The organism is Clostridiales bacterium (assembly GCA_025757645.1).
Taxonomy (GTDB): domain Bacteria; phylum Bacillota; class Clostridia; order Oscillospirales; family Oscillospiraceae; genus CAG-103.
Window position 1 is genome coordinate 1,017,295 of sequence record CP107216.1, and the last position, 57,081, is coordinate 1,074,375.

General features: G+C 64.2%; 54 protein-coding genes (2 of these 54 cut by a window edge). 36 read left to right on the forward strand and 18 right to left on the reverse strand.

What is annotated here, in order from left to right; genetic code table 11:
- The 3 genes in view from OGM61_04765 to OGM61_04775 are tightly spaced (at most 12 nt apart) and all read left to right on the forward strand, a layout consistent with a single transcriptional unit that may run on beyond the window.
- On the forward strand, positions 1-733 hold the 3' portion of the coding sequence (locus OGM61_04765; protein ID UYI85390.1) for a DUF5058 family protein. 20 nt of this gene lie to the left of the window's left edge; only the last 733 of its 753 coding nucleotides appear in the window; its start codon lies off the left edge, out of view; its stop codon occupies positions 731-733.
- A gap of 12 nt (positions 734-745) precedes the next feature.
- The gene (locus OGM61_04770; protein ID UYI85391.1) at positions 746-1,441 is read left to right on the forward strand and encodes a hypothetical protein; all 696 of its coding nucleotides are present in this window, start codon (positions 746-748) and stop codon (positions 1,439-1,441) included.
- Positions 1,438-2,871 (forward strand): M20/M25/M40 family metallo-hydrolase, encoded by a 1,434-nt coding sequence (locus tag OGM61_04775; GenBank protein ID UYI85392.1) that lies wholly within the window; start codon positions 1,438-1,440, stop codon positions 2,869-2,871. Before OGM61_04770 ends, OGM61_04775 begins: the two co-directional genes overlap by 4 nt.
- Positions 2,872-2,985: 114 nt before the next feature.
- Here OGM61_04775 and OGM61_04780 read toward each other — a convergent pair whose 3' ends face one another.
- The gene (locus OGM61_04780; GenBank protein UYI85562.1) at positions 2,986-4,614 is read right to left on the reverse strand and encodes a DAK2 domain-containing protein; all 1,629 of its coding nucleotides are present in this window, start codon (positions 4,612-4,614) and stop codon (positions 2,986-2,988) included.
- A gap of 117 nt (positions 4,615-4,731) precedes the next feature.
- Positions 4,732-5,085 (reverse strand): Asp23/Gls24 family envelope stress response protein, encoded by a 354-nt coding sequence (locus OGM61_04785; protein ID UYI85393.1) that lies wholly within the window; start codon positions 5,083-5,085, stop codon positions 4,732-4,734.
- 285 nt (positions 5,086-5,370) lie between these two features.
- Here OGM61_04785 and nifJ point away from each other — a divergent pair, with 285 nt between their 5' ends.
- The 5 genes from nifJ (at position 5,371) to rpsR (ending at position 11,111) form a co-directional block, all read left to right on the forward strand.
- The gene (gene nifJ, locus OGM61_04790) at positions 5,371-8,907 is read left to right on the forward strand and encodes a pyruvate:ferredoxin (flavodoxin) oxidoreductase (GenBank protein UYI85394.1); all 3,537 of its coding nucleotides are present in this window, start codon (positions 5,371-5,373) and stop codon (positions 8,905-8,907) included.
- Between the two features lie 175 nt (positions 8,908-9,082).
- Positions 9,083-9,961, forward strand: a complete 879-nt coding sequence (locus tag OGM61_04795) for a mechanosensitive ion channel family protein (GenBank protein UYI85395.1) — start codon at positions 9,083-9,085, stop codon at positions 9,959-9,961.
- 106 nt (positions 9,962-10,067) lie between these two features.
- Positions 10,068-10,364: a 30S ribosomal protein S6 gene (gene rpsF / locus OGM61_04800; protein ID UYI85396.1), complete on the forward strand. Its 297-nt coding sequence runs from the start codon at positions 10,068-10,070 to the stop codon at positions 10,362-10,364.
- Between the two features lie 12 nt (positions 10,365-10,376).
- Positions 10,377-10,847, forward strand: a complete 471-nt coding sequence (gene ssb / locus OGM61_04805; GenBank protein UYI85397.1) for a single-stranded DNA-binding protein — start codon at positions 10,377-10,379, stop codon at positions 10,845-10,847.
- 24 nt (positions 10,848-10,871) lie between these two features.
- On the forward strand, positions 10,872-11,111 hold the full coding sequence (gene rpsR / locus OGM61_04810; protein ID UYI85398.1) for a 30S ribosomal protein S18: 240 nt from the start codon (positions 10,872-10,874) through the stop codon (positions 11,109-11,111).
- Positions 11,112-11,183: 72 nt separating this feature from the next.
- Here the strand turns inward: rpsR and OGM61_04815 are convergent, their stop codons facing one another.
- Positions 11,184-12,089 (reverse strand): LysR family transcriptional regulator, encoded by a 906-nt coding sequence (locus tag OGM61_04815; GenBank protein UYI85399.1) that lies wholly within the window; start codon positions 12,087-12,089, stop codon positions 11,184-11,186.
- A 303-nt stretch (positions 12,090-12,392) separates the two neighbouring features.
- Here OGM61_04815 and OGM61_04820 point away from each other — a divergent pair, with 303 nt between their 5' ends.
- The gene (locus tag OGM61_04820; protein UYI85400.1) at positions 12,393-12,581 is read left to right on the forward strand and encodes a hypothetical protein; all 189 of its coding nucleotides are present in this window, start codon (positions 12,393-12,395) and stop codon (positions 12,579-12,581) included.
- Positions 12,582-13,029: 448 nt separating this feature from the next.
- Positions 13,030-17,589, forward strand: a complete 4,560-nt coding sequence (locus OGM61_04825; protein ID UYI85401.1) for an InlB B-repeat-containing protein — start codon at positions 13,030-13,032, stop codon at positions 17,587-17,589.
- Between the two features lie 220 nt (positions 17,590-17,809).
- Here OGM61_04825 and OGM61_04830 read toward each other — a convergent pair whose 3' ends face one another.
- From OGM61_04830 to OGM61_04850, 5 genes are read right to left on the reverse strand one after another with little or no spacing between them, the layout of a single operon-like run.
- A complete protein-coding gene (locus OGM61_04830; GenBank protein ID UYI85402.1) occupies positions 17,810-18,397 on the reverse strand; it encodes a class I SAM-dependent methyltransferase in 588 nt (195 codons plus the stop codon).
- Positions 18,390-18,941, reverse strand: a complete 552-nt coding sequence (locus OGM61_04835; GenBank protein UYI85403.1) for an ECF transporter S component — start codon at positions 18,939-18,941, stop codon at positions 18,390-18,392. The genes OGM61_04830 and OGM61_04835 overlap by 8 nt, the downstream gene beginning before the upstream one ends.
- Before the next feature lie 38 nt (positions 18,942-18,979).
- Positions 18,980-19,768, reverse strand: coding sequence for an energy-coupling factor transporter transmembrane protein EcfT (locus OGM61_04840; GenBank protein ID UYI85404.1), 789 nt, complete (start codon positions 19,766-19,768; stop codon positions 18,980-18,982).
- Entirely contained in the window at positions 19,765-20,622 is an 858-nt protein-coding gene (locus tag OGM61_04845; GenBank protein ID UYI85405.1) for an ATP-binding cassette domain-containing protein, read from the reverse strand. Before OGM61_04845 ends, OGM61_04840 begins: the two co-directional genes overlap by 4 nt.
- Entirely contained in the window at positions 20,607-21,431 is an 825-nt protein-coding gene (locus tag OGM61_04850; GenBank protein ID UYI85406.1) for an energy-coupling factor transporter ATPase, read from the reverse strand. The genes OGM61_04845 and OGM61_04850 overlap by 16 nt, the downstream gene beginning before the upstream one ends.
- Positions 21,432-21,616: 185 nt before the next feature.
- On the opposite strand from OGM61_04850, the gene OGM61_04855 reads away from it, so the two are divergent.
- The 5 genes from OGM61_04855 (at position 21,617) to OGM61_04875 (ending at position 26,959) form a co-directional block, all read left to right on the forward strand.
- Positions 21,617-22,321: a zinc metallopeptidase gene (locus OGM61_04855; protein UYI85407.1), complete on the forward strand. Its 705-nt coding sequence runs from the start codon at positions 21,617-21,619 to the stop codon at positions 22,319-22,321.
- 82 nt (positions 22,322-22,403) lie between these two features.
- Positions 22,404-23,075 carry a response regulator transcription factor gene (locus tag OGM61_04860; protein ID UYI85408.1) on the forward strand — a complete coding sequence of 224 codons (672 nt, stop codon included), beginning with the start codon at positions 22,404-22,406 and terminating at the stop codon, positions 23,073-23,075.
- Positions 23,076-23,086: 11 nt separating this feature from the next.
- On the forward strand, positions 23,087-24,070 hold the full coding sequence (locus tag OGM61_04865; GenBank protein UYI85409.1) for a sensor histidine kinase: 984 nt from the start codon (positions 23,087-23,089) through the stop codon (positions 24,068-24,070).
- A 107-nt stretch (positions 24,071-24,177) separates the two neighbouring features.
- A complete protein-coding gene (locus tag OGM61_04870) occupies positions 24,178-24,945 on the forward strand; it encodes an ABC transporter ATP-binding protein (protein ID UYI85410.1) in 768 nt (255 codons plus the stop codon).
- Complete coding sequence (locus OGM61_04875; protein ID UYI85411.1) at positions 24,938-26,959, forward strand: ABC transporter permease; 2,022 nt, start codon at positions 24,938-24,940, stop codon at positions 26,957-26,959. The genes OGM61_04870 and OGM61_04875 overlap by 8 nt, the downstream gene beginning before the upstream one ends.
- 55 nt (positions 26,960-27,014) lie before the next feature.
- On the opposite strand, the gene OGM61_04880 is transcribed toward OGM61_04875, so the two are convergent.
- Positions 27,015-28,628 carry a putative manganese-dependent inorganic diphosphatase gene (locus OGM61_04880; protein UYI85412.1) on the reverse strand — a complete coding sequence of 538 codons (1,614 nt, stop codon included), beginning with the start codon at positions 28,626-28,628 and terminating at the stop codon, positions 27,015-27,017.
- A gap of 291 nt (positions 28,629-28,919) precedes the next feature.
- On the opposite strand from OGM61_04880, the gene OGM61_04885 reads away from it, so the two are divergent.
- Genes OGM61_04885 through OGM61_04900 form a run of 4 tightly spaced genes read left to right on the forward strand, consistent with a single transcriptional unit; the run spans position 28,920 to position 32,539 of the window.
- On the forward strand, positions 28,920-30,116 hold the full coding sequence (locus OGM61_04885; protein ID UYI85413.1) for a 2-hydroxyacyl-CoA dehydratase family protein: 1,197 nt from the start codon (positions 28,920-28,922) through the stop codon (positions 30,114-30,116).
- Positions 30,116-31,654: a 2-hydroxyacyl-CoA dehydratase family protein gene (locus OGM61_04890; protein UYI85414.1), complete on the forward strand. Its 1,539-nt coding sequence runs from the start codon at positions 30,116-30,118 to the stop codon at positions 31,652-31,654. The genes OGM61_04885 and OGM61_04890 overlap by 1 nt, the downstream gene beginning before the upstream one ends.
- Positions 31,655-31,670: 16 nt before the next feature.
- On the forward strand, positions 31,671-31,832 hold the full coding sequence (locus OGM61_04895) for a hypothetical protein (protein UYI85415.1): 162 nt from the start codon (positions 31,671-31,673) through the stop codon (positions 31,830-31,832).
- Positions 31,832-32,539: a GntR family transcriptional regulator gene (locus tag OGM61_04900; GenBank protein ID UYI85416.1), complete on the forward strand. Its 708-nt coding sequence runs from the start codon at positions 31,832-31,834 to the stop codon at positions 32,537-32,539. The genes OGM61_04895 and OGM61_04900 overlap by 1 nt, the downstream gene beginning before the upstream one ends.
- A gap of 76 nt (positions 32,540-32,615) precedes the next feature.
- Here OGM61_04900 and OGM61_04905 read toward each other — a convergent pair whose 3' ends face one another.
- A complete protein-coding gene (locus OGM61_04905) occupies positions 32,616-33,197 on the reverse strand; it encodes a TetR/AcrR family transcriptional regulator (protein UYI85417.1) in 582 nt (193 codons plus the stop codon).
- A gap of 158 nt (positions 33,198-33,355) precedes the next feature.
- Here OGM61_04905 and OGM61_04910 point away from each other — a divergent pair, with 158 nt between their 5' ends.
- Both OGM61_04910 and OGM61_04915 read left to right on the forward strand, forming a co-directional pair.
- Complete coding sequence (locus tag OGM61_04910) at positions 33,356-34,897, forward strand: cation transporter (GenBank protein ID UYI85418.1); 1,542 nt, start codon at positions 33,356-33,358, stop codon at positions 34,895-34,897.
- Positions 34,894-35,874: a sulfite exporter TauE/SafE family protein gene (locus tag OGM61_04915; GenBank protein UYI85419.1), complete on the forward strand. Its 981-nt coding sequence runs from the start codon at positions 34,894-34,896 to the stop codon at positions 35,872-35,874. Before OGM61_04910 ends, OGM61_04915 begins: the two co-directional genes overlap by 4 nt.
- Before the next feature lie 53 nt (positions 35,875-35,927).
- On the opposite strand, the gene OGM61_04920 is transcribed toward OGM61_04915, so the two are convergent.
- The 3 genes from OGM61_04920 to OGM61_04930 form a co-directional block, all read right to left on the reverse strand.
- Entirely contained in the window at positions 35,928-37,046 is a 1,119-nt protein-coding gene (locus OGM61_04920; GenBank protein ID UYI85420.1) for a PTS sugar transporter subunit IIC, read from the reverse strand.
- A 103-nt stretch (positions 37,047-37,149) separates the two neighbouring features.
- Positions 37,150-37,662 (reverse strand): transcription repressor NadR, encoded by a 513-nt coding sequence (locus OGM61_04925; protein ID UYI85421.1) that lies wholly within the window; start codon positions 37,660-37,662, stop codon positions 37,150-37,152.
- Between the two features lie 3 nt (positions 37,663-37,665).
- Positions 37,666-39,126: a nicotinate phosphoribosyltransferase gene (locus OGM61_04930; protein UYI85422.1), complete on the reverse strand. Its 1,461-nt coding sequence runs from the start codon at positions 39,124-39,126 to the stop codon at positions 37,666-37,668.
- 197 nt (positions 39,127-39,323) lie between these two features.
- Here OGM61_04930 and OGM61_04935 point away from each other — a divergent pair, with 197 nt between their 5' ends.
- Genes OGM61_04935 through OGM61_04945 form a run of 3 tightly spaced genes read left to right on the forward strand, consistent with a single transcriptional unit; the run spans position 39,324 to position 42,226 of the window.
- Positions 39,324-40,154 (forward strand): transketolase, encoded by an 831-nt coding sequence (locus tag OGM61_04935; protein UYI85423.1) that lies wholly within the window; start codon positions 39,324-39,326, stop codon positions 40,152-40,154.
- Positions 40,154-41,092 (forward strand): transketolase family protein, encoded by a 939-nt coding sequence (locus tag OGM61_04940; protein ID UYI85424.1) that lies wholly within the window; start codon positions 40,154-40,156, stop codon positions 41,090-41,092. The genes OGM61_04935 and OGM61_04940 overlap by 1 nt, the downstream gene beginning before the upstream one ends.
- Before the next feature lie 57 nt (positions 41,093-41,149).
- Positions 41,150-42,226: a galactokinase gene (locus OGM61_04945; protein ID UYI85425.1), complete on the forward strand. Its 1,077-nt coding sequence runs from the start codon at positions 41,150-41,152 to the stop codon at positions 42,224-42,226.
- A 44-nt stretch (positions 42,227-42,270) separates the two neighbouring features.
- Here the strand turns inward: OGM61_04945 and OGM61_04950 are convergent, their stop codons facing one another.
- Positions 42,271-43,332 carry an endonuclease gene (locus OGM61_04950; protein ID UYI85426.1) on the reverse strand — a complete coding sequence of 354 codons (1,062 nt, stop codon included), beginning with the start codon at positions 43,330-43,332 and terminating at the stop codon, positions 42,271-42,273.
- A gap of 83 nt (positions 43,333-43,415) precedes the next feature.
- The gene (locus OGM61_04955; protein UYI85427.1) at positions 43,416-43,892 is read right to left on the reverse strand and encodes a tryptophan-rich sensory protein; all 477 of its coding nucleotides are present in this window, start codon (positions 43,890-43,892) and stop codon (positions 43,416-43,418) included.
- Between the two features lie 118 nt (positions 43,893-44,010).
- On the opposite strand from OGM61_04955, the gene OGM61_04960 reads away from it, so the two are divergent.
- Positions 44,011-45,258, forward strand: a complete 1,248-nt coding sequence (locus OGM61_04960; protein ID UYI85428.1) for a serine hydroxymethyltransferase — start codon at positions 44,011-44,013, stop codon at positions 45,256-45,258.
- A 49-nt stretch (positions 45,259-45,307) separates the two neighbouring features.
- Here OGM61_04960 and OGM61_04965 read toward each other — a convergent pair whose 3' ends face one another.
- Positions 45,308-45,838, reverse strand: a complete 531-nt coding sequence (locus OGM61_04965) for a hypothetical protein (protein ID UYI85429.1) — start codon at positions 45,836-45,838, stop codon at positions 45,308-45,310.
- A 240-nt stretch (positions 45,839-46,078) separates the two neighbouring features.
- On the opposite strand from OGM61_04965, the gene OGM61_04970 reads away from it, so the two are divergent.
- The 5 genes from OGM61_04970 (at position 46,079) to OGM61_04990 (ending at position 49,632) form a co-directional block, all read left to right on the forward strand.
- On the forward strand, positions 46,079-46,606 hold the full coding sequence (locus OGM61_04970; protein ID UYI85430.1) for a CarD family transcriptional regulator: 528 nt from the start codon (positions 46,079-46,081) through the stop codon (positions 46,604-46,606).
- Positions 46,607-46,744: 138 nt separating this feature from the next.
- Positions 46,745-47,158: a transcriptional repressor gene (locus OGM61_04975; GenBank protein ID UYI85431.1), complete on the forward strand. Its 414-nt coding sequence runs from the start codon at positions 46,745-46,747 to the stop codon at positions 47,156-47,158.
- Entirely contained in the window at positions 47,151-48,101 is a 951-nt protein-coding gene (locus tag OGM61_04980; protein UYI85432.1) for a metal ABC transporter substrate-binding protein, read from the forward strand. The genes OGM61_04975 and OGM61_04980 overlap by 8 nt, the downstream gene beginning before the upstream one ends.
- 2 nt (positions 48,102-48,103) lie before the next feature.
- On the forward strand, positions 48,104-48,811 hold the full coding sequence (locus tag OGM61_04985) for a metal ABC transporter ATP-binding protein (GenBank protein ID UYI85433.1): 708 nt from the start codon (positions 48,104-48,106) through the stop codon (positions 48,809-48,811).
- Positions 48,808-49,632: a metal ABC transporter permease gene (locus OGM61_04990; GenBank protein UYI85434.1), complete on the forward strand. Its 825-nt coding sequence runs from the start codon at positions 48,808-48,810 to the stop codon at positions 49,630-49,632. Before OGM61_04985 ends, OGM61_04990 begins: the two co-directional genes overlap by 4 nt.
- A gap of 46 nt (positions 49,633-49,678) precedes the next feature.
- On the opposite strand, the gene sigE is transcribed toward OGM61_04990, so the two are convergent.
- Together sigE and OGM61_05000 are read right to left on the reverse strand one after the other, a co-directional pair.
- The gene (gene sigE / locus OGM61_04995; protein ID UYI85563.1) at positions 49,679-50,362 is read right to left on the reverse strand and encodes an RNA polymerase sporulation sigma factor SigE; all 684 of its coding nucleotides are present in this window, start codon (positions 50,360-50,362) and stop codon (positions 49,679-49,681) included.
- 55 nt (positions 50,363-50,417) lie between these two features.
- Positions 50,418-51,254, reverse strand: coding sequence for a sigma-E processing peptidase SpoIIGA (locus OGM61_05000; GenBank protein UYI85435.1), 837 nt, complete (start codon positions 51,252-51,254; stop codon positions 50,418-50,420).
- 204 nt (positions 51,255-51,458) lie between these two features.
- Between OGM61_05000 and OGM61_05005 the strand changes: the two genes are divergently transcribed.
- The 6 genes in view from OGM61_05005 to OGM61_05030 are tightly spaced (each overlapping or abutting the next) and all read left to right on the forward strand, a layout consistent with a single transcriptional unit that may run on beyond the window.
- Complete coding sequence (locus OGM61_05005) at positions 51,459-52,934, forward strand: dockerin type I domain-containing protein (GenBank protein ID UYI85436.1); 1,476 nt, start codon at positions 51,459-51,461, stop codon at positions 52,932-52,934.
- Positions 52,931-53,488: a hypothetical protein gene (locus OGM61_05010; GenBank protein ID UYI85437.1), complete on the forward strand. Its 558-nt coding sequence runs from the start codon at positions 52,931-52,933 to the stop codon at positions 53,486-53,488. The genes OGM61_05005 and OGM61_05010 overlap by 4 nt, the downstream gene beginning before the upstream one ends.
- Positions 53,481-53,981 carry a DUF4430 domain-containing protein gene (locus OGM61_05015; protein UYI85438.1) on the forward strand — a complete coding sequence of 167 codons (501 nt, stop codon included), beginning with the start codon at positions 53,481-53,483 and terminating at the stop codon, positions 53,979-53,981. Before OGM61_05010 ends, OGM61_05015 begins: the two co-directional genes overlap by 8 nt.
- Positions 53,978-54,868: an energy-coupling factor transporter transmembrane protein EcfT gene (locus tag OGM61_05020; protein UYI85439.1), complete on the forward strand. Its 891-nt coding sequence runs from the start codon at positions 53,978-53,980 to the stop codon at positions 54,866-54,868. Before OGM61_05015 ends, OGM61_05020 begins: the two co-directional genes overlap by 4 nt.
- The gene (locus OGM61_05025; protein UYI85440.1) at positions 54,841-56,451 is read left to right on the forward strand and encodes an ATP-binding cassette domain-containing protein; all 1,611 of its coding nucleotides are present in this window, start codon (positions 54,841-54,843) and stop codon (positions 56,449-56,451) included. The genes OGM61_05020 and OGM61_05025 overlap by 28 nt, the downstream gene beginning before the upstream one ends.
- Positions 56,436-57,081, forward strand: partial view of an ECF transporter S component gene (locus OGM61_05030; protein ID UYI85441.1) — the 5' portion only. It continues 56 nt past the right edge of the window; the window shows 646 of its 702 coding nt (coding positions 1-646); its start codon is at positions 56,436-56,438; its stop codon lies beyond the right edge, outside the window. Before OGM61_05025 ends, OGM61_05030 begins: the two co-directional genes overlap by 16 nt.

Sequence of the window (57,081 nt, forward strand, 5' to 3'; positions counted from 1 at the left end):
GCTCAACAGCGTACCCATGTACGCGATCTGCGGCGGCATCATCGCGTTCGTTGCGGTGGTGTGCGTCATTTTCCTCGTGCGCTCTTACCGCGCGGGTCTTGCCATCGGCATCGACCCCGCGCGCATGAAGCGCGCCATCACGTCGAGCGCCACGTTCTCTGTCTTGCCGAGCGTGGGCATCCTGCTCGGCGTCATCGCCCTGTCCGGCAGCCTCGGCACGCCGTGGCCGTGGCTGCGCCTGTCCGTCATCGGCGCGCTGCATTATGAGACGCAGGTCGCGCAGGCTGCGGCCGAGCAGGTCGGCATGCACGCCCTGTCCGCCGCCGAGATGACGCCGCAGGGCTTCACGACGATCGCCCTGCTCATGAGCGTGTGCATCATGTGGGGCATGATCCTGTCGATCTTTTTCAACAAGCGCTACCTCAAGCGCCTCGGCAACGACGGGGCCAAGTCCGCCTCCGGCGTCGGCTTCGGCGACAGCGCCATGACGGCCATGTTCATCGGCCTCGTGTGCGCGTACATCGGCAGCTACATCGGCGCGTTCGTGTCCGGCGAGGGACTGTTCACCTGCACTGGCGACTGGACGCCGCTGATCGTCGTGGCCGTGTCGGCTGCGGTGATGGCGCTGTTTGTGTACCTGTCGGAGAAAAAGAACATGGCCTGGCTGGAGAGCTTCTCTATCGCCGGCAGTATGCTCATCGGCATGGCGGCGGCCGTGCTCGTGCGGCTGTGAGGAGGGAACATCATGAACGAAACCGAACGCAAAGCATATCTCGAACAGTTCAACCGCCGGACGCACGTCCTCGGCCGCATCGTGAGCGCGATCACGCTCGTGCTGCTCGTCGGCGCGCCGTTTCTCATCGGCACGTTCCTCGGCGCCATGCCCGACATGGGCGCCGTCGCCAAGGGCTTTTTGTCCGTCGGCCTCGTGTGGACGGTCAGCAGCGTGGCGGAGTTTCTCATCTACACGCCCATGCTCGGCGCCGGCGGCGGCTACCTCGCCTTCATCACCGGCAACCTCATCAATATGAAGATCCCGTGTGCCGTCAACGCACGCGATATCGTCGGCACGAAGACCGGCACGGCCGAAAACGAGATCATCTCGACGCTCTCGATCGCAACATCCTCGCTCGTGACCATCGTCGTGCTCGCGCTCGGCGTGGCGCTGCTCGTGCCGCTGCAGCCCGTGCTGCAGAGCCCCGTGCTCCAGCCGGCGTTTGCCAACGTCGTCCCGGCGCTCTTCGGCGCGATGGCGTATCAGTACTTCCGCAAGAACGTGCAGGTCGCCGTCGCTCCGCTGGTCGTGATGAGCCTGCTGTTCATGCTCGTCCCGTCGCTGACGAGTTCCACGAGCTTTATGATCATTCCGAGCGGCGCATTGGCCATCGGCATTGCCTACAGCATGTACCGCAAGCAGAAAAAGGAGGCAGATGTCAAATGAAATTCCGTCCCGGTTATCTCGCGCTCGCGCCGCTGGCCCCGTTGGGGGCGGCCGTGGCGCACGCTGCGCTCACACCGCGCAAAACGTCCGCTTATCAGCCGCAGCCGGATCCCGACCGCGCCATGGCCTACGCCGAGAAGCTCTCGGCCATGATCCGGTGCGACACCACATCCTACGCCAACGTCCGCGAGCCGGAAAAGTTCGAGCGCTTCCACGCGCTGCTCGCCGGGCTCTTCCCGCTCGTGCATGAAAAGCTGGAGCGCACGGACATTGACGGCAACCTGCTCTATTACTGGCCGGGCCGTGCGCACGACCGTCCGATCGTGCTCATGAGCCATCAGGACGTCGTGCCCGCCGAGGGCACGTGGGAGCACGCGCCGTTTTCCGGCGACATTGCCGACGGCAAGGTCTGGGGCCGCGGCGCGTCGGACACCAAGTGCTCGGTCATGGCGTTTTTCCAGGCGGTCGAGGAACTGCTCGCCGCCGGATACGAGCCGGCCAACGATGTCTACATCGCCTCGTCGTGCACAGAAGAGTGGGCGGGCGACGGCGCGCCGAAGCTCGTTGCCGAGCTCAAGCGCCGCGGCGTGCGGCCGTTTCTTGTCTGCGACGAGGGCGGCGGCATCATCACCGAGCCGATCGGCGGCATCCCCGGCAACTTCGCCATGGTCGGTGTGTTTGAAAAGGGCAAGGCGGACGTGAAATTCACCGCCCGCAGCACCGGCGGCCACGCCAGCGCCCCGACGGCGAACACCCCCATTGCGCGCCTGTCCGCGTTCGTGACGGATGTGGAAAAGCACGCGCCGTTCCGCAAGAAGTTCCTGCCCGAGGTCACGGCCATGTTCACGCGCCTGGCGCCGTATGCGCCGTTTGGCCTGCGGCTCGTAATGGGCAATCTCTGGCTGTTTGCCCCGCTGATGAAGGTCGTGCTGCCGCGCGTGTCGGCGCAGGCGGGCGCGATGCTGCGCACGACGATCGCGTTCACGATGCAGTCCGGTTCGGATGCGTACAACGTTCTGCCGCAGGAGGCGACGCTGGGCGCGAACATGCGCTTCATCCCGCATCAGGGCGAGCAGGAGAGTCTGGCCATCATCCGCCGGCTCGCCGAGAAGCACGGCCTGGAGATGGAGGTCGTGCACACGAACGACTACTCCGAGCCCGTGGACATCCACGGTGAGGCGTTCTGTCAGGTGGAGCGGGTCATCGGCGAGACGTTCCCCGGCCTGCCCGTCAGCCCCTATGTCATGACCGGCGCGACGGACGCGCACTTCTATCAGGAGATCTGCGACAGCTGCGTGCGCTTCGCCCCCGTGATCTATGGCCCGGAGCAGATGAAGGGCATGCACGGCATCAACGAGAACATCGAATATAGCTGCCTGCCCGGCGCGGTCGATTTCTACAAGAATCTCATCCGCGCGCAGGAACAATAAAAAAACAACGGCGCGCCCCGGCTGAGGCCGGGGCGCGCTGCCGCAGAAAAGCGGAAACACGGCAAAGCGCCCGGACATTTCGTCCGGGCGCTTTGCTGTATGATGGTGCACGTTTTATTCAAACGAGATCATGTAGTAATACACCGGCTGGCCGCCGTTGACGACGTTCACGTCCGCCATCGGCAGGCGCTCGCCGAGCAGGTCGGCCGCGTGCTGGGCAGCGTCGCCCTGCACGTCCTCGCCGTAGTAGATGGAGACGATCTCGGGGTCGAGATCGTTGGCGGCGTCCGCAATCTTGGTCAGCACCTTGTCGAGGTCGGCGTTGCTGCCGAGCAGCGCACCGTCCATCAGCGCCAGATACTCGCCCTTGCGGATGTTGTGGCCGTCAAAGTCGGAGTCGCGCGCGGCGTAGGTGATCTGCGCGGTGTGCACGCTCTCGATCGCGGCGCTCATCTCCGCCTCAATGACGTCCTCGGCGCTCGCCGGGTCGAACGAGAGCATCGCGGTGATGCCCTGCGGCACGGTCTTGGTCGGGATGACGATGACCTTCTTGTCCGACAGCGGGATGCACTGCTGGGCGGCCATGATGATGTTCTTGTTGTTCGGCAGCACGAACACGACCTCCGCCGGGGTCTTGTTGACCTCGGTGAGGATGTCCTCTGTGGAGGGGTTCATGGTCTGGCCGCCGGTGACGACGCGGTCCACACCCAGCTCGCGGAAGAGATTCGCCATGCCCTCGCCGGCAGACACGGCTACGACGCCGAACTGCTTTTCGGGCTTGGCCACTTCGGGCTCGGCCTCCGCCTTAGCGGCAGCTTCGGCCTCGGTCTCCTTGCCGGAGAGCGCAGTGTGCTGGTTGCGCATGTTTTCGATCTTCACGGTCTGGAGCGGGCCGTAGGTCAGCGCCTCGGTCAGCACCTCGCCGGGCACGTTCGTGTGCACGTGCACCTTGATGATCTCGTCGTCGTCGACCACGACGACGCAGTCGCCGAGATTCTTCAGGAACGAGCGCAGGAGCTCCGGGCTCTTGCTGTTCTCGCGCGCGACGATAAACTCCGTGCAGTAGCCGAACGTGATCTCGCCGGTGTCGAACTCGGAGAAGTCCGCGCCCTCTTTCGGCGCCTGCGCGGCAGCCGGAGCGGCGGAGGTCACGGGGGCGGCGGTGCGGCCCTGCAGATAGCCGAGCATGGCGTCCATGACGAGCACGAAGCCCTCGCCGCCGGCATCGACCACGCCTGCGCGGCGCAGCACGGGGTTGATGTTCTGCGTGTCGGCCAGCGCCTCGCGCGCGGCGGCGAGCAGCGCATCGAGCATGCCCTCAAAGTCCGTGCTGTCCTTGGCGAAGGCCACGGCGGCCTGCGCGCCCAGACGGCTGACGGTGAGGATCGTGCCCTCGGCCGGCTTCATGACGGCCTTGTAGGCGGCGTCCACGCCGGCGGAGACGGCGGCGGCAAATTCCGCCGCGCTCGCAGTCTCGCGGCCCTTGAGGGACTTGGCAATCCCGCGGAACAGCAGCGACAAAATGACGCCGGAGTTGCCGCGCGCACCGCGCAGCAGCGCGCTCGCGGCGCAGTCGGCCACGGCGCCGACGGTGTCGGTCTGCTTGCGGCCGAGCTCGATGGCGGCCGAGTTCATCGTCAGGCTCATGTTCGTGCCGGTATCGCCGTCCGGAACAGGGAAGACGTTGAGCTCGTTGATCTTCTGTTTGTTTTCTTCTAGTGCCGCGTTTGCGCACAGGAGCATTTCCCGAAGCGCTGCGGCATCAATGATTTCTCTCAAATCTGTACACCTCCGACAGGGGGAATGAAAATGGCCCGGAAGCGCGGCTCCCGGGTGGGAAGCAGTGCGAAATGTCCCCGCTTAATCGAGGAACATGGTGTCCACGTACACGTCCACGCGCGCCACGGGGACGCCAGTTGCCTGGTTGACCTTGTAGCTGACCTCGTTGATGATGCTGTGGGCAAGCGCGGAAATGTTCACGCCGTGATCGACCGCGATGTGCAGCTCGAGCGAGATGCTGCCGTCATCGGCGAACGTGGCGTTGACGCCCTTGGACATGGATTCGCGGCGCAGGAGCTGGAACGGTCCGCTGTCTTTGCTGCGGCCGACCATACCCTTCACGCCGAAGCAACTGGTCGCGGCGTCGCCTGCAAGGTTGGTGAATACTTCATTGGTGATGCTGATGGTGCCATTCGATTGTTCGATTTTGACCATGTAGACAGCCCCTTTCTTAACAGCAGTGATATATTATATAACAATAGGTGAGAAATCACAAGCGAAAAATTAGCGAAAAAACTGGACATTTTCCGTGAAAACGCCGGTTTTCACCCGGAAACTTGCACGTTTTCAATAGTTGCGTTTCGAAAATTGAAACAAGAATCAAAAAAACTATTATTTACGTTTTTTTGAAACTGTGTTATCCTATTGACGTGAATGGGCGGATAGGTGCCCATTGCACGAATATAGGATAACATATAAGAGAAATAGGAGATGAAGTTTATGGCAAGAAAGCTCGTTACCATGGACGGCAACAACGCTGCCGCCCACGTGTCCTATGCGTTCACGGAAGTGGCTGCCATTTACCCGATCACCCCGTCGAGCCCGATGGCCGACCTGGTCGATCAGTGGGCCGCTGCCGGCCGCAAGAACATCTTCGGCACGAAGGTCCGTGTGCAGGAAATGCAGGCAGAGTCCGGCGCAGCCGGCGCTGTCCACGGTTCGCTGAATGCCGGCGCCCTGACCACGACGTACACCGCCTCTCAGGGCCTGCTGCTCATGATCCCGAATATGTACAAGATGGCCGGCGAACTGCTCCCGGCCGTGTTCCATGTGACGGCGCGCGCGCTCGCGTCGCACACGCTGTCCATCTTCGGTGATCAGTCCGACGTTATGGCCTGCCGCCAGACCGGTTTTGCCATGCTCGCCGAGGGCAATGTGCAGGAAGTTATGGATCTGTCCCCCGTGGCGCATCTGGCCGCCATCAAGGGCCGCGTCCCGTTCCTGAACTTCTTTGACGGCTTCCGTACCTCGCATGAGATCCAGAAGATCGCCGTCTGGGATTATGACGATCTGGCCGAGATGGTGGACATGGATGCGGTCAATGCCTTCCGTCAGCGCGGCCTGAACCCGCAGCATCCGCAGATGCGCGGCAGCCACGAAAACGGCGATATCTTCTTCCAGAACCGTGAGGCGTCCAATAAATATTATGACGCCGTGCCGGATCTGGTCGAGGAGTACATGGGCAAGATCAATGCCAAGATCGGCACCAACTACCAGCTGTTCAACTACTATGGCGCCCCGGATGCTGACCGTGTCATCATCTCCATGGGCTCCATCTGCGACGTGGCCGAGGAAGTCATCGACTACCTCAACGCGCACGGCGAGAAGGTCGGCCTCGTGAAGGTCCGCCTGTACCGTCCGTTCCGCGCCGACAAGCTCATCGCGGCCATCCCGGCGACCTGCAAGAAGATCGCTGTGCTCGACCGCACGAAAGAGCCCGGTGCTCAGGGCGAGCCCCTGTACCTCGACGTCGTCACCGCGCTGGCCAATGCCGGCCGCAACGACATCGTCGTCACCGGCGGCCGCTACGGTCTCGGCTCCAAGGACACCCCGCCGTCCTCCGTGTTCGCGGTCTATGAAGAGCTCAAGCGCGACACGCCGAAGCGTCAGTTCACCATCGGCATCGTCGATGACGTGACCAACCTCTCCCTGCCGGAGACGGACGCGCCCGACACTTCCCCCGAGGGCACCATCGCCTGCAAGTTCTGGGGTCTCGGCGGCGACGGCACCGTCGGCGCGAACAAGAACTCCATCAAGATCATCGGCGATCACACCGATAAATATGTTCAGGCATACTTCCAGTACGACTCCAAGAAGACCGGCGGCGTGACCATCAGCCACCTGCGCTTCGGCGATCACGAGATCAAGAGCCCGTACTACATCAACAAGGCCGACTTCGTGGCCTGCCACAACCCGTCCTACATCACCAAGGGCTTCAAGATGGTCCAGGATGTCAAGCCGGGCGGCGTGTTCATGATCAACTGCGAGTGGACGCCTGAGGAGCTCAGCCACCATCTGGACGCCTCTGCCAAGCGCTACATCGCCAAGAATAACATCCAGCTCTACACGATCAATGCCATTGACCTGGCCATCAAGATCGGCATGGGCAAGCGCAACAACACCATCCTGCAGTCCGCATTCTTCTCCCTGGCGAAGATTATGCCGGAAGAGGACGCCATCCGCTACATGAAGGAGAAGGCCAAGGCTTCCTACATGAAGAAGGGCGAGGACGTCGTCGAGATGAACTACAAGGCCATCGACCTCGGCGCGACCGCGTATGTGAAGATCGACGTTCCGGCCGACTGGGCCAACGCCGTCGACGAAGCGCCTGCCAAGGAACTGACCGGCCGTCCGGCCACCGTCAAGATGGTGCGCGACATTCTCACCCCGGTCGACAAGATGGACGGCGACAGCCTGCCGGTCTCCGCGTTCGTCGATCACGCCGACGGTACGTTCGAGCTCGGCGCCTCCGCGTATGAAAAGCGCGGCGTGGCCGTCTCCGTGCCCGAGTGGGACAGCACCAAGTGCATCCAGTGCAACCAGTGCGCTTACGTCTGCCCGCATGCGACCATCCGCCCGTTCGCGCTCACGGCCGACGAGCTGGCCGCCGCGCCTGCGCAGACCAAGGCGGTCGACTTCAAGGTCGGCGCCGGCAAGGGCGTTTACAAGTTCTCCATGGCCATCTCCCCGCTCGACTGCATGGGCTGCGGCGTCTGCACGCACGTCTGCCCGGTCGGCGCGCTGACGATGCAGCCGCTCGAGAGCCAGGAAGATCAGCAGCCCGTGTTCGACTACATGGTCGCCAAGGTCGCTGAGAAGAAAGAGCTTCAGGACTTCACCGTCAAGGGCAGCCAGTTCCGGCAGCCCATGCTTGAGTTCTCCGGTTCCTGCGCCGGCTGCGCCGAGACGAGCTATGCCCGCCTGGTCACGCAGCTGTTCGGCGATCACATGATGATCTCCAACGCGACCGGCTGCTCGTCCATCTGGGGCGGCCCGGCTGCCACCAGCCCGTACACCGTCAACAAGGAAGGCAAGGGTCCCGCCTGGGCCAACTCCCTGTTCGAGGATAACGCGGAGCACGGCCTCGGCATGTATCTCGGCCAGAAGAAGATCCGTGACGATCTGGCGGAGGACATCCGCTACATCGCCGAAAACGGCAAGGATCCCGCCAAGGTCGCGGCTGCGAAGAAGTATCTTGAGACCTATAACGACGGCGAGGCCAACCAGACCGCCACGGCGGAGTTCCTCGCTGTGATGGAGGCCAAGCCCGCCTGTGACTGCGAGCGCTACCAGCGCATCATGACCAACAAGGACTTCCTCAACAAGAAGAGCTGCTGGATCTTCGGCGGCGACGGCTGGGCCTACGACATCGGCTTCGGCGGCCTGGACCATGTCCTGGCGCAGGACGAGGACGTGAACGTGTTCGTCTTCAACACTGAGGTCTATTCCAACACCGGCGGACAGGCGTCCAAGGCCTCCAACATCGGCCAGGTCGCGCAGTTCGCGGCTGCCGGCAAGGAGCTCAAGAGCAAGAGCCTTGCCGAGATCGCCATGAGCTATGGCTACATCTACGTGGCGCAGGTCGCCATGGGCGCAAACCCGGCGCAGACCATCAAGGCCATCAAGGAAGCGGAAGCTTACCCCGGCCCGTCCCTGATCATCGGCTACGCCCCCTGCGAGATGCACAGCATCAAGAAGGGCGGCATGACCAACTGCCAGGGCGAGATGAAGCGTGCGGTCGACTGCGGCTACTGGAATCTCTTCCGTTACGATCCGTCCGCTGAAAAGCCCTTCGCGCTCGACAGCAAGGAGCCGGCCGGCGGCTACCGCGACTTCCTCATGAACGAGGCGCGTTACGCCCGCCTGACCAACGAGTTCCCGGAGCGTGCCGAGGAGCTGTTCGCCAAGTCCGAGGTCAACGCCAAGGCCCGCTACGAGCACCTGCTCAAGCTCAAGCAGCTTTACGACGAGGCATAAGTTTTACCTACCACGCAGGCGGGGCTGATTTCAGCCCCGCCTTTTTGCGCTGAAAAGCGCAAAAAGGCACCACCGCAAGCCTTCTCCAACGCCCTGCCCGCCGGAACGTGTTGAAAACCGGCGGGGCATGGCGTATACTAGATAACAAATCCCGCACGAAAGGGGAGACCGCCATTTGAATACGGACACCTATCAGAACGCGCTCGAATCCACGAAAGACAGCATCGAGGACGTGAACAGCGCCATCGGCTTCAGCCTCGGCAATCTCACGCTCGAAAAGCTCATCACCTCCGCCATCACGCTCGTGATCTGCGTGCTCGTCATCTGGCTCGTCATGCGCGTCGCGCGGCGCATCTCGGCGCACTCGCGGCTGTCGGAGAGCCTGAGCAGGTTCATCCTCAAGGTGCTCAAGATCGCGCTGGAGTTCATGGCCATCCTCATCGTGGCCGACAGTCTTGGCTTTAACGTTACGGCGCTGCTGGCCGTGTTCAGCCTGCTCGGCCTGGCTTTGTCGCTCTCGGTGCAAAACTGTCTGTCAAACGCCATGAGCGGCATCACCATCCTGCTCACGCGGCCGTTCGAGGACGACGATTTCGTCGAGGCCGGCGACGTGAGCGGCACCGTCAAGGACATCGGTCTGATCTATACGCAGCTGTGCACGCTGGATAACAAGGACATTTACGTGCCGAACAGCGACCTCTCCGCGTCCAAGATCGTCAACTACAGCCGCGAGCCGCAGCGGCGCGTGGATCTGACCTTCGGCGCGGACTATACCTGCCGCCCGGAGCAGGTAAAGGCGGCGCTGCACAACGCCGTGTCGCTCGTGTCCGGCATCCTGCCGGAGCCGGCGCCGTTCGTGCGCGTGTCGGGCTACGGGGAGAGCAATATTGAGTATACGGTGCGCGTCTGGTGCAAAACGGCCGATTACTGGACCGTGTATTATGACCTCATGGAGGCCGTCGGAGCGGCATTTGACGCGCACGGCGTGTCCATGTCCTACCCGCAGATGAACGTGCACGTGCTCGATACGCCGGAAAGTACAAAAAGGGATTGACTTTCTCGCTTTTTCAGGTATAATAATATGGCCTGCGTGTTGACGTGGGTGATCCTTGCTCTCATTTGAGATGAGGGCCACTAGACCAGAAGGAGGTGCAACTGAAATGGCAAAAACCACCGAAAAGTACGAACTGATGTATATCATCAACCCCAATCTGTCGGAGGAAGAGACTGCAGCAGTCGTCGAGAAGTTCAAGGCGCTTGTCGAGCAGAACGGCACGCTGGAGGAAATGGAGGAGATGGGTAAGCGCAAGCTCGCTTACGAGATCAACTACATTTCTGAGGGCTACTACGTGCTCGTCAAGTTCACCAGCGGCCCGGATTTCCCGGCCGAGCTGGATCGTGTGCTGGGCATCACGGACGGTATTCTCCGCTCCCTGATCACCCGTCGCCCGGAATAAGGAGGCACGGCAATGCTGAACCACATTGTGCTCATGGGCCGTCTGACCCGTGACCCCGAGCTTCGTTATACCCAGTCCCAGATTCCCGTGGCGTCGTTCCGGCTGGCGGTCGACCGTGATTTCGGCGGCCGTGACGGCGGCGAGCGGCAGACGGACTTCATCGACATTGTCGCCTGGAGAAGCACGGCGGAGTTTGTCTCCAAGTACTTCACCAAGGGCAGCATGGCCGCCGTGAGCGGCCGTCTGCAGATCCGCGAATGGACTGACCGCGAAGGCGGAAAGCGCACGACCGCGGAGGTCGTGGCGGACAATGTCTACTTCGGCGAGAGCAAGCGCCGCGACGGCGGCGATACGTCTCGCCCGGCAGCGCCGAGCGCATCGGCCCCGGCTCATCGCGGCAGCTATGGCGGATATGACAATGTCCCCCAGGGCGGCAGCGCATTTTCCGAGCTGGACGACGATGACGGCGATCTGCCGTTCTGATTTTGATAAAGGAGGATTACAGTCTTGGCTTTTGACAGAGATAAGAGCAAGAACCGCAAACGCAGAAAAGTTTGCCAGTTCTGTGTGGACAAGTGCACTTATATCGACTACAAAGACACCGCGAAGCTTCGCCGCTTCCTGTCCGAGCGCAGCAAGATCCTGCCGCGCCGCACGACCGGTACCTGCGCGATGCATCAGCGCGAGCTCACCGAGGCCATCAAGAGAGCGCGTCAGATCGCCCTCCTGCCGTACGTGACCGACTGAGTTTCTGTTCACAGACAGCAAATCGCCCCCATCGAACGATGGGGGCGATTTTTCTTTTTCTTTTGCGCCGTGTCAGTCCCCGAGGTGCAGCGGGATGTTCTCGACCTGCGCGATAACGGAGACCATGGCGCGGATCTGCGGCGTGAGCACCTTGTCGCGGTGGTGCACCAGCTGGCTCCACTGCTCCATGTGGCAGTCCGTGACCGGCAGAATGGCAAGCCGGCCCTCTTCCGCGCGGCGGCGCGCCGTGTAGCGCGGCAGCACGGACAGATAGGGGTTGTGCTCGAGCAGCTGCATGACCATGCTTGTGCTCTCCAGCTCCAGAAACGGCCGGATCGACAGCTTCTGGTGCGCCAGCTCCATGTCGAACTGGTGGCGATAGCTGTTGAACTGCGGCATGAGCACGAACGGCTCATTGACGAGGTCGGCCAGCTTGAGCTGCTTGGCGGCGGCGAACGGGTGCTTGGGACTGGCGACGATGACGATCTCCTGCGGACACTCGAACAGCTTGATCCGCTGCGCGTCGTAACCCATGTCGTCGAGCGTGTAGATCAGATCGACTTCATTGTGCATGAGCATATCCGAGAGCGTTTTCGTGTCGCCCTCGATCAGCTGCGTGTTCACATGCGGACAGTGCTCATGATACAGCGGCAGGATCTCTCCGAAGCTGGCCGTCATGATGGATTCGATCGTGCCGATGCGCAGCGTGCCGGTCAGATCGCGCTCCTGCACCGTGAACGACACGGCGCGCGCCGCGGCCGACACGACATCGCGCGCGTAGGGGATGAACTCCTGCCCGTAGTGAGTGATGGATACGGTTTTTCCGATGCGGTCAAACAGGCGCACGCCCAGCTCGTTTTCGAGCTGCTGGACCTGCACCGTAACGGCAGACTGGGAATACCCCAGAGATTCTGCGGCCTTGGAGAAGCTCTGTAGCTGCGCGACCTTTAAAAACGTGGTCAGCAAACGAAGTTCCATAAGGCGATGCCTCCTTATCCCGATTTGGTTCCGTTTTTTTCTCGAGCTTATAATACGTCGCAAATCCGGCCTGCGTCAAGCATTTTTTCGCCTATCCAACAGGTGGCAGGGAAGGATTGACAGGAAAATATCATTTTTGTGAAAGAATATCATCAAAATTTTGAATTGAATCGAAAACGCAAAACGTACCTTTCGGAATTGTGAATTTTACAACAGGCGCGCGATATGCTATCATGCAACTGTAAGCGAGGGGATTGGCTGACGGCCTCCCCAGAACCGAAAAAATTTCAGGAGGTAGCTGCTATGAAAAACATTTGGCTGAACATTCTTGCGTTCGTTGCGTTTCTCGCGATCGAGATCGTCGCTGTCTCCTTTATGAGCACGTACTCCGCGGGCTCTGCTGCGATGGCGCTGCTGGGTGTGCTTGCGCTCGTGATCGGCGGCATTTACACGGTCCTGCTTGGCAGAGACATCGTGAGCATCCGCCGTTGATCTCATTTTCCTTTGCTATTTTTCATCCATTTCTGTTTTTTTCTCCAAGGTTTCCGGGAGTAACCGCCTCCCGGTGACCACCCCCCAATGTGCGGTTTTCCGCACAAAAAATCTCCTCCCGTAACCGCCGGGAGGAGATTTTTTTATCCGTGCCGACGCTCGGAAAAAGATTTACAACCGTTCCGGCCTGTGATACACTACGCTCAGAACTGTATATTGCGCAGTCTTCGCCGCTTCGGGCGGCAGGGGAAATGTGGGTGCAAAGCCCCGCGAGTCGGTCACTGTGAAGCCGCCGGAAAGCGGATCAGTCAGAATACCCGAAGGCTGCAGGCATTTCTGCCGGAACCGGAAGTTGCATGGCTGAACGAAGGAATTTCGTTCGGCCGGTTTTGCTGCACCTGTCCGCCGGTTTCGGCGGGCAGAATTTTTTCTTTCAGGAGGGAAACACATGAAAAAACGGTTACTGTCCCTGCTGCTGGTGCTGGCAATGGTGTTCAGCCTCATGCCGGCGGCACTGGCGGCGGACAAGCCGAGCTTCCAGAGCTTCTTTGAAAGCGTCCCGGCCAACGCCGAGACGGAGCCCGGCTCCCCGAACAGCACGAACAAATGGAAAGTGGCCTCGTTGGGCGGGGACTATGTGCTCAAGTCCGGCGGAGCCGGAAAAAGCAGAGCCAGAAGCACCCTGCAGTTGACCTTTACCGCAGACGCAGAGCTCACATTTGAGTACAAGGTCTCGTCCGAGCCCAATTACGACTACTTCACCATCACCTATGACGGGGCGGAAAAGGTCAAAGAGAGCGGCGACCTCGGCTGGAAGACCTACACGCTCTCGGCCGAGTCCGGCAAGGTGCTGACGCTGACCTATGCAAAGGACGGCAGCGGCGACAAATTCGACGACTGCGTCTATGTCCGCAACTTCACGGCGGGCAAGGCCACGGTCGTCACCTTCCACGCCAACGGCGGCGTGGGCGCCGACTACACGCAGAATTTCTACGGTCAGGCCGCGCTCAAGCTCAACGCCTTCACGAAGGCGGACGGCGTGTTCGCCGGCTGGGCGACAACACCGGACGGGGAAGTTGCTTACACCGACGGCGCGAAGCTCAACCCCACGGAGGCGATGGATCTCTACGCCGTCTGGACGCCGGCGTACACCGTCACCTTTGCCTATAACGACGGCACAACAGCCGACACCACGGTCGCCATCGCGTGCGACACGGCCATCGGCGCCGGCGCCATCCCGCAGCCGACGCGCACCGGCTATACGTTCGGCGGCTGGTTCGCCGGCGACACCGCGCTGACGGCGGACACGGTCATTGCGGACGACACGACCTATACGGCCGCGTGGACGGCCAACACCTACACCGTGCAGTACCTGCCCAACGGCGGCACGGGCGAGATGGCCGCGCAGACCTTCACCTATGACGCCGAGCAGGCGCTGACGGCTAACGCCTTCACCCGCGCGGGCTACGACTTCCGCGGCTGGAACACCTCTGCTTCCGGCAGCAGCGTGCAGTATACCGACGGCGCGGCCGTCAAGAACCTGAGCGCGGAGAACAACGCTGTCGTGAAGCTCTACGCCGTCTGGGCCGGTCAGCCGGTGCAGGTGACGGTGGATCGCAACGACGGCTCCGAGCCGACCGTGCGCACCGGCGTTGTGGGCTATAACTATAACTACATCTACGAAAAGGGCAGCGCCCGCTACAACCAGATCCCCGATCCCACCCGCACGGGCTACATCTTCCTCGGCTGGTTCGACGCGCCGGAGGGCGGCACGGAGATTACCAACCAGACCAAGTTCGCCGACGCCACGCCCGTGACGCTCTATGCGCACTGGCAGGAGGGCATCACCGTCCATTTTGACGGCAACGGCTACAAGGGCAAGATCTCGGACAAGACCGTGCGCAAGGATGCCGTCGGCAAGAATCTGCCCTACCTGTCGGAGTACAGCTACCCGGCCAACAAGGCGCTCGACGGCTGGTATACCGCCAAAGAGGGCGGCGAGCGCGTGACGCAGGACACGGTCTTCACCGAACCCGAGATCACGCTCTATGCCCACTGGAGAGACTATCAGTATCAGGTCGAATTTAACGTTCGATACAGCGACAAGAGCAGCGTGACCGGCGAGATGGCCACCGTGGCCGTCCCGTTCGGCGTGGACTACAAACTGCCTGCCTGCACGTTCCAGCGCGAGGGCTACAAGTTTGCCGGCTGGAGCGAGTCGTCTTATGACACGACGGTCAAGTATGCCGATCAGGCGACCATCCACCGTGATTTTGAAGACGGCGACTGGGACGACGGCAGCGAAGACAACGAGATCTACAAGCTCTATGCCGTCTGGACGAAGGATGTTTTCGGCATCGCGTTTGACGCGGTAGCAGCCGCGCTGCCGGCCGACGGTACCATCCGCACCGCGGATGCGCTCACGCTGCCCACGAGCGGTGACGGCTATACGATCACCTATACCAGCAGCGCCCCGGCGGTGCTGGCTGCCGACGGCACGGTCACGCTGCCGGCCTCCGGCGTGCAGACCGTGACGCTCACCGCCACGGTTACGGACACTGACGGCACGGTAAAGACGCGCGACTATACGCTCACGGTCTATTCGGCTGCGGCCGCCGCGGCCGAGGCGCGCCTTGCGCAGGCGGCGCAGACGCTGGGCGAAACGTTTGAGCCGGCCTACGGCAAGGATACGAACGCGGCCGACGCCCTTGCCGCGCTGCTGGCGTCCAAGGGCTACGACGATGTGACCGTCACGGTCAAGGCCGCCGCGGGCGACGCGAAGGCCTCCATTGACGCCGACGGCACGATCCATTATTACTTCGATGCCGGCATGAGCAGCCGCAGCAGCTATTTCTACGCGACGTTTGTCCTCAGTCTGGACGGCGCCAGCGTGGAAAAAGAAGTCTATGTGCACATCACCTGGGATCTGGCGCGCGCGCAGGCCGTGCTGCAGGCGGAGCTGGATCGCATCACGCTCCCGACCGAGCCGGTCACGTCTCTGACGCTGCCGCGCTACCCGGTCAAGGAAGGCATCGACCCGTCGCAGGTCGATTACAGCAAGTACGACAACTTCAACACCTGGGCGACCGTCACCTGGACGAGCGCCAACGACCAGATCGTCAAGGTCGGCTCGGCACCCTACACGCCGTACTACGCGCCCTACGCCACGACGCTCACCCGCACCGCGGCAGACCAGCAGGTGACGCTCACGGCGTCCATCGTCTGCAACAGCATTGAGGGACTGACGCTGACGAAGGCCTTTACCGTGACGGTGGCCGCCTCGCAGGAATCGCAGGCGACGCTGCGCGAGCAGCTTCAGGCCAAGCTCGACGCGGGCTTTGCCGCCTATGGCGGTCTGCGCGATGCCGTGACCGGCGAGGTCCTGGAGGAGCGCGACGGCAAGTACATCGCCGCCAACGACATCCACTTCCCGACAACGGGTGATTTCGGCGTGGACGGCAAGTATACCCCGGTCATCATCACGAGCAGCGATGCGGACACCATCGTGCCCCCCGGCGTGAACAACGCCGCGCGCGTGGAGGTCTACCGTCCGCTGCCCGGCGAGGATGCCAAGGACGTCACCGTCACCGTGACGATCAAGGATAAGGAGACCGGCATCGCCGTCTCGCGCGATTTTGTCATCGCCGTCCAGCCGCTCACGCAGCAGGAGATCGACGACGAGCTCGCGCTTATGGCCGAGGTCAAGGCGCATTACTTTGACGGTATCCGCAATGGCAATCCCGATCCCGAGCACATTACCGGCAACCTGCACGCCTTCCGCGAGGCGTATCTGGACGCCGACGGCCAGCTCGTCTGGGTGTACGACGTTGACGATCAGGCCAACCACGGCATTGTCCCCTCGGAGCTGCCGGGCTGGCAGGCCAGCGAGCGGTGGCGCCTGTTCCGCTCGACGAATCCGGCCGTCATCAGCCACGAAAACCTGCTCGTAACGCGCGCGACGGAGCATAAGGCCGTCACGATTGTCAGCGAGCTCTCGAGTGAGACGCTCGGCAAGTATGCCGCGCGCTACCCGGACAATGCCGACTTCCAGGCGCTGAGCCATCAGGCCGTTTCCGCGCGCCTGATCGTCCGCGGCACCGCACCCACGAGCGACGAGCCGCAGGTCACGACCAGCACCGTCACCTTCCAGCTGCACACAGACACCGACATGTGGATCCAGCCGACCGTCGTCTACGACCAGCCCGAGGGCACGACGGCGATGGATGTGTTCCGGCAGGTGCTCACGGCCAACGGCTACACCTATGAGGCGAAGGGAAGCTATGTGCAGGCCGTCATCAAGCCGGACGGCACGAAAGTGGCCGAGTTCAGCAAGGGACCCAATTCCGGCTGGGTCTTTCGCGTCAACGGGGAGTTCCCGGACGTTGCCATGCAAGACTACCAGCTCTCGGACGGCGACGTGATCGAGGTGCTCTTCATTGCCAACTATATGGACGAGCCGGGGCTGTTCCTGCCGTTTACCGATGTAAACAACCACTGGGCGTACAGCGCGATCAAGCGCGTGTATAACCGCGGCCTCATGCTCGGCGTGAGCGACACGCGCTTTGCGCCGAACCAGGCGCTCAGCCGCGCCATGCTCGTGACCGTCCTCTACCGCTTGGCGGACGAACCGGATGTGACGGCGGATAACCCGTTCACGGACGTTCCGGCCGGTCAGTGGTACACGAACGCCGTGATCTGGGCGGCGGCCAACGGCATCGTCAGCGGCTTCGGCGACGGTACGTTCCGGCCGAACGAGCCGGCCACGCGCGCACAGGCAGCGGTCATGCTGTGCGGGTACGCGAAGCTTGCCGGACGCGACACGACGCAGCGCGCGGATCTGTCCGCGTATGCGGACGCGGCGGAGATCCCGTCCTGGGCGCTGGCGGAGATGCAGTGGGCGAACGCCGCACAGCTCATCCGCGGCCGCAGCGACACGATCCTTGCCCCGAACGCCGGGACGACCCGTGCCGAGATGGCCAAGATTCTCAGCACATTCATCGGCAAATAACACACAAAACAGCAGCACCCCCGAACTTCGGTTCGGGGGTGTTTCGACTGCCGGAAAACCGCAGGGGTTTTCCGACAAAAGGCTTGCAGTCTGCTGCGCGCAGAATTTGTGCGCCGCCGGCGGGCGGTAAACTCTGCGAGGGTTTTTGATACGCACAACGCCCCCGAACTTTGGTTCGGGGGCGTTTGCGCTTTGGGGAAAGAAGAGGGAAGGGATTCTTTTATTTTTTCGTGCCGCAGACCTGATACATCCGGTCGTCCGAGATGACGACGTCCACGTCAAAATACGGGGCCATGAGCGCGGCGAGCTCCGTCTCGCTGATGAGGGAGACAGAGACCGTGCTGGCCGCGCCCGCGTGATGCCGGTCGAGCATGGCGCGGCTCATACCGTGCGCGACGGACAGGCGGCCGCCTGGCTTGAGCAGCGTCGCCAGATGCGCGATCAGGCGCGCCGGATTGGGAAAGTGCGGGAAAGCATTGTAGACCATGCAGCGGTCAAACTGCTGCGGGAGCGGCACGGTCTCAATGTCGCCGCAGAGCACGGTCACGCGCGCATCCGGGAACTTTTCGGCGGCGCGCCGGGCCATTTCCGGGGCAATGTCCACACCGGTGACGCTGTGCACGTCCCGCGCCAGATAGTCCGGGAAGAGCACGCCCGTTCCGCAGGCCACGTCGAGCACGTCCACGCCCGCGCGGATGTCCGCATTGTCGAGAATGGTGCGGATGACCGGCTCGTTGCGGATCATTTCCGCGTCCCAGTCCGGGGCGCAGCGGTCGAAAAACGAAATGACGTCACTGCGTTCAATCATCGGCAGGTACCTCCTTTGGGTAGCGCTCGGGGATGAGGCGTGCCTTCATGAGCGCGAACACGATGCTCGGAATGAACACGAGCTGGATGACGGTGCCGGGCCAGCTCTTGACGACGGAGCCCGCGACCCACGTGGCCATGGAGTAGCTGCCGCGCGCGAAGATGAGCGCATTGACCAGACCGTTGACAACGCGGCCGGCGACGATGGCGACGATGAGGCTGATATAGAGGTCGGCGTACACGTGGCGCGTGCGCACGCAGCGCATCATGATGCCGGCGATCAGGCCGTAGACGGCCAGCTCGATCATCATCGACGGCAGGATGCTCACCGGGGGCATGCCGCACAGTGCGCTCGAGAGCGCGGGGCCGGCCAGACCGCACAGCAGGCCGAACTGCCAGCCGCACACGAGGCCGCACAGAAAGACGGGGATGTGCATCGGGCAGAAGACCTGGCCAGCGCCCTGAATGCCGTGAAACAGCAGCGGCAGCACATAGCACAGGGCGATGCACACGGCGGTGATGATGGATTTTTTGACGGTAGACATGGTTTGCATCGGACTTCGGTTCCTTTCTGATTTTGGATTTACAGGAGTATTTCCGCTGCGCACACAAGGGCGCACAGCGCAAGCGCGCCCCAGCCGCTCAGGGGCAGGGGAACGGACTTTTTTCGGGTGCGGCCGCGCGCGCCGCGGTAGCCGCGGGCCTCCATGGCCATGGCGAGCTCGTCGGCACGCTTGAAGGCGCTGAGGAAGATCGGCACGATCAGCGGCAGCATGGCCTGTGCGCGCTCGTGCAGGCGGCGGCTTTCAAAGCGCGCGCCGCGCGCGATCTGCGCCTTGCGGATGGTGTCGGTCTCCTCGAGCAGCGTCGGGATGAACTGCACGGCGACGGACAGGATCATCGCAATGTCCTCGACCGGCAGCCGCACGAGCTGCAGCGGGCTGAGCAGCGTCTGGATCGCGCCGGTGATCTCGAGCGGCGGCGTCGTGCACGTGAGCACGTTGCTCATCACGAGGATGAGCGCGAGCCGCACCGTCACCTGCGCGCCCTGCACGATGCCGGGCACGGACAGCGTGAGGATCCACCAGTGCCAGATGGCGTCGTCGGTGGCGAAAAACAGGGCGTTCATCACAAAGATGAGCAGGAAAAACCAGCCCATGCGCGCCACGGACGCGAGCGCGGTGCGCAGCGGCAGGCCGCAAATGGCCACGATGGCGGCCGTGACGGCGAGCAGCAGCGCATAGCCGAGCCAGGCGTCCGTGCACACGGTGGCGACGATAAGGATGAGAAAGCCGAAAAACTTCGCCCGCGCGTCCAGCCGGTGCAGGATCGAGGTGCCAGGAGTGAACTGCCCGGTCAGGTGTTCCCTCATGGGTGGCCACCGCCCTTCGCGCGCAGCACGGCCGCGAGCAGCGCGTCATAGCTTGCGATGTCCTGCGGAATGTCCAGCCCGCCCTGCTTCAGCAGGGCGGCGGCGGTGCGGCTCTGCGGCACGCCCAGCCGGTGCGCGCGCATCCAGTCGAGGTCGGCGTAGATCTCCTCCGGCGTGCCGTCGCGCACGAGCTGCCCATCCTCCAGCACGAGCAGCCGCCGGGCATACGCGCCCAGACAGTCGGCGTTGTGCGAGACCATGAGGATGGTCATGCCGCCGCGGTTGAGCTCGGTGATGAGCTGCAAAAACGCCTCGCGGCCGAGCGGATCGAGCCCCGCGATCGGCTCGTCAAGAATCAGATACTCCGGCTTCGTCGCCAGCACGCCCGCGATGGCCACGCGCCGCTTCTCCCCGCCGGAGAGGCCCATCGGCGGCTGGTCGTGGACTTTCTCGAACGAGAAGCCCACGGTCTCGAGCGCCCAGCGCACGCGCGCCTGCTTTTCGGCGGCGCTCAGGCCGCTGTGCTTCAGGCCGAAGGCCACGTCCTTTTCCACGGTCGTCTCAAAGAGCTGGCACTCCGGGTACTGGAACACGATGCCGACCTTGCGCCGCAGGATGCTGCGGTCATAGCGGCGGGCGTGGATGTCCTGCCCGTCGAGCATGACGGTGCCGGCCGTCGGCGTGAGCAGGCCGGCCATGATCTGGATGAGCGTGGACTTGCCGCAGCCGGTGCGGCCGAGGATGCCGACGAAGCTGCCGTTTTCGACCGTGACGGACACATCGCGCAGCGCAGTGGTCTCAAAGGGTGTCCCCGCGCCGTAGACACACGTCAGATTCGTTACTGTGATCGGCATAGTTCCTCCGCAAGCTCCTCGAGCGTCAGCGGGCAGCGGGCGAGCACGATCCCGGCCTGCTTCAGGTCGTAGTACATCTGCACCGGCATCGGCGGCGTGAGCCCTGCCGCGGCCAGCAGCTCCGGCTGCGTGAGCATCTCGCGCGCCGTGCCGTCGGCGATCATTTTGCCGTTGTGGATGAGATAGACGCGGTCGGCGCCGATGGCTTCTTCAATATAATGTGTAATCATGACGACGGTCTTGCGCTGCTGCGTGTGCAGGCGGCGGATCGTGCGCAGCACCTCCTGCCGGCCGTCGGGGTCGAGCATGGCGGTGGCCTCGTCGAACACCAGAATGTCCGGCGACAGGGCCAGCACGCCGGCCAGCGCCACACGCTGCTTCTGCCCGCCGGAGAGCGTGTGCGTCGCGCGGTTTTCGTAGCCTGCCATGTCCACGGCGGCGAGCGCCGCGGCCACGCGCGCGGGGATCTCGTTTTCCGGCACGCCGTAGTTTTCCAGCCCGAAGGCCACGTCCTCGCCCACGATCGTGGACACGAACTGGTTGTCCGGGTTCTGAAACACCATGCCGACCTTGCGCCGCAGCGCCCAGCGGTTGGCGGGGTCGGCGGCGTCCATGCCGTCGACGGTCAGCGTGCCGTGCTGCAGCGGCAGCAGGGCGTTGAAGTGCTTGACGAGCGTGGATTTGCCGCAGCCGTTGTGCCCGAGCACGGCCACAAACTCGCCGGGGGCGACGTGCAGCTGCGCGCCGTTGAGGGAGCGGCGGCCGCCCGGCCCGTCGTAGGAAAATCGAATGTCGTGTGCATCAATCATGATCGGATCGCCCATACTCTTTATCGTGTATTTGACACAAGTATAACAAAAAACGACCGCCGCGCAAGCCCCGAGGGGGGATGTTTTTTCGGGAAAAAACCACACAATATGCAAATGCTTGTCCCGGTTGACGTGCGCACGCTTTGGCGGTACAATAGCAGCACGAATCAGAAAGGATGACTGCCATGTACAACGGTTATTATTATGGCTTTGATATGACGTATCTGGTGCTGGTCGTGCCGGCGCTGCTCATCGCGCTCATCGCGCAGATCCAGGTCAAGAGCGCGTTTTCGCGCTATGCGCGCGTGCGCTGCACGAGCGGGCTGACCGGCGCACAGGCGGCGCAGCGCATCCTGCAGGCCAACGGTATCACGGATGTGCGCATCGAGCACATCTCGGGCAAGCTCACCGACCACTTCGACCCGCAGGCGAAGGTCATCCGCCTCTCGGACGAGGTCTACGGCGTCGCGTCGATCGCGGCCGTCGGCGTCGCGGCGCACGAGGCGGGCCACGCCGTGCAGTACGCGACCGATTACGCGCCCATCCGCATCCGCGCGGCCATCATCCCGGCCACGCGCATCGGCTCCAATCTCTCGTGGCCGCTGCTCATCGCGGGGCTGATCTTCAACTGGTCGGTGCTCGTCTGGGCGGGCATTCTGCTCTTCGGCCTCGTGACGGTGTTCCAGCTGGCGACGCTGCCGGTGGAGTTCAACGCTTCCCGCCGCGCGCTGGCCGCCATCGAGTCGCGCAACCTGCTCACGGACGACGAGCTGCGCGGTGCGCGCAGCGTCCTGCGGGCGGCCGCCATGACGTATGTCGCGGCGCTGCTGGTGTCGTTCGCGCAGCTGCTGCGGCTGATTATTCTCTACGGCAACCGCCGCCGGGATTGACACGGCCGTTGCAATCGACGGCAAAGTATCGTAAAATAGCAGGTACGAACGGTACCTGCTATTTTCTTTTTGGGGTGATCGTATGCATCGCATTTTTATCGTGGAGGACGACGCGGCCATTGCCGCCGCGCTGCAAAAGCACCTGACGACGTGGGGCTTTGACGTGCGCTGCGCGGAGGATTTCCGCAATGTGCTCACCGAGTGCACGGCGTTCGATCCGCAGCTCGTGCTGCTGGACATCACGCTCCCGTTTTATAACGGCTACCACTGGTGTCAGGAGCTGCGGCGCGTGTCGAACGTGCCGGTCGTGTTCATCTCCTCAGCGTCGGACAATATGAACATCGTCATGGCCATGAACATGGGCGGGGATGATTTCATCGCCAAGCCCTTTGATCTGAACGTGCTGCTGGCGAAGATCCAGGCAATCTTGCGCCGCACGTATGATTTTGCTGCGCCCGCGCCCACGCTCGAGCATCGCGGCGCCGTGCTCAACACGGCGGATGCGAGCCTGATGTATCAGGGGCAGCGCATCGAGCTGACGAAAAACGACTACCGCATCCTGCAGACGCTCCTCGAGCGCAAGGGCAGCGTCGTCAGCCGCGAGACGCTCATGGAAAAGCTCTGGGAGACGGACAGCTTCGTGGACGAAAACACGCTCACGGTCAACATCGCCCGTCTGCGCCGCAAGCTTGAGGCCGCCGGTCTGTCGGATTATATCACGACGAAAAAGGGCCTCGGCTATCTCATCGAGTGAGGGGGCAAGATATGTTTGGTGCCTATGTGCGGGAAAACCGCAAGGTCGTGATCGCGCTCGCGGTTTACACGGCCGTGTTCGCATTCATATTCTGGCTCTACCGGCTGCCGCTGGGCGCGGTGGGGTATGCGGCGCTCGTGTGTCTGTTTTTGCTGCTGGTCTGGCTTGCGGTCGATTACCGGCGCTTTGCCGTGCGTCTGCGCCTGCTGCGGCGGCTGGAGCAGGAGATCACGCTCAGCACCGAGCAGCTGCCCGAGCCGGACGGTGCGCTCGAGGCGCAGTATCAGGCGCTCGTGCGCGCGCTCGATGCCGACCGCCGCGCACAGCTGACGCGCAGCCAGCAGGGCTATCAGGAGCTGGTGGAGTATTACACCGTTTGGGCGCACCAGATCAAAACGCCCATCGCCGCCATGCGCCTGCTGCTGCAGGATGCGGACACGGACGAGCAGCGCGCCCTGCTCGAGCAGCTGCAGAGCGTGGAGCAGTATGTGGAGATGGTGCTCGGCTATCTGCGGCTCGAGAGCCCGTCGTCAGACTATGTTATCCGCAACTACGCGCTCGACGATATCGTCCGGCAGGCGGTGCGCAAGTATGCCTCGCAGTTCATCCGGCGCAGGCTGCGCCTGGAGTACACGCCGCTGAATGTCAGCGTCATCACGGACGAGAAGTGGCTGCTGTTCGTCATCGAGCAGGTGCTCTCCAACGCGCTCAAGTATACCCGCAGCGGGTCAGTGTCCATCACGCTCGAGGCGCCGAAAACGCTCTGCATCCGCGACACGGGCATCGGCATTGCGCCGGAGGACCTGCCGCGCGTGTTTGAAAAGGGCTTCACCGGCTGCAACGGCCGCACGGACAAGCGCGCGACCGGCATCGGCCTGTATCTCTGCCGCCGCATCCTTGAAAAGCTCGGCCACACGATCGCCATCACCTCGACCGTCGGCGAGGGCACGACGGTGCGCATCGGCCTGCAGCAGGACGCGCTCGAGGTCGAGTGAGCCTTACAGAATCGTAAGTTTCCGCCGGGAAAATGTAAGCCAGATGCATGGCAGCCATTTCCCCGGCGGTTTATACTGAGCCTGTCATTACACAGGAGGTAACGGTCATGTCGTTTTTGGAAGTTCGTCATGTTCAGAAAATTTACACCACCCGCTTCGGCGGCACGAAGGTGCAGGCGCTCACGGACGTGAATTTCACGGTCGAGAAGGGCGAGTACGTCGCCATCATGGGCGAGAGCGGCAGCGGAAAGACCACGCTGCTCAACATCCTTGCTGCGCTCGATAAGCCCACCGGCGGCGAGGTCGTGCTCGACGGCCGGCCGCTGAGCACCATCCCCGAGCGGGAGATCGCGGCCTTCCGCCGCTCGCAGCTCGGCTTCGTGTTTCAGGAGTTCAACCTGCTCGATACGTTCTCCGTGCAGGACAATATTTTCCTGCCGCTCGTGCTCGCAGGCAAGGCGTATCCGGAGATGGCCGCGCGCCTTGCGCCCATCGCCCGGCAGCTTGGCATTGCCGAGCTGCTGCAGAAGTTCCCGTATGAGCTCTCCGGCGGCCAGAAGCAGCGCGTGGCCGTCGCCCGCGCGCTCATCACGCAGCCGAAGCTCGTGCTTGCCGACGAGCCGACTGGCGCGCTCGACTCGCGTGCGACGGATGAGCTGCTGCGTCTGTTTGAGGATGTCAACCGCGGCGGTCAGACCATCCTTATGGTCACGCACTCGGTCAAGGCGGCCAGCCACGCCTCGCGCGTGCTGTTCATCAAGGACGGCGAGGTGTTCCACGAGATCTATCGCGGCGAGAGCTCGGATGAGCAGCTCTATCAGAAGATCTCTGACACGCTCACGATGCTGGCAACGGGCGGTGAGCACCATGCGTAATCTCTACCCGCGTCTGGCGGCGACGAATCTGAAGAAAAACCGCCGGTTCTACCTGCCGTATCTGCTGGCCTGCATCGTGATCGTGGCGCTGTTTTGCATCATGCTCACGCTCGCGAGCGATCCCTATCTCGGTCAGATGCAGCACGGCGGCAGCGTCAGTCAGGTGCTCGGTTTCGGCGTGTTCATCATGGCGCTGTTTTCCGCCATCATCCTCTTTTATACGAACAGCACCTTCACCAAGCAGCGCAAGCGCGAGTTTGCCATCTACAACATCCTCGGCATGGAAAAGCGCCACATCTCCTACGTGCTCTTCTGGGAGTCGCTGTACACGGCGGCCATGGCGCTGTTTTTCGGCCTCGTGGCGGCGGGGGTGTTCTCCAAGCTCCTGCAGCTCGTGCTCATGCGGCTCATCGGCGGGGAGGCTACGTTCGGGCTGAACATCAGACTGATGAGCATCGGCTATACGGTGGTGTTTTTCGGCGCGCTGTTTTTGCTGCTCCTGCTCAATACCATCCGCATCATCCATCTGTCGAACCCCGTGCAGCTGCTGCGCGCCGGTAGTGAGGGCGAGCGCGAGCCGCGCAGCAAGTGGATCCTCGCACTGCTCGGCGCGGTGTGCCTTGCCGCGGGCTATCTCATTTCCCTGCGCACAAACGTGGCCTTGTACGCCATCCAGAATTTCTTCCCGGCGGTCATCCTTGTCATCATCGGCACGTATCTCACGTTTATCGCGCTGAGCGTCGTCGTGCTCAAGGCGCTGCGGAAAAACCGGCGCTACTACTATAAAACCAGCCACTTTGCCACCGTCTCCGGTCTCATCTACCGCATGAGCCGCAACGCGGCCGGTCTTGCGAGCATCTGCATCCTCTCGACGATGGTGCTCGTGACGGTCTCGACCACGGTGAGCCTGTATAAGGGCGTGGATGCCTATGCCGCCGTGCGCTGGCCGCAGGATATGACGCTCACGCTCATGACCGACCCCCGGACGAACACAGTGCCGGACGTCGCGCCGGTTTTGCGGGTGGTGGATGATGCCATGACGCGCTCGGGGCTCACGCAGAGCAATGTGCACGGCTATCGCACCGTCAGGTTTTCCGCGCAGCGCAGCGGCGATGCGCTCGATCTCACGAGCGAGCAGCTCACCGGTTCGAGCGCCGATGAATACGCCGTCATGGTTCTGGACACGGAGGGCTATGCCGACCTGACCGGCGAGCAGGTGACGCTTGCGCCCGGCGAGGCGCTCGCATGGACGGACGGCGCAGCCTTTGGCGACACGCTCACGCTCGGCGGCGATACGCTGCGGCTGCGGCAGCTCGATAGCTTCTCGCTCGTCAGCGGCAGCTCCATCATGGGTCTGCACACACTGTATCTGGTCATGCCGGATCTCGACAGCGTGCTCGAGCTGCGCGCGCAGCAAAACGCCTATACTAACGAGCACGGCGGCACCCGCAGCATGCTCAACTACACGTACCAGTTCGACCTCTCCGGCACGGACGACGAGCAGCTCGGCGCGCTGCACGCACTGCTCTGCGACCCCGCGTTTGAGTCTGCTGCCGAGGCGGCGAACGTGAATTACACGACCGATATGCGCGCCGATGGCTATCCCACGCTGCGCAGCACGTACGGCGGCTTTTTATTCCTCGGCTTTTTCCTCGGGTTCGTGTTCCTGTTTGCGACGGTGCTCATCATCTACTACAAGCAGGTCTCCGAGGGCTATGACGACCGCGGCCGCTTCCGCATCATGCAGCAGGTCGGCATGACGCCGAAGGAGGTCAAGGCGACCATCCGCACGCAGGTGCTGCTCATGTTCTTCCTGCCGCTTGTGACGGCGGCGATCCACATCGCGTTCGCGTTTCCGCTCATCAAGCAGATCGTGTTCGCCTTCGGGCTGCAAAACGTGCATCTGTTTTTGCTGTGCACGCTCGGAACGTTCGGCGTCTTTGCGCTGCTGTACACCTTTGTGTACCTGCTCACGGCGCGCACGTATTACCGCATCGTGCGCATGACGGATTGAATCAAAAAAGTCCGCACAGGCACTGCCTGTGCGGACTTTTTTTGTATATGTGGCCTCAGCCCCAGAGGGCGGTCAGCATGGGAATGATCTGCTTTTTGCGGCTCATCACGCCGGGCAGGAACACGGCGTTGTCCTTCGGCTCGACCGAGAAGGCGGAGCGGATCGTGTCGTCACTGCCGATGTAGAGCAGGTTCGTGCCCTCCAGGAGCACGTCCGTGACCATGAGCGCGATCATGTCATAGTGCTGCTGCTCGAGCTTCGTGGCCATGACGGCCAGCAGCTCGTCCTTGCGCTCGAGCACCGCGGCCGAGTCGAGCGACGTGACCTGACCGACGCCGAGATAGTGGTCGGCGATGTGGAACTCCTTGAAGTCGGTGAAGCACAGCTCGTCGGCCGACTTGTCGCCCGCGCTCGAGGCGGCAAAGAGCAGGTTGCCCAGCTCCTTGAGCGAGACGTTGGCGATGCGGGCCAGACGCTCTGCCATGGCGATGTCGCGCTTCGTGCACGTGGGGGATTTGAACATGACCGTGTCGGACAAAATGGCGCCCGCCATCAGGCCCGCCATGTTCGGAGACGGCATGACGCCGTGCTCCTGATACATATTGGTGATGATGGTCGTCGTGCTGCCGACGGGCTCGTTGCGCACGCGGATGGGCTGCGTGGTCTGAATGTCGGCCAGGCGGTGGTGGTCGATGATCTCGAGGATCTCGGCCTGCTCCAGACCGGGCACTGCCTGCGCCATCTCGTTGTGGTCGACCAGCACGACGCGCTTGCGCCGCGGACGCAGCAGGTGATAGCGCGAGAGCGTGCCGACGACCTTTTCGTTCTCGTCGAGCACGGGGTAGCAGCGGTAGCGGCTCTCGAGCACGACCTCACGCACGTCGTCGATGTAATCATCGAGGTGGAAGCTGACCAGATCCTCCGTGTTGCACGGGCGGGAGATCGGGATCGCCTGATACACCAGTCGCGCCACGCGGCTGGCATCGAGCGGGGTAGAGATGACGCAGGTCTTGCCGGCGTTTTCAAGCCACGCGGGATCGACGTCGGTCTGGCAGAGGATGATGCACTGCACGCCGATGTCGAGCGCGCGGCGGATCATATCCGGCTGGTTACCGCAGAGAATGATGCTGTCGGGGTCGGAGAAGAGCAGGTTGTCGCAGCTCTGTGGCAGGGCGATCGTCACCACGCCGGACACGCGGTCGACCTGCTCGGCGCCGTCGTTGAGGATGCGTCCCTCGATGACGCTCAGGAGGTTGAACAGCGGCAGCGCGTCCACGTGCCGGTCGCTGATCGTGCGCATGCTGTAGGCCGCGATATCGCCGGCGGAGAGCATACCGTAGAGCGTGCCGTCCTCGTTGATGATGGGCATGGCGGAGATGTCCTGGTCGCGCATGATGTGCCAGGCGCGGTCCATCGTGACGCTGGAGTTGAGCGCCGGCGGCGTGTCAAAGTCCAGATCGCGCACCTGCGTGCGGACGTTGCTGATCGTGACCGGCTCCTGAAAGCCGAAGCGATCGAGCAGACGCTTCGTCTCATCGCTGATGTGGCCGAGATGTGCGGCCACGTAATCCCGGTTGCCGAGCGCGTTGCGCAGTGCGGCATAGGAAATGGCGGCCGCGATGGAGTCCGTGTCCGGATTCCGGTGGCCGGTGACGTAGATTCTGTTCATGTATTGTGTAACTCCTTTGGCGTTGTTGTGAGGTAAACCATATCATATTATAATCTGACGCCCTGCCTTGTCAATCGTTGTTCGGAAAAGTGCAAAAACTGTCCGGTTTGTTGGCAGGCCTCTGGTCATGGTCTGACCAGATACGTTGTGATAAGCGATAAAAATGGGACAGTTGACGAAAACCAGTTGCACATTGTCAAAAATTATGCTATCTTTGGTTCAAAAGGCTTCTGGTCGAACCAGATGTAAGACCGGAGACCCGCGACGAACTGTGAGAGGTGGAAGCAAACCATGAAAGACCTGAAGCATCTGATCTATTTTGAGAATCTGCTGCAGGAGGCCAACAACGAGCTGGTACAGCAGGCCAAGGCGGAGGGGGAACACGCCCTGGGCTACACCTGCTATTTCGTGCCGGAGACGCTGCTGAACCTGCCCGGCTGCTTCTCGAGCCGCCTGCGTGCGCCGAACACCGGCAGCATCGACGTGGGCACGTACTACATGTCGAGCAAGATCTGCTCTTACACCCGCAGCATCCTCGAGCGCGGCATCGAGGGCGGTTATGACTATCTCGACGCGCTGCTCTCGTCCGAGACGTGCCAGATGATGCACCGCGGTCACGAGCATTTCGAGATTCTCGGCCTTGTGAAGGAGAAAAACCCGCAGTTTTTCATGAGCATGATGGACGTGCCGTTCTCGGACGAGGACTTCGCCGTCGATCACTATGAGGAGCAGCTGCGCGTGCACGTGCTCGAGCCGCTGCACGAGACCTACGGTATTGACATCTCCGATAAGGCGATCCGTGCGGCGATCCGCGACCACAACGAAATTTCCCGCGTCATGACCGAGATCGGCGACCTGCGCAAGGCGGCGAACCCCGTCATCACGGGCTATGAGTTTCATGTCATCCAGCTCGTGAGTCAGGTGTGCCCGCACAAGCGCATCCTGCCGTACCTCAAGCAGACGCTCACCGAGCTCAAGCGCCGCAAGCCGGACGCGCGGCCGTGGTTCCGTGTGCGTCTGGTCGTGACCGGCAGCGAGATCGACGACCCCGCGTTCACGAAGCTCATCGAGGACTGCGGCGCAATGGTCGTGGCTGACCGCTACTGCTACGGCAGTCTGCCCGGCCGCGAGCAGATCGAAATTCTCGACGGGGAGACGCCGCTGCGCGCCGTTGCCCGCCACTATCTGCGCACGAGCCAGTGCCCGCGCTTCATGGAGCGCGCGCGTTCCGACGGCCGCCGCACCTACATCCGCGACCTGTGCCGGGAATACGGCGCCGACGGCGTGCTCTACGAGCAGATGAAGTTCTGCGAGTTCTGGAGCTATGAGCGCGTGCTCGGCGTGCACATCCTGCAGGAGGAGCTGGGCATCCCGACCGTCGGCATCGAGAAGGAGTACACCCTCGCCGGCGCCGGTCAGCTGCGCACGCGCATTCAGGCGTTTGTGGAGAGTCTCGAGATCAAGCACATTCAGGGAGGGAAACTGTGATGGCGGACAAGAAGGTCAAAGGCGCCGGGGATCGTTTTCTGCCCGGCAGCAATATTGCAAAGCACCGCGAGTGGCGCGGTCTGAAGGATACCTGGTACGACTATGTCGAGTGGGTCAAGGTGCTCGGCATTATGGGCGGCTTTGTGGCCAAGAGCCCGGTGCGCATCGCGCGCGGTATGCTGACCTACCGCTGGATGGGCTCATACCTCGCGGCGCTGAACATGATCGATCGCTGCGTCGAGGGGCTGCGTGGCCCGGCGCTGCGCGTGGCGCGCCTGTACCTCAACACGATCATGAAGGGCTCGACGACCTCCATCGCCGAGATGATGATGGGCGACCGCCGCTTCGGTGACAATGCCTTCGGCCGCACGCAGGTCGTGCTTGAGCAGACCATGTGCCCGGAGATCCTCGCCGGCTTCAAGAACCTGCGTCCCGCGCAGCTCGAGCCGTTCCAGGGGCTGCTGCTGTGCTACATGGATCAGGGTGCAAACCCGTACTATATCGACGCCATGGAGAGCGTCGGCCTGCCGGCGGATTCCTGCCGCCTGTCGAACAATGCCGCCGGCGTCGCACTGCTCGATGAGTTTCCGAAGATCGGCGCCTGCTGCATCTCCAATAACGCCCCGTGTGACTCGTCGACCATGAACAGCCAGCTCATCGAGCGCCACCTCGACGTGGATACGCTCCCGGCTGCCATCCCCATGCGCTGGGCCGATCCGCACACGCGCAAGTACGCCCGCGCATCCCTGCGCCGTGTTATCAGCTTTGTCGAGCAGCACACCGGCGAGACGTATGACTGGGACGCCTGCCGCGCCATGATGGAAAAGCACAATGATGAGGTGCGCAACGAGATGGAGAAGTGGAACTTCATGGCCACACCCTACACCGCCGCCGCGCTCGCGGTCCCGGCACTGTTCCATACCTTTTACTATGCGTTCTCCGGCGGCCGGAATCCCGAGGTCATGAAGACCGAGAAAAAGGTCATGCGCATCCTTGAGCAGGCGTATGCAGACAAGACCAACTGCTTCCCCAAGACGCGCTACCGCGCCCTCACATGGGGCGGTCCGCCGTGCTACTGGCTGCAGTTCCCGAACTGGCTGTATAACTGCTGGGGCATTCTGATGATTGCGGGCATGGACCTGTTTTCCGGCAATGTCATCATCGACACGACCGATGAGGAAACCATCCTTGACGGCATCGCCCGCAACTACGAGACCGGCGTCATGCGCCGCCACCTGACCGGCGGCTGGCAGCACCTCGTGGAGTTCTGGGACGAGGCGGAGAAGTTCCACTGCGACATGGTCATCCTGCACGATGACATCACCTGCAAGGGCGCGCTCGGCCTCACGGGCGTCATCCTCGACCAGGCGAAGGAGAAGCAGACGAAGCTCATGATGGTCTCCAACGACATGTTCGACCACCGCACCATCTCCCGCGCCGACATCCGCCAGCAGGTCAACGACTACATGTACTCCGTCATGCAGGCCGAGCCGCTCGATGTGTCCCTGCTGCAGTATGACGACTACGAAGGCTGGTAAACAGGAGGAAATGACGATGAAAAAACTGCTGCCAAAGCTGCTCCTCGGCGCGGCCGGCGTCTGGGTGGGGAGCATGCTTATCTACTGGTTCAATCTCGATAACAAGGCGATCTATTTCCTGGTGCGCCCGCTGCTGGATAAGCTCTACGACCACCGCAAGGTCGACGAGAAGGTCTGATGGGATTTCAGCAGATTCAGGCCCCGACGCTCCGGGAACTGTTCGTCGATCAGGTCATCGGCATGATCTTTTCCGGTGAGCTCCGGGTCGGCGACCGGCTGCCGTCGGAGCGCGAACTGTCCGAGCAGATGCACATCAGCCGCTCGATGGTGCACACCGGGCTCGAGGATCTCGAGCGCATGGGCTTCGTGCGCATGGAGCCGCGCCGCGGCAACTACATCGAGGACTACGCCCGCCACGGCAATTTTGAGACGCTCATGGCCCTCGGGAAATACGGCGGCCAGTTCGACCATGCCATCGAGAGCTCCCTCGTCGAGGCGCGCGACGCGATCGAGGGCGGCGCCATGATCCTGCTCGGCGAGCGCGGCACGCCGGCCGATATCGACCAGCTGCGCGCCATTACCGACGGGCTGCGCACGTCCCTCGCCGCGGGGGAGGGCATCGCTGCCTACGCGCGGTGGATGCGCAAGTTTGACACGACCATCACCGAGCTGAGCGGCAACCTCATCTTCCCGCTGCTCATGAACAGCCTCGCGGACGTGAGCGGCGTGCTCTGGGAGCGGTGCGTGACCTTCTGGGGGCCGGAGACGGTCATCGAGCAGGAAACGCGCATCACTGCCATGCTCGCCGAGGGCCGCGGCCGCGACGCTGCGCTGTATATCGAGAATATCTATCATCACTACTGTGATGCACACCCAAACGAGTAATACCTTTTCACATCCTTCCCCCCCTATGTAAATCCGCCTGACGGCTGCTGCCGTCAGGCGGATGACTTTTTCGGTGTCAGGAGCGGTTCAGGTTGCCGAGATAGCCGAGAATGTTGTCATTGATCTCGCCGGTGAGCGCCTGATTGTAGTTGCAGATGAACGTGCCGGCGATGAGGATCATCATCGCCTCGGCCTCGTGCATACCGACCTCCTCGCCGTAGATGCGGATGAGGCACTGCTCCATGAGCGTGCGCCACGCGCGGAACTCCTCCTGCACGAGCCGGCCGATCTCGGGGTCGTAGCGTGCGAGGACATAGGTCTGCGTCGTGGCGTTCGGGCGCTGCTCGTGCGCCGGGGCGTTGGCCACATAGTCCATAAAAGCGTTCATGTACGCGAGGTTGGAGGCATAGTCCGCGCGGTCGTGCCCGGCGAACCACTGGCTGCACTTCTCGCTCATATATTCGCGCGTATAGCGCACATACGCGAGGATGAGATCGTTTTTGCTCTCGAAATAGTTGAGCAGCTTGGCGTGGCTCATGCCCGCCTCGGCTGCAATGTCGCGCAGGGACACGTTCATCATGGGCTTGCGCTCGATGCAGCGCTGAAACGCCATGAGAATGTCCATGCGGATCTGGTCACGGTCGACAATGATCGGCATCTTGGTCGCCTCCGGGCTACTGGGATGTCTCGATTATACTGCGATTTTCGACGTCCGTCAAATGGCCGGGAAAATCCACGCCGCGCCTTGACAAAATTGTTGCAGCGTGCTATCTTTTTTGCTGACCAGTTGGTAAATCACGAAAGGCGGCGGCAAAAATGACGGACGTGATCCTGCGCATCTCGGGCATGGACTGCGGCGCCTGCGCGGTGCGCATCGTGTGCGCGCTGCGGGGGCTGCCGGGGGTGCATGCGGTGTTCGTGAGCGACACGGCCGGCTGCGCACGCCTGACGTATGACGAGGCGGCCGTCGGCCTCGGTGAGATCGCGCGCTGCGTACAGCGCGCGGGCTTTGATGTGCCGGTCGAGACGGCGGAGCTGCGCTGCCCGGGCGCGGACGACGGGGCGGAGGCGCGGTTGCGGGCGGTGTTCGGCGTGCGCAGCGCTGCGCGCGCGGGCGATACCTTCATGGTGACGCTCTGGCCGGTCGGCACGGACGCTGCGGCGCTCCCGGCGGTGCTCGGCCCGGGCGCGGAGCTGACGGCGCAGCGCGGCGGCGAGGAGGCCCAGCAGGGCCGGACGCGCCAGCGGCTGGCGCGCCGGTTGGGATTTGGCGTGCTGCTCACGGCGCTGATGCTGTGGCGGCTGCCGGAGCTCGTGCAGCTTGCGCTGGCGGCAGCGGTGCTCTTCGGCGCGGGCGCAGCGCTCTGGCGCGGCACGTGGCGCGTGCTGCGCGGCGGCAGTCTCGGGCCGGACGCACCCGGTCTGCTCGCAGCGCTTATCCTGTTTGCGTACAGTGCCTATGCGGCCTTCACGGGCCTGCGGCCGTGCTTTCCCGCGCCGTGCGGCATCGTCTGCGCGCTGCTGGCGGGGAAGTACGCGGCGCAGCTGGTGCGCGGGGCGCTTCACGTACCGGTGCGGCGGCTGCGGCATCTGCGCCCGCGCACGGCGACGGTCGTGCGGGACGGCGTGGGGACGCAGGTGGACGCCGACGCGCTCACGCCGCGCAACGTGGTGCGCGTTCTGCCGGGCGAGCGTGTCCCGGTCGACGGCGTCGTGTGCTCCGGCACCTGCACAGTCGATGCATCCGCCCTCACGGGCGCAGCCCGGCCGGCGGAAAAGGCGGTGGGGGACGCAGTTCTGGCCGGCACGCTCAACCGCGCGGGCAGCGCATTCATCACGCCCACGGCGATCGGCGACGCGACGGCGCTGCAGCGGACGATCGCAGCCCTGCAGCGCGCACAGACCGTGCGCACACCGGAGCAGGTGCGGCTCGAGCGGGCGGCATCACGCCTCACCGCGCTGCTCGTCCTTTTGGCGATCGGCGTTGGCGCCGTATGGCTTTTCTGGCGGCAGCCGGGCGATCTGGCCCGCGCGCTGACCTGTACGTGCGCTGTGCTGGCCGCCACGTGTCCCGGCGCGGCCGGGCAGGCCGCGGGTGTCGCCGCGCCGGCAGAGATCGGCCGAGCGGCCGAGCGGGGCGAGCTGCTCACGCACGGCGCGGAGGCGTCGGCCGCGCGGACGGCGCGCACCGTGCGCCGGTGCATCTGGCTGCTGCTGGCGTATCATGCCGTGTGTCTGCCGCTGGCTGCGTGCGGGGTGATCGGCCCGGCCGCGGCGGCGGTGCTTGCGTGCGGTGCATCCGGCGGCGTGCTGCTGTGTGCGCTGCGCGGGAAAGAAACGAAGAGGGAGCGGCCATGACGACCACGGTTCTGGAGCTGAATGTGTCCGGCATAATCTGCCGGGCGTGCGAGGACGCCATCGCGGATGCGCTGCTGCACACGCGCGGCGTCGTCTCCGCACAGGCGCACTACTGGCGCGGCCGCGTGACGATCACGTATGATCCGAACATCGTCACGGAGGACACGCTGCGGCAGGAGCTCACGAATGCCGGCTATCCGCCGGGCACGCACGGCATGGGCGGCGTGGTGGTCGATGGGATCTGTCTTGCGCTCGTGGGCGTGCTCTACTCGGGGCTGCCGAAGCTGCTCGCGCTCGTGAAAGTCCCGGCGCTCGCGGACAATGCCTCGCTCGGCCTCGTGTTTCTCGTCGGCCTGCTCACGAGCACGCACTGCATCGGCATGTGCGGCGGCATTCTGCTCGCGCAGACGACGGACGCGCGCGGCGTGACCGCCCGCAGCAAGCGCGGGCTCATCGCCTCGGCTGCGTACAATGGCGGGCGCGTCGTGTCGTATACGGCGGTCGGCGCGCTCTGCGGCGCGCTCGGCGCGGTCATCACCTACACGCCGAACATTAAGAGCATGGTCTTTACCGTTGCGGGCGCGCTCGTGCTGCTCATGGGCCTGCGCATGGCGGGCATCCTGCCGGGCCTGCGCAGTACGGAGACGGAGCTGCCCGGTGCGTGCAGCCTCAATGCGCGCACGCGCCGCCGCTTTGCCGGCAGGCCGCTCATCATCGGCCTGCTCACGGGCGTCATGCCGTGCGGCGCACTCAGCGCCATGTGGCTCTGCGCCATGAGCAGCGGCAGCGCCGCGCGCGGCGCGCTCGTGATGCTGGTGTTCTCACTCGGCACGGTGCCGCTGCTGTTTCTGTTCGGCGCGCTGCAGTCGTTTCTGCCGCGCGGCTGGATGAAATACATCGTCAAGGGCAGCGCCGTGCTGGTCGTGACGCTGGGGCTGTCGATGCTCGTCAAGGGCATTCGGCTCTTTGGGATGTAAAGAAAACCCCGCACGGGACACCGTCCTGTGCGGGGTTTTGTATGTACGGGGATTTAGTCCAGCTTCAGGTCACCCTCGCGGATCCAGCCGAGGCGGCGGCACAGCAGACCGATCGCCCAGCAGATCACGGCCGGGAGCACAAAGCAGACCATCACGAGCCCGATCCAGTCCATCGCTCCGGGCTGGATGGCCACGGCGCCGTTGGCGACGGCGGCCTCGCTCGGTGCGACCCAGCCGGTCCACACACCGATCGGGCCGCACAGGCCGCACGTGCCCATGCCGGAGTTGACGGCCGCGCCGTTCATCTGCAGCTTGAAGACGCACGTGGCGATCGGGCCCGTGATGGCCGACGTCACGATGGCGGGGATCCAGATCTTCGGGTTGCGCACGATGTTGCCCATCTGCAGCATGCTCGTGCCGAGTCCCTGGCTGACCAGGCCGCCCCAGCCGTTTTCGCGGAAGCTCAGCACGGCGAAGCCCACCATATTTGCGCAGCAGCCGGCCACGGCCGCGCCGCCCGCGAGCCCCGTGAGCGAGAGCGCCGCGCAGATGGCGGCCGACGAGATCGGCAGCGTGAGCGCGATGCCCACGATGACCGACACGAGGATGCCCATGACGAACGGCTGCTGCTCGGTCGCCCACATGATGAGCGTGCCGACCCAGTTGGCCGCCTTACCGATGGGCGCGGCCACGAGCATGGCCAGCCCGATGCCGACGAGGATCGTGACGATGGGCGTGACGAGGATATCCACCTTCGTCTCCTTGCTCACGGCCTTGCCGAACTCGGCCGCGATGATCGCCGTCACGAGCACGGCCAGCGGGCCGCCGGCGCCGCCCATGGCGTTGGTCGCATAGCCGACCGGGACGAGCGAGAACAGCACCATCGCCGGCGCGTGCAGCGCATAGCCGATGGCCACCGCCATCGCCGGGCCGACCATGAGCGATGCGCACCCGCCGATCGTGTAGCCGACCGCGGCGTCGCCCTTGCCGAGGGTGAAGATGATCGCGTTGAGAAAACCGATGTGGAACTGCTGACCGAGCGTGTTGAGGATCGTGCCGATCAGCAGTGAGCAGAACAGGCCCTGTGCCATCGCGCCGAGCGCGTCGATACCGTAGCGCCGCAGAGAGATCTCAATATCCTTTCGCTTCAGAAAGTCCCGGAACCGCTGCATAGTGCATTCCTCCAGAAAATAAGTATGCTTTACAGGTGTCATGACACCTGTAAAGCATACTATAAAGTCTTCCTGTGCACTTGTCAACTAAATTAAACTTCTGTCAATCGTCCAGCAGCAGGCCGGCCGCTTTCAACGCGGCGCAGGCGCGCTCGCAGGCGGCCGCGTCCGGGCAGCGCAGCGTGTGCAGATGGATGCCGCCGGTGAGCATGCTCAGCGGGGCAGCGTCGTGCGCCTGCACGCGCGCGAGAAACTGCTCCACATCGTAGCGGCTGCTGATCTGCAGCTGGCCGGTGAGCTGGCCGTAGACCGGGTGCTCGACGATGACATCGAGCACGGTGCAGCCGTTGTCGACGAGGATGTCGAGCTCGGTCCCGGTCTGCTCGAGCGTGTGGCGGCAGGCGATCGTGCGCGTGATGCCGTCCGTTGCCCGCGGCAGCACGTAGCCGCGCGGGGTGGCGGAGATCTCGGCACCGCCGGCGCGCAGGAGTGCAATGTCGCCCACGATGATCTGGCGGCTGACATTCAGCTCGGCGGCAAGACTCGACGCGCTCACGGGCCGGTCGGCCGTCCGGAGCCGGTTGAGAATGGCCTGACGGCGGGCAGCAGCTTCCACGGCTCAGCCCTGCGACTTTCCGCCGGCGTTGAGCAGCTCGAGCTTGATCTTCAGCAGCTTTTCCGACAGGTCAACGTAGTAGTTGTGCGGGTAGTCGAAGCGCAGCACCTCCGGCCAGAGCGTGGTAAGCTGCTGCGCGCAGTAGGCGCGGATGTCATCAAGCGCGGGCTTCTGATACACGAGCCTGCCGTCGCGGAAGATGGGCACGAGCAGCTCGCGCGCCGTGAAGTCGGTGAGCACTTTTTTCTTCCACGTCGCGTCGGGATCGCAGATCTCGAGCGGCTGTGTGTCGTCCACGACCTCGTCGTGCAGGCAGATGTAGTCCGCCTCGGCCATGCCGGAGTCCTTGCTGTAAAAGCGGTAGACCTTTTTAAAGTGGGGGTTGGTGATCTTGCCGACGTTCTCGCTGATCTTGATCTTCGGGATGATGTTGCCGTCCTCGTCCTCGATGGCCGCGAGCTTGTACACGCCGCCGAACACCGGCTCGCTGCGCGCGGTGATGAGCCGCTCGCCCACGCCGAAGCTGTCGATCTGCGCGCCCTGGCGCAGCAACCCCGCGATCAGGCGCTCATCGAGCGCGTTGGATACGGTGATCTTGCAGTCGGGCCAGCCGGCGTCGTCGAGCATTTTGCGCGCCTTCTTCGTCAGGTAGGCGATGTCGCCGGAGTCGAAGCGGATGCCGCAGTGCGTGATGCCCTTCGGCCGCAGCACCTCGTTGAACGCGCGGATGGCGTTCGGCACGCCGGACTGCAGGCTGTTGTAGGTGTCCACGAGCAGGGTGGCGTTGTCGGGGTACGTCTGGCAGTAGGCGCGGAAGGCGTCGAGCTCGGAGTCGAACATCTGCACCCAGGAGTGCGCCATCGTGCCGCCGGCGTACACGCCGTATACCTCGTCCGAGATCGTGCAGGCGGTGCCGGCGCAGCCGCCGATGTAGGCAGCGCGCGCGCCGAGGATCGCACCGTCCGCGCCCTGTGCGCGGCGGGAGCCGAACTCGAGCACCGTGCGGCCCTGTGCCGCGCGGCAGATGCGGCTGGCCTTCGTGGCGATCAGGCTCTGGTGGTTGATCTGCAGCAGCAGATACGTCTCCACGAGCTGCGCCTGGATGGCGGGCGCGCGCACCGTGATGAGCGGCTCGCGCGGGAACACGGGCGTGCCCTCCGGCACGGCCCAGATGTCGCCGGTGAAGCGGAAGTTTTTCAGATAGTCCAGAAATGCCTCGCTGAACAGCTTCCGGCTGCGCAGATAGGCAATGTCCTCGTCGGTGAAGTGCAGGTTCTCGATGTAGTCGATGATCTGCTCGAGACCGGCGGCGATGGCGTAGCCGCCGTCGTCCGGCACGCTGCGGAAGAACACATCAAAATACGTGATGCGGTCCTGCATGCCGTGCTCAAGATAACCGTTGCCCATCGTCAGCTCATAGAAATCGCAGAGCATGGTCATGTTGAGCGCTTTGTTGGGGTCCATTGACCTCGCCTCCTGAATGGTCTGCGGGGATGCAGACAATAAATATAGTCCCTTTGATTATAACGATTGTCGCCCGGTAAAGCAACGATTATAAAATTAACAAGGGAAAACGCGCGAAAAATCGGCTCGCGCCGTTGACATCAAAAAACGTGCGTTGTATCTTTATTAAGTAACATCAAACAGGAGGACAAACCACCATGTCTTTGACCCCGGAACGCACGGCCGAGCTCCAGGAGCTTTGCCGGCAGTATCGGATCGACGTACTCACCGCCATCCACGGCGCGCAGTCCGGCCACCCGGGCGGCAGCCTGTCCGTTTGTGAGATCCTCACGCTGCTGTATCAGCAGCGCATGCATGTGGACGCCGCGCACCCCGACGATCCGGACCGTGACCGGCTCGTGCTCTGCAAGGGTCACGCCGCGCCCATGCTTTACCGCAACCTGATCGGCAAGGGCTTCCTGCCCACCGAGAGCATGAACACCCTGCGCCAGACCGGCAGCTCCCTGCAGGGCCACCCGTGCATGCGCACGCCGGGCGTGGATATGCCGTCCGGCCCGCTGGGCATCGGCCTGGCCGCCGCGCAGGGCATGGCCCTCGGCCTGAAGCTGAACCATTCCGATGCGCGCGTGTACGCTGTGCTCGGCGACGGCGAGCTCGATGAGGGCGCCGTCTGGGAGGCGGCCGCCTCGGCTGTGAAGTTCGGACTTGACAACCTCACCGCCATCGTCGACTGGAACAAGGTGCAGCTCGACGGCACGACCGACGAGATCATGCCGCTGCGTGACCTGCCCGGCAAGTGGAAGGCCTTCGGCTGGAACGTGCTGCGCTGCGACGGGCACGATCTGGCGGCGCTCGACGCTGCGCTCGACGCGGCCGTCGCCTGCAAGGGCGTGCCGACCGTGATCCTCGCCGATACGATCAAGGGCAAGGGCGTGTCCTTCATGGAGGGCAAGTCCGCCTGGCACGGCAAGGCCATTCCGGACGCCGAATTCGCGCAGGCAATGCAGGAACTGGGAGGTAACGTGTGATGGGAAAGTCCATTCGTGAAGTTTACGGCACCGTGCTCGCCGAGCTCGGCGACACCAATGAGAACATCGTCGTGCTCGATGCTGACCTGTCCGGTTCTACCAAGAGCGGCATCTTCGCCAAGGCGCACCCCGAGCGCCATTTCAATATGGGTATCGCCGAGTCCGACATGGTCGCCACGGCGGCGGGCCTTGCCACGACCGGGAAGATCCCGTTCGTGAACACGTTCACGGTCTTTCTGACCACGCTGGGTCTCATCTCCGCGCGCGCGCAGGTGTGCTACGGCAACCTGAACGTGAAGTTCGGCGGCGCTTACTGCGGCATGTCCGACGCGCTCGACGGCGCGACGCACCACGCCACGGAGGACATCGCCGTCATGCGCGCACTGCCGAACATGACCGTGCTCGTCCCGTCGGATGCGACCAGCACCCGCTGGGCCACGAAGTACGCCGTGGACACCTACGGCCCGATGTACCTGCGCCTGTCGCGCGACGTGTACCCGGACCTGTATGACGAGAACACGAAGTTCGAGTGCGGCAAGGGCGCGATCGTGCGCGACGGTACGGACGTGACCGTCATCGCCTGCGGCATCCTCGTGCACAAGGCGCTCGAGGCGGCCGAGCAGATGGCCGCGCGCGGCGTGTCCGTGCGCGTGGTGGACATGTACTCCATCAAGCCCATCGACCGCGAGCTCATCCTGCGCTGCGCGCAGGAGACGGGCGCGATCGTCACCGCCGAGGAGCACAACATCTACGGCGGCCTCGGCAGCGCCGTGGCGGAAGTGCTCGCCTGGGGCGGCACGGGCGCGCCGACGGAGTTCGTCGGCATCCCCGACACGTTCACCGAGACCGGCAAGTACACCGACCTGCTGGCCAAGTACGGCGTGGACGCGGCCGGCGTCGTGCGCGGCATCGAGCGGGTGCTCGCGCGCAAGCACTGAGTTTTTGCACGGAAGCCGGCAGGCAGGACGCCTGCCGGCTTTTTTCGGAGGAAGATCATGCAGCGATTTTTTGCCCCCGGCCGCACGGAGCTGGCCGGAAACCATACCGATCATCAGCTCGGCCGCGTGCTGGCGGCCTCCGTGGACGTGGGCATCACCGCGCGTGCGACGCGCCGGCGTGACCGCCGCGTGTGCATCCACTCGAAGGGATACCGGCCGTTCACGGTCGCGCTCGACGATCTGGCCGTGGATCCACGCGCGTATGGCAAGCCGTGGGCGCTCGTGCGCGGCATGGCGGCGGCCATTCTGGACGCCGGCGGTGCTGTCGGCGGCTTCGAGGCGTGGGCGTCCTCCGCGCTCAAGCCGGGCGGCGGCCTGTCGTCGTCGGCCGCGTTTGAGATCCTCGTCGGCCGCATCTTCAACGCGCTCTACAACGGCGGCGCGTTCTCGCCCGAGCAGCTCGCGCGCTTCGGCCAGCAGGCGGAAAACCGCCACTTCGGCAAGCCGTCCGGCCTCATGGATCAGCTCGCGTGCGCGCTCGACGGCGCGGTGTACATCGACTTCGCCGCCGGGGAGATCGCCCCGGTCGCGGCGCCGTTTGCCGACATGGGCCTCACGCTGAGCCTGACGGACACCGGCGGCAGCCACGCGGGGCTGACGGCGGCGTATGCGGCGCTGCCGGCCGATATGTGCCGCGTAGCGCGGCGCTTCGGCGCCGAGACGCTCTCGCAGGTCGATCCGGCGGATTTCTATGCCCACCGGCAGCCGGGCCTTGCCGATGACCGCGCGGCGCATTTTTTTGAGGAGAACGCGCGCGTGCCGCTCATGCGCGACGCGCTCGTGCACCGGGACGCCGAGACGTACCTGCGCCTGATGAATGCCTCCGGCCGCTCGTCGGAGCAGCTGCTGCGCAACATCCGCGCCCCGGGCGGCGACGACCGGCTTGAGCGCGGGCTGGCGCGCGCGGCCGCGCTGCTCGACGGCGTGGGCGCGTGGCGCGTGCACGGCGGCGGCTTTGCCGGGTGCGTGCAGGCGCTCATGCCGCGCGATGCCTTCCCCGCGTACCGAAAGGGGATGGAGGCGCTCTTCGGCCCAAATTCCTGCCGCGAGCTGCACATCACGCGCGCAAAATAAAAAATCAGCCCGCTTCCGGTCGGAAGCGGGCTTTTTGATATGCTTTATTTGAGCCGGATATTCAGCAGCACGGGGTTGTGGTCGGAGAAGCGGAAGCCGTCGTCCTGCGTCTGTACGCCCGTGAGCTCCACGTTCGGCGAGAGGATGAAGCCGTCGATCACGTAGTGCTGCGTGGCGTCGCTCTCGGCATCATAGGGCTGGTTGTCGAGGCGGCAGGTCGGCGTGGCCGTGTCGTAGGCAAAGTGCCAGCCGTCGGGCAGCATGCTGTCGTCGAGTGTGCCGGGCGTCCAGAGATCGGCGTTCTTGATCGGGTACTTGTCCAGCCCGCCGGGGAACGTCTGGTTGAAGTCGCCGCCGGCGATGACGTAGTTGCCCTTGGCGTATTCCTGTTCGAGGAACGATTTGAGCGCGGCGGTCTGCGCGGCCTTGCCTTCGCCGTCGTCATACGCCTCCAGGTGGAGGTTGACGAGCACGAGCTGCGCGTCCGTGCCCTCGAGGTCGATATACACCGGCATCAGGCAGCGCTTGAGGTTGGCCACCGATACCGGCCACTTGAACGGGCTCGGCAGGGCGATGCGCTCGGCCGAGGCGATGGGCGCGGTCGAGAGCGTCATGATGCCGGAGCTCACCTTGCCGATCGGCGGGATGGGGTAGGGCACGAAGGCACATTTGTAGTTGCGCGCGTGCGCGGTGTCGAGTCCGGTCTCGGTGCGCATCCGTTCGGCCTCTTCAATGCCGTAGGAGCGGGTCGAGGGGTCGGCCTCGATCTCCTGCAGGAACGTGAAGTCGGCGTCCAGCTCCTTCACGGTGCTGACGATGCCGTCCATATTCTTCTCTACGATGGCCTTGCTCGGCGCGCGCACCTGCTTGCCACCGTCCATGAAGAAATCGGACTCCTCGCCCAGTCCGGCGTAGCCGACGTTCCACGTCAGGATGGACACGTCGTCGCCCGGGGCGAAGCTGGCGGTGCTGTTCTCGCCGTGGGTCACGACGGCAGTCTCGGTCTTGACATTCAGCTGCGTAGCGGTCAGCCAGATGAGCAGCGCGGCGACCAGGCCGACAAGGACGGCCAGAATGATGAGTATGATCTTAAGCGGTTTTTTCATGGGGCAGTTCCCTCCTCGGGGGCAGTGTACCACAATCTCCCGCGCCATGCAAACACAATCTTGACGTGATCTTTCCCCAAACCTTACCGATTGAGCAGCCAGATGCCGAGGTTCAGATATGCCGCGAACAGCAGCCAGAGCAGATACGGTGCGCTCAGCCATGCGGCCGTGGCATTGCGGCGGGAAAAATCCGCGATCATAAACAGCACGAGCACGATCAGCCCCACGAGCCAGAAAAACGCCGGCCCGTGCGCACCCAGCAGGAAAAACAGCACCGGCCACAGACCGTTGACGGCCAGCTGGATGCTCCAGAGCGCGGTGGCCTCCTGGCGCGCGCGGCCGGTGCTGCTGCGCCAGACAAGCCCCATCGCGATGCCCATGAGCAGGTACAGAATCGTCCACGCGATGGGAAACAGCCAGTCCGGCGGGGCGGCCGGCGGCTTCGTCAGCAGGTCAAAGCCGGCCATGCCCGCGCGGGTAGCGAGGCTCGACGCGCCGCCGACGGCCAGCGCGATCGCGCAGAAGGCAACATACGGGCGGATGCGCTTCCATTTGTTCAACTTGCATCACCTCGGACGAGATCGGGATAGTATAAGTTTACGCGCCTTCCTCTTGTTAAATACGTCTGAGTTGTGGTAAACTGGTTGCGCGATTTTGACACAAACGGAGGTTTCCGATATGAATTATGAACACCTGAAGCAGGCCGACCCGGAGCTGTACGCCTCCATGGAGCGGGAGCTGGGGCGCCAGCGCGACCATCTGGAGCTGATCGCGTCCGAGAATTTTACGAGCCCGGCCGTGATGGAGGCCGTGGGCAGCCACCTGACGAATAAGTACGCCGAGGGCTACCCCGGCGCGCGCTATTACGGCGGCTGCGACTACGTCGACGAGGTCGAGCGTCTGGCCATCGACCGCGTGACGCGGCTCTTCGGCGCCGACCATGCCAACGTCCAGCCGCACTCCGGCTCGCAGGCGAATATGGCCGTGTACGCGGCGCTGCTGCAGCCGGGCGACCGCATCCTCGGCATGAACCTCTCCCACGGCGGGCACCTGACGCACGGCAGCAAGGCGTCTTTGTCCGGGAAATATTTTGAGGCGCATTTTTACGGCGTGGACCCCGAGACCGAGACCATCGACTATGACGCGCTCGCGCGTGTGGCCGAGGAGGTCCGACCGAAGCTCATCATCGCCGGGGCGAGCGCCTATCCGCGCGTGATCGACTTTGCGCGCTTCCGTGCTGTTGCCGATTCCGTCGGCGCGTACCTGATGGTCGACATGGCGCACATCGGCGGCCTCGTCGCCGCGGGCGTGCACCCGAGTCCGGTGCCGTATGCCGATGTCGTCACCTGCACGACGCACAAGACGCTGCGCGGCCCGCGCGGTGCGATCATTCTCTGCCGCGACGAGCTTGCCAAAAAGATCGACAGCGCCGTTTTCCCCGGCACGCAGGGCGGCCCGCTCATGCACGTCATCGCCGGCAAGGCGGTCTGCTTCGGCGAGGCGCTGCAGCCGGCCTTCCGCGCCTATCAGCAGCAGGTGGTCAAAAATGCCGCCGTGCTCGCCGAGACGCTGCAGCAGGGCGGTGTGCGCCTTGTTTCCGGCGGCACGGACAACCATCTCATGCTGGCCGACGTCTACAGCCGCGGCCGCACTGGCGCGCAGATGCAGGACCTGCTCGACGCGGCGAACATCACCGCCAATAAAAACACCATCCCGTTCGACACGCAGTCCGTGCGCGTCACGAGCGGCGTGCGGCTCGGCACGCCGGCCGTCACGACCCGCGGCATGGGCGAGGGGGAGATGCGCGAGATCGGCGCGCTCATCTGCCGCCTGATCGACGAGGGCGAGGCCGCCGTGCCCGCCGTGCGTGCGCAGGTTCTGGATCTGTGCGCGCGCTTCCCGCTCTACCCGGATCTGCACATGTGATCTCCAAACGGCAAAACCGCGCTCCCGATACACGGGAGCGCGGTTTTTCTTATGGTTTGCACGCGCCGCAGGGCGCATAGCCCGCGGCCTGCGCCTGCGCGGCGCTGTCAAAGGTCACGAGGTTCTCGTCCTTGATCTTGGCGGCGTACTGGCACGACGGCTGGTGGTATTTCTTTGCCTTGCGGCTGGCGACACAGGTCGCCTCCGCTGTGTCGGGTGCGGGCGTCGGCTCCGGTGTGGCGGTCGGTTCCGGCGCTGCGGTCTCCGGCGCCGGCGTGACCGGCGGCACGCTGCGCTCCGTCGTGATGACGACGGCGGACGCCGGTGTCTGCGCTGCGCGCACGGCGGCAAAGCCGGCGTACCCCACGGTGACGGCGAGCACGAGCACCAGCTCCACGAACCACCACGTTTTCCGCAGCCGCGCCGCGCGCGGCGCATATTGCAGCGCGAGCAGCAGCACGGCTGCTTCCAATGCCGCAATGCCCCAGCCGACCTGCCCACAGGCGAGTAGGACGATGCTCCCGATGACGCAGGCACAGCCCAGCAGCACTTTCCAGATGCGGTTCCACCCGATATGCATCCTGATTTTCCCCCTCAAAGTAGCAAATGCGGATTTTCCTTCCTGCCTTTACGCTCTATAAATTGTTTATTCTATCCGTTTCCGTAAAAAAATCAAGTCCTAAATGAAAAAAGTCTTACCTTTTTGCAAATTTTGTGCTAAACTATCTATTAGGGGGCAGGGTTGCGGCCGCAGTGCGGCTGCAATGCCGCCCTGCTTTGTTTGTTTTTGGTTTTGTTTGGCTGAGGAAAGGATATTCAAATGTACGAAATTGGTCAGTTGATCGTGTATGGCAACGAGGGCGTCTGCCGCGTGGAGGAGATCGGTACGCCGAAGATCTCCGGTGTGGACAAGCACCGGGAGTACTATACGCTCGCGCCCATCTACCGGGAGGGCAAGGTGTTCACACCCGTGGACAGCAAGGTGTTCATGCGGCCTGTGATCACGCGCGAGGAGGCGCTCGCGCTCATTGACCGCATTCCGCAGATGACCGCGCAGGTCTATGAAAATTCCAACCTCCGCTTTCTCAATGAGCACTATCAGCAGTGCATTCAGGATTACACCTGCGCAGATCTTCTGCAGTTGATCAAGGACGTGCGCGCCAAGCGCCGCCGGATGGCCGAGCGCGGCAAGAAGCTCGGCCTCGTCGACGAGCGCTATATGAAGCGCGCCGAGGAGATGCTCCACGGAGAGCTTGCCATCGCGCTGGACATGCCGCGCGAGCAGGTGCCGCAGTTCATCAGCGACACGCTCGGCGATGCGGGCGAGCCGGAGGCCGCCCTCGCCTGAATCCAAACCCAAGATCCCGCCGGACGCAATGTCCGGCGGGATTTTTTACATTTTTACATTTTCCCCTTGACAGACGGGCAAACTGCGTGTATGCTACGGCTTGAATTCGGGACTCATTCCCGATTTGGAGGCGAAACCATGCGAAACAGTTATCACACGCAGCAGCGCTGTGCGCTGCTGGCGTTTTTGTCTGCGCACGCGGACGAGCAGTTCACGGTCGAGCAGCTGCTCGCGGCCATGGGCGACGAAGCTCCCGGCCGCAGCACGGTCTACCGTGCGCTTGACCGCCTGGTCGAAGAGGGTACCGTGCGCCGCTTCGCGCCCGAGAGCGGCGGCAGCGCGGCCTATCAGGCCATGGACCCCGGCCACTGCGACGCGCACCTGCACCTCAAGTGCGTGGACTGCGGGCGGCTGATCCATCTGGACGAGGACGTGTCCGATGCGCTGCAGTCGGACCTGCTGCGCGCGGCCGGCTTCACGGTCGATGGCCGCAGCACGACGATCTACGGCACGTGCGCCGCCTGCGGCAGAAAGCGTGACGGCCATGCGTAAGAGCCTGTGTGTGCTGCTGGCAATGGTGCTGGCCATGTCGGCGTTTTCGGGCTGCACCGTGCAGCAGAATCCGGACGCGGACGACGGCAAGCTCCACGTCGTCACGACGATCTTCGCGCCCTACGATTTCGCGCGCCAGGTCGGCGGAGACGATGTGTCGGTCACGATGCTGCTGCGCCCCGGCTGCGAGGTGCACTCCTATGAGCCGACGCCGAAAGACATCATTGCCATCCGCAATGCCGACGTGTTCGTCTACGTCGGCGGCGAGTCGGACGCCTGGGTCAAGACCGTGCTTGAGGGTGTAGACAACCCGAACCTGCGCGTCGTGACGCTCATGGACTGCGTGGAGCTGCTCGACGAGGAGACCGTCGAGGGCATGCAGACGGAAAAGCACGACCACGAGGCCGACGGCACGGAGCCGGACGAGCACGTCTGGACGTCGCCGCGCAACGCGGCGCGCATCTGCCAGAAGCTCTCGGATACGTTTGCTGCGGCCGACAGCGCGCACGCAGCGGCGTATGCGCAGCGGTGTGGGGACTATGTGGAGAAGCTGGAGCAGCTGGATGCGGAATTTCAGGATGTAGTGGCGCATGCAGCTCGAAAAACGATGGTTTTTGCAGACCGTTTCCCACTGCGGTATTTTGCCGAGGCCTATGGTCTGGACTATTATGCTGCCTATACCGGCTGCGCGGATGCGGCCGAGCCATCGGCGGCCACGGTGGCGTTTCTGATCGACAAGGTGCGCGCGGAGAACATCCCGGTCGTGTTCACGATCGAGCTGTCGAACGGCAAGCTCGCCGACACGATCTGCGAGGCCACGGGCACGAAAAAACTGGAGTTTGCGACCTGTCACAACGTGACGGCGCAGGCATTTGCAGACGGCGCGACGTACCTGCAGCTCATGGAGCGCAATGTGCAGGCGCTGCGGGAGGCATTGAACTAATTATGGCACTCATTACTTGTGAACACGTCTGCCTCGGCTACGACGGGCAGACGGTGCTGCGCGACGTGAACTTCACGGTCTCGCGCGGCGATCTGTTGTGCGTGGTCGGCGAAAACGGTTCCGGCAAGTCCACACTCATCAAGGGCCTGCTCGGGCTCAAAGCGCCGGAGCAGGGCAGCATCACGCTCGGAGACGGGCTCGTGCGCAACGAGATCGGCTATCTGCCGCAGCAGACGCAGCTCCAGCGCGACTTTCCCGCAAGCGTGGCGGAGGTCGTGCGCTCGGGCTGCATCAACCAGATGCACGGCCGCCCATTCTATTCGCGGGCCGACCGCGCCCGCGCGCAGGAGAACATGGAGCGCATGGGCATCGAGGATCTGGCGCACCACAGCTATCAGGCGCTCTCCGGCGGCCAGCAGCAGCGCGTGCTGCTCGCGCGCGCCCTGTGCGCCACGCGCAAGCTCCTGTTGCTCGATGAGCCGGTCACGGGTCTCGACCCCGTGGCGACGGGGGAACTGTATAACCTCATCAAGCTCGTGAACCTCTGCAATGACATCACGGTTATCATGGTCACGCACGACATCGACGCCGCCCTGCGCTACGCCACGCACGTGCTGCACCTGGGCCACCAGCAGCTCTTTTTCGGCACGGCGGCGGAGTATAAGCAGAGCGATGCCGCGCGCCGGTTTCTGGGAGGGCGGAAGCTATGAAAGTCATCCTCGAAATGCTATCGTATCCGTTTCTCGTGCGCGCGCTCGTCGTGGGCGTGCTCGTGTCGCTGTGTGCGTCGCTGCTCGGCGTGTCGCTCGTGCTCAAGCGCTATTCCATGATCGGCGACGGGCTGAGCCATGTCGGCTTCGGCGCGCTCGCCATCGCCACGGCGCTCAATCTCGCGCCGCTGGCCGTGGCGGTGCCGGTCGTGGTCGTGGCGGCGTTTTTGCTGCTGCGCCTGTCGCAAAACGGCAAGCTCAAGGGCGACGCCGCGATCGCGCTGCTCTCGAGCAGCGCACTGGCCATTGGCGTGATGACCGTGTCCATGACCAGCGGCATGAACACCGATGTGAATAACTACATGTTCGGCAGCATCCTGTCGCTGTCGTCGGCCGACCTGCGCCTGAGCCTGATTTTGTCGGCGGCGGTGCTGGCGCTGTTCGTGCTGTGCTATCCGCGCATTTTCGCCGTCACGTTCGACGAGACGTTCTCGCGCGCGACCGGCGTGCACACGCAGGCATATAATATGCTGCTCGCGGTGCTCACGGCGGTCACGATCGTGCTGGGTATGCGCATGATGGGCGCGCTGCTCATCTCGAGCCTCATCATCTTCCCGGCGCTGACGGCCATGCGCGTGTTCGGCACGTTCCGCTCGGTCACGATCTGCGCGGCCGTGGTGTCAGTGGTGAATTTCCTGCTCGGCATGGTGCTGTCTTATGTGCTCGAGACGCCGTCCGGCGCGAGCGTCGTGGTGGTCGATCTTGTGGTGTTCCTGCTCTTTTGCGGTGTGCAGCGCATTCAGTGCCGCGTGAAAAAATGACAGACAAAGCGGCGGCTCCGACCGGAGCCGCCGCTTTGGCATATTTTCAGCACTGCATCTGCTTAAGCATTTCCTGACGCAGGTGCGCGATGATGCGCTTTTCGAGCCGGCTGATGTAGCTCTGGGAGATGCCCAGCAGGTCCGCGACTTCTTTTTGCGTCGCCTCGCGCGCGCCGCCGATGCCGAAGCGCAGCAGGATGATCTGCCGGTCGCGCTCGCCGAGTGTCTCGATGGCGCGCAGGAGCATGGCGCGCTCCGCGTCGTCCTCGAGCGGGCGGCTCACGGCGTCGGCGTCCGTGCCGAGAATGTCCGAGAGCAGCAGCTCGTTGCCGTCCCAGTCGGTGTTGAGCGGCTCGTCGATGCTTACCTCCGTTTTCTGCGCGCTGCACTTGCGCAGGTACATGAGGATCTCGTTTTCGATGCAGCGCGAGGCGTAGGTCGCAAGCTTGATGTTCTTGTCCGGCTTGAAGGTGTGGATGGCCTTGATGAGGCCGATCGTGCCGATCGAGATCAGGTCCTCGATGTGGATGCCCGTGTTTTCAAACCGGCGCGCGATGTACACCACCAGCCGCAGGTTGTGCTCGATGAGCAGGGAAGCGGCCTCCTCGCTGCCGGCGGCGAGCGCCCGAATGGCCTGCTGCTCGGCCGCGCGGTCGAGCGGGGCGGGCATGGTGTCGCTCCCGCCGATGTAAAACAGCCCCGGCGCGCCGCCGCGCAGCCGCAGCCGCAGCGCTGCCCAAAGCGTATGTAGTCTTTCCAGAAATCCTGGCACGAAAAACCCCTCCTCAGCTTTTTGGCGGCAGCACCATGGCGAATGCGCCGTCGGATGTGAGCGCCTGCGCGCTCAGCGCCAGCAGCATCGGCTCTGCTGCGCCGTCAATCTTCACGCTGTCCGGCCGGAATGCCGGCAGCAGCGCGCCGGTCACGCCCACCGCACGATACGGCAGCAGCACGACCCGGCCGGTGCACTCCGGCAGCGCGTTGAGCGCCTCCAGCGCCTGCACCGCGTCGTCCGGCAGTGCGCGCACCGCCGGAAACAGCGGCAGCACAGCCGCGCGCTCGACCACCGCCGCCGGCAGGCCGGACACCGGGTCGTGCAGGTCGTTGCCGCTGTCGCGCAGGGCTCTGAGCGTCACGCTGCGCCCGGCGAGCGTGACCGTCACAGTGCGCACCTCGCGGTCGGCGGCCCTGGCCCGCCGGCGGAACACGAGCGACACGGCCGCGTAGCACGCGGCGAACGACAGTGCCAGCACCCGGCCCGACACCGTCACGAGCGCGCCGCTGCCCGGCGACACGCCCGCGAGCATGCTCGCAGCGTACACCGCGCCGCCGAACGCGGCCGACACGGCGAAAAACACCACCGTGCACCGCACGAGGTGCGCCTCCCCGCCGAAGGCAATGAGCGCCATGGCCGCGCCGAGCGCGAGCTTCATCATACCGTTTGCCAGCCAGCCGAAGCCGGGCAGGACCATGAGGGCGGCATACAGCGCGCCGATGAGCGCTGCGAGCGCGTACCGCCAGCGGCGCAGCACCACGCCGCACACGCGCGCGGAGACCAGCACGAGGCAGTAGTCGATCAGCAGATTCAGCCCGAACAGGCTGTCGAGATAGATGACGTCCATGGGGGTATCCTAGCACGCCGCGCGTGGGAAATTGCGCAAAAGCGGCCTGCCGGAAAACCTGACAGAAAGTCCATGCATCGCCGGGGCGGGAAATGCCGCAGAGCGTTGCTTTTGCGCGATCCGGCTGGTATAATGTTGCGTGATTTCGGAAAACCCGCACGCGCTCTGGCCGCGTGCGTAGAAGACCCCTTCAGGAGGCAGATCATGAAAACGAACAAACGGTTTCTGGCGCTGTGTCTGGCGCTGTTGCTCGCGTGCGCGGTGCTGCCGGCCCCGACGGCGCAGGGCGCGGATGTGCAGCCGGCGCTCTCGGCCGCGCTGGCGCATCAGGCGGCGGCCGTCCCCTCGCCGGGCTACGGCGACGAGTGGACGGTGCTGGGCCTGGCCCGCGGCGGGTATTTTGCCGTGGACAGCGACTATTTTGCGCGCTACTATGCAGACGTCGCATCCAAAGCACCGGAGCTCACGGCGGCGTCCGGCAAGGCCGGCGCGCTCAACGCCTATAAATCCACGGACAATTCGCGCGTCATCCTCGCGCTGTCCGCCATCGGGCGCGACGCGACGCAGGTCGGCGGCTGCGACCTCACCGCGCCGTATACCGACTTTGCCTGGGTGCGCAATCAGGGCATCAACGGCCCGGTGTTTGCCCTGCTCGCGCTCGACAGCCGCAATTACCTGTCCGGCAGCGCGGTGCGCCGCCAGTGCGTGGATGCAATCCTCGCGGCGGAGCTCTCCGGCGGCGGCTGGGCGATGAACGGCGCGGCAGCCGATCCGGACGTGACGGCCATGGTGCTGCAGGCGCTGGCGGCGTACCGCGGGGAGGCGGCCGTCGCGGCGGCCGTGTCGCGCGGCGTTGATACGCTCTCTGCCATGCAAAACGGCGACGGCGGCTTCACCTCGTGGGGCTCTGCCAACGCTGAGAGCGTCGCGCAGGTCATCGTCGCCTGCACGGCACTGGGCATCGACCCGGACACGGACAGCCGCTTCGTCAAAGACGGCGGCTCGGCGGTCGATGCACTGCTGACGTTTTACGATGCGGGCGCGGCCGCGTTCCGCCACAAGGCCTCCGGCGGCGTTGACAGCCTCGCCACGGAGCAGGCGGTGTATGCGCTCGTGGCCGTCTCGCGCTTCCAGCGCGGGCAGAGCGGCCTCTATCAGGAGACGGACGCGCCCACGGTCGAAACGCCCGCCGAGCCCGACGAGCCGGTCACGCGCGTGCTCTGCACGGCGGACGGCAGCGGCCTCATCCCGGCCGGATACCGCACGGTCGCCGTGTGCCTGCCGGATGCGGCGGCGGACAGCACGGTCACGTTTTCCGACGGGACGCAGCTGCTCTACAGCCCCGTGCTCTCTGAGCGCAGCGACACGCCGACGTGGGTCTGGCTCTTTGCGCCGGACGTGACGGATGATGCGCTCAACGACACGGCAAACTACACCGTGACGGAAGGTAAGGGGCCGGTGCTGACCGCCGGCGATGTGAATGCCGACGGCGTCATCAACGCGCAGGACGCGCTGAACATCCGCACGGCCTGCGCCGCCAGCACGGTCCCGGAGACGCAGCTGCTGCTGACGATGGACGTGGATCTTAACGGCCGCGTCGACGCGCAGGATGTGCGCGCGCTGGCCGACAGCTTTGTACAGAATACGGCGCTGCCCACGGCGCAGGAGGACGGACAATGAAGACTTTCTGGACGAAAAAGAACATTGCCATCGTGCTCGCCGTGCTGCTGGTCGCGGTGGTGGTGGTGCTGTGCATTGCCCTGCGGCAAAAGAGCGTCGAGGACACCGAGCCCACGCTCACGCTCACGTGCCAGAGCGCGGACGCGGACGGCGCGTGCACGGTCGATGTCGTGCTCTCCGGTCTGCCGGACGGTGCGCACTACGAGGCGGCGAGCCTCGCCGTGGCCTTTGACCCGACGCAGATCACGTTTCTCGGCACGGCGGACGGGGACATCCCGCTCGTGATGGGCAGCCTGCCGGAGTGGGAGAGCGACTCCGAGCGCGCCAACGAGACCGGCAGCGCGCGCGCCCTGTGCCTGCCGGAAGCGGGCAGCACGCTCGCCACATCGACGGGCAGCGTGCTCGTGCGGCTGCGCTTTCAGCTTGCCGACGGTGTGACGGAGGCGGCGCTGACGGTGTCGGACGCCGTGCTGGCCGCTGCGGACGAGACCGAGAGCCTTGCCACGACGACGGCCGCGCTCACGGTCGTGAATGCGACGGTGCAGCGTGGCTAAGCGGCGCGCGCTCGCGCTGCTGCTGTGCCTGCTGCTTTTGCTGTGCACGGCTTGCGGCGGGCAGGCGCAGGAGGATGCCGGTGCGCTGCACTGCACGGTGCGGATCGAGTGCAGCACGGTGCTCGCGCACATGGACGACCTGAAGGCCGGCAAGGCGGACATCGTCCCGTCCGACGGCGTGCTCCTGCCGGAGACGACGGTCGCCTTTTCGGATGGGGACACGGTGTTTGACGTGCTGCAGCAGGTCTGCCGCGCGCAGGGCATCCACATGGAGTCGACCTGGACGCCCGCGTACAACAGCGCCTATATCGAGGGCATCGGCAACCTCTACGAATTTGACTGCGGCGAGCTGTCCGGCTGGATGTACAGCGTCAACGGCGTCTGGCCGGATTACGGCTGCAGCGGCTACACGCTCCATGACGGCGACACCGTCGTCTGGAGCTATACGTGCGATCTCGGGCGCGACGTCGGCGCCCTGCAAGGAGAACCATGAACGATTCCTTCTCGGCGCTGCACCCGGCGCTGACCTTTTGCTATTTTGCGGCCGTGCTGCTGCTGACGATGCTCGTGCTGCACCCGGTGTTTCTGGCGCTGAGCCTGCTGGGCGCGCTGGGCTACTGCGCAGTGCTGCGCGGCTGGCGCAGCCTGGGGCGGACGCTCGGCTGGCTCGTGCCGTTTCTGGTACTGATGGCGGCGCTCAACGCGCTGCTGAACCACGCGGGCGTGACGATGCTGTTCTACCTGCCGAACGGCAACCCCGTCACGCGCGAGGCGCTGTGCTACGGCGCGGCCGCGGCGGCGATGTTCGCGGCCGTGATTTTGTGGTTTCAGTGCTGCAATGTCGTCATGACGGCGGAAAAATATCTGTACGTGTTCGGCAGTGCGCTGCCGGGCGTGTCGCTGCTGCTGAGCATGGCGCTGCGGTTCGTGCCGAAATTTTCCGCGCACATCCGCTCTGTGCGCGCGGCGCAGGCGTCGCTCGGCTGCGGCACGCGCGAGGGCAGCGCGTGGCAGCGGCTGAAAAATGGCGCGCACATTTTGTCCGTCACCGTCTCGTGGGCGCTTGAGAGCGGCATCACGGCGGCGGACTCCATGAAGAGCCGGGGCTACGGCGCCGGCAGAAGAACGTATTTCGGCAATTACCGCTTCACCCGGCGCGACGGCGTGCTCAGCGCCGTGCTTGCGCTCGCACTTGCGGGCGTGTGTGCGGGCGTCGGCTGCGGCGCGCTGTATGTGCGCTACTACCCGTCGATCCGCATCGGCGGCAGCGGCGTGCTCGGCGCAGTGTGCATGGCGTGCTTTGCGCTGCTGTGCTTTCTGCCGCTGCTGCTTGATGGAAAGGAGGCGCTGACATGGCGTCGTTTGCGCTCGAACATCTGACGTTTACCTATCCGGGCCAGACGCGCCCGGCGCTGAGTGACCTCACGCTCACGATCCCGGAGGGGGCGGTCACGGTCCTCTGCGGCGAGAGCGGCAGCGGGAAATCCACCCTCCTGCGCCAGCTCAAGACCTGCCTCACGCCGCACGGCACTGTCAGCGGCGCTGTGCGCCTTGGGGACGCGCTCCTAAAGGGCATCCCGTTTGCCGAGCAGGCGCGGCGCATCGGCTTCGTGCTCCAGCACCCGGACGACCAGATCGTGACGGACAAGGTGTTCCACGAGCTGGCGTTCGGGCTCGAGAGCCTTGGGTGCGAGGAAAAAACCATGCGCCTGTGCGTCGCCGAGATGGCGAGCTACTTCGGCATTGCCGACTGGTTCGACCGCGACGTGGCCGCGCTCTCCAGCGGCCAGAAGCAGATGCTCAACCTCGCGTCCGTCGTGGTCATGCGGCCGGACGTGCTCATTCTGGACGAGCCGACGAGCCAACTCGACCCCATTGCGGCGAGCACCTTTCTGCACACGCTGCGCAAGCTCAACGAGGAGCTGGGGCTGACGATCCTGCTGTCCGAGCAGCGGCTGGAGGAGGCTGTGCCGCTGGCCGACCACCTCATCGTGCTCGAGCAGGGGCGGCTGCTGGCCGCCGGCGCGCCGCAGGAGGCGGCGGCCGCAGTGCGCGGCCACGCGATCTTTTCCGCCATGCCCACGGCGGCACGCATCGCCGCCGCCCTCGGCGAGACGGAGCGTCTGCCGCTCACCGTGCGCGCGGGCAGAGCGTATCTGGGGCGCTTTGCTCCGCACCCGATGCCGGCCGCGGCGCCCGCGCCCGTGGACACGCCCCCGGTGCTGACCGTGCGCGACGGCTGGTTTCGCTACGCGCAGGGCAGCGCGGACGTGCTGCGCAATTTCTCGCTCACGCTGCGCCCGGGCGAGCTCTACGCGCTCACCGGCAGCAACGGCAGCGGCAAGACGACGGCGCTCGGCGTGCTCTCCGGACGGCTGCGGCTGTACCGCGGCAGCGTGTATCTCGACGGGAAGAAGCAGCGCGCGCTCCAGCCCCTGCGCGACGGCATCGCCGCCGTGCCGCAGGATCCGCGCACGCTCTTCGCGGCTGACACGGTGCGCGCCGATCTCGCATCGCTCGGCAGGGACGCCGCGCTGGTGGACACGGTCGTGCGGCAGATGGCGCTCGCGCCGCTGCTCGACCGGCATCCCTTTGATCTCTCCGGCGGCGAGCAGCAGCGCGCCGCGCTGGCGAAGGTGCTGCTCATGCAGCCGCGCGTGCTGCTGCTCGACGAGCCGACGAAGGGCATGGACGGCGCGTTCAAAGAAGAATTCGGCGCGCTTTTGCGCGCGCTCTGCGCGCAGGGCACGGCCGTATGCGTCGTGAGCCACGATGTGGAATTCTGCGCGCAGTATGCCGACCGCTGCGGCCTGCTCTTTCGCGGCGAGGTCGTGACGGAAAACGCCGCGCGCGCCTTTTTCTCCGATCATTATTTTTACACCACGGCGGCCGCGCGCATCGCGCGTGAGGCCGCGCCCGGCGCGGTGCTGTGCGGGGAGGTCGTACAATGTCTCACCGACTGACGCGGCGCACCTGGGCCGCGCTCGGCATCTTGCTCGTGGCGATCCCGGCGCTGATGGCGGTGTTCGTGTGCGTGTGGGACGAGCGGAAGTACTACCTCACGTCGCTGCTGCTCGTGGGGCTGATGTTCGTGCCGTTCGTGCTGCGGTTTGAAGGCCGCAGACCGCAGGCGCGCGAGCTCGTGCTGCTTGCAACGATGACGGCGCTGGCCGTGGCCGGGCGCGCGGCGTTTTACTGGCTGCCGCAGTGCAAGCCCGTGTGCGCGATCGTGATCCTCACGGCCGTGGCCTTCACGCCGGAGGCGGGCTTTGTCACCGGCGCGGCGGCGGGCCTGATCTCGAACTTTTTCTTCGGTCAGGGGCCGTGGACGCCGTGGCAGATGCTCGGCTTCGGGCTCGTGGGCTTTCTCGGCGGCGTGCTGTTTGCCGGGCGGAAGGTACGGCTCGTGCCGCTGCTGCTCTACGGCTTTTTCTCGGTGCTCATCGTCTACGGCGTGCTGCTCGATACGGCGAGCATGCTCATGTACAACGCCGTGCCCTCGTGGCAGCTGTGGCTTGCGACCTGCGCATCGGGGTTTGTATTTAACCTCATCCACGCGGGTGCGACGGCCGTGTTTCTGCTCCTGCTGCATC

Coding starts and splice junctions, on each gene's coding strand:
- ssb (UYI85397.1), top strand. CDS start 10,377: ATGCTGAACCACATTGTGCTCATGGGCCGTCTGACCCGTGACCCCGAG.
- OGM61_04885 (UYI85413.1), top strand. CDS start 28,920: ATGAAAGACCTGAAGCATCTGATCTATTTTGAGAATCTGCTGCAGGAG.
- OGM61_05010 (UYI85437.1), top strand. CDS start 52,931: ATGAAGACTTTCTGGACGAAAAAGAACATTGCCATCGTGCTCGCCGTG.
- OGM61_04900 (UYI85416.1), top strand. CDS start 31,832: ATGGGATTTCAGCAGATTCAGGCCCCGACGCTCCGGGAACTGTTCGTC.
- OGM61_04980 (UYI85432.1), top strand. CDS start 47,151: ATGCGTAAGAGCCTGTGTGTGCTGCTGGCAATGGTGCTGGCCATGTCG.
- OGM61_05005 (UYI85436.1), top strand. CDS start 51,459: ATGAAAACGAACAAACGGTTTCTGGCGCTGTGTCTGGCGCTGTTGCTC.
- OGM61_04920 (UYI85420.1), bottom strand. CDS start 37,046: ATGCAGCGGTTCCGGGACTTTCTGAAGCGAAAGGATATTGAGATCTCT.
- OGM61_04840 (UYI85404.1), bottom strand. CDS start 19,768: ATGAGGGAACACCTGACCGGGCAGTTCACTCCTGGCACCTCGATCCTG.
- nifJ (UYI85394.1), top strand. CDS start 5,371: ATGGCAAGAAAGCTCGTTACCATGGACGGCAACAACGCTGCCGCCCAC.
- OGM61_05000 (UYI85435.1), bottom strand. CDS start 51,254: ATGGACGTCATCTATCTCGACAGCCTGTTCGGGCTGAATCTGCTGATC.
- OGM61_04915 (UYI85419.1), top strand. CDS start 34,894: ATGACGACCACGGTTCTGGAGCTGAATGTGTCCGGCATAATCTGCCGG.
- OGM61_04815 (UYI85399.1), bottom strand. CDS start 12,089: ATGGAACTTCGTTTGCTGACCACGTTTTTAAAGGTCGCGCAGCTACAG.
- OGM61_04990 (UYI85434.1), top strand. CDS start 48,808: ATGAAAGTCATCCTCGAAATGCTATCGTATCCGTTTCTCGTGCGCGCG.
- OGM61_04880 (UYI85412.1), bottom strand. CDS start 28,628: ATGAACAGAATCTACGTCACCGGCCACCGGAATCCGGACACGGACTCC.
- OGM61_04935 (UYI85423.1), top strand. CDS start 39,324: ATGTCTTTGACCCCGGAACGCACGGCCGAGCTCCAGGAGCTTTGCCGG.
- OGM61_05020 (UYI85439.1), top strand. CDS start 53,978: ATGAACGATTCCTTCTCGGCGCTGCACCCGGCGCTGACCTTTTGCTAT.
- OGM61_04830 (UYI85402.1), bottom strand. CDS start 18,397: ATGATTGAACGCAGTGACGTCATTTCGTTTTTCGACCGCTGCGCCCCG.
- OGM61_04770 (UYI85391.1), top strand. CDS start 746: ATGAACGAAACCGAACGCAAAGCATATCTCGAACAGTTCAACCGCCGG.
- OGM61_04860 (UYI85408.1), top strand. CDS start 22,404: ATGCATCGCATTTTTATCGTGGAGGACGACGCGGCCATTGCCGCCGCG.
- OGM61_04905 (UYI85417.1), bottom strand. CDS start 33,197: ATGCCGATCATTGTCGACCGTGACCAGATCCGCATGGACATTCTCATG.
- OGM61_04930 (UYI85422.1), bottom strand. CDS start 39,126: ATGGACCCCAACAAAGCGCTCAACATGACCATGCTCTGCGATTTCTAT.
- OGM61_04890 (UYI85414.1), top strand. CDS start 30,116: ATGGCGGACAAGAAGGTCAAAGGCGCCGGGGATCGTTTTCTGCCCGGC.
- OGM61_04960 (UYI85428.1), top strand. CDS start 44,011: ATGAATTATGAACACCTGAAGCAGGCCGACCCGGAGCTGTACGCCTCC.
- OGM61_04910 (UYI85418.1), top strand. CDS start 33,356: ATGACGGACGTGATCCTGCGCATCTCGGGCATGGACTGCGGCGCCTGC.
- OGM61_04780 (UYI85562.1), bottom strand. CDS start 4,614: ATGCTCCTGTGCGCAAACGCGGCACTAGAAGAAAACAAACAGAAGATC.
- rpsF (UYI85396.1), top strand. CDS start 10,068: ATGGCAAAAACCACCGAAAAGTACGAACTGATGTATATCATCAACCCC.
- OGM61_04985 (UYI85433.1), top strand. CDS start 48,104: ATGGCACTCATTACTTGTGAACACGTCTGCCTCGGCTACGACGGGCAG.
- OGM61_05025 (UYI85440.1), top strand. CDS start 54,841: ATGGCGTCGTTTGCGCTCGAACATCTGACGTTTACCTATCCGGGCCAG.
- OGM61_04865 (UYI85409.1), top strand. CDS start 23,087: ATGTTTGGTGCCTATGTGCGGGAAAACCGCAAGGTCGTGATCGCGCTC.
- OGM61_04825 (UYI85401.1), top strand. CDS start 13,030: ATGAAAAAACGGTTACTGTCCCTGCTGCTGGTGCTGGCAATGGTGTTC.
- OGM61_04845 (UYI85405.1), bottom strand. CDS start 20,622: ATGCCGATCACAGTAACGAATCTGACGTGTGTCTACGGCGCGGGGACA.
- OGM61_04965 (UYI85429.1), bottom strand. CDS start 45,838: ATGCATATCGGGTGGAACCGCATCTGGAAAGTGCTGCTGGGCTGTGCC.
- OGM61_04850 (UYI85406.1), bottom strand. CDS start 21,431: ATGATTGATGCACACGACATTCGATTTTCCTACGACGGGCCGGGCGGC.
- OGM61_04945 (UYI85425.1), top strand. CDS start 41,150: ATGCAGCGATTTTTTGCCCCCGGCCGCACGGAGCTGGCCGGAAACCAT.
- OGM61_04950 (UYI85426.1), bottom strand. CDS start 43,332: ATGAAAAAACCGCTTAAGATCATACTCATCATTCTGGCCGTCCTTGTC.
- OGM61_04870 (UYI85410.1), top strand. CDS start 24,178: ATGTCGTTTTTGGAAGTTCGTCATGTTCAGAAAATTTACACCACCCGC.
- OGM61_04875 (UYI85411.1), top strand. CDS start 24,938: ATGCGTAATCTCTACCCGCGTCTGGCGGCGACGAATCTGAAGAAAAAC.
- OGM61_04835 (UYI85403.1), bottom strand. CDS start 18,941: ATGTCTACCGTCAAAAAATCCATCATCACCGCCGTGTGCATCGCCCTG.
- OGM61_04895 (UYI85415.1), top strand. CDS start 31,671: ATGAAAAAACTGCTGCCAAAGCTGCTCCTCGGCGCGGCCGGCGTCTGG.
- OGM61_04820 (UYI85400.1), top strand. CDS start 12,393: ATGAAAAACATTTGGCTGAACATTCTTGCGTTCGTTGCGTTTCTCGCG.
- OGM61_04975 (UYI85431.1), top strand. CDS start 46,745: ATGCGAAACAGTTATCACACGCAGCAGCGCTGTGCGCTGCTGGCGTTT.
- OGM61_04940 (UYI85424.1), top strand. CDS start 40,154: ATGGGAAAGTCCATTCGTGAAGTTTACGGCACCGTGCTCGCCGAGCTC.
- OGM61_04775 (UYI85392.1), top strand. CDS start 1,438: ATGAAATTCCGTCCCGGTTATCTCGCGCTCGCGCCGCTGGCCCCGTTG.
- OGM61_04785 (UYI85393.1), bottom strand. CDS start 5,085: ATGGTCAAAATCGAACAATCGAATGGCACCATCAGCATCACCAATGAA.
- OGM61_04855 (UYI85407.1), top strand. CDS start 21,617: ATGTACAACGGTTATTATTATGGCTTTGATATGACGTATCTGGTGCTG.
- OGM61_04970 (UYI85430.1), top strand. CDS start 46,079: ATGTACGAAATTGGTCAGTTGATCGTGTATGGCAACGAGGGCGTCTGC.